Origin of the sequence: Vibrio sp. 397, from assembly GCF_033339395.1 — a bacterium.
GTDB classification, from domain to species: Bacteria; Pseudomonadota; Gammaproteobacteria; order Enterobacterales; family Vibrionaceae; genus Vibrio; species Vibrio alginolyticus.
On the sequence record NZ_JAWOUN010000013.1, the window covers coordinates 1 to 57,671 of the forward strand.

Here is a 57,671-nt window from a genome sequence, read left to right on the forward strand (position 1 = left end):
ATCACTCAATAGCCAAGAATGGATCAAGTGCTGAGTGTCACACTTTTTCTGTCAATAGGGGCTTGGTGAACACTTACCCCAAAGATATGTTGCCAGAGCTATTTGATATTTTTGATAAAGCGAGGATCGCTAGAAACTCAATAGCTCATGGGCTTTGTAAAGGTTTAGCGGGTTGTATCGACACAAAAGTGACGGATTTAGAGTTTATACAGATGGTTCAAGAAGTTATTGAACCCATAGCTCTTGCTGATTACTGGATTTCATATTACTTATCAAAACTTAATCAAGAACCTTTACTGCAAATAAAACCAGAAAATTACCAAAATAAATTTTTAAAATGGGTACTAGATTGCAATAGTGAATATTGGATTCCTTCTCCCCCGTACCCATACAAAATTTGAAAACATGCATCCTTCTTGAATATACATTCGTAAATCGAGAAATTAACTTTTTCTAGATGAGAGGAAATTGAAACTGATTTTTGTCCAGAAGCGACTTACCAATCCAATTAAAATTTCACTCTCACCGCATAACTATTATTAACGTCACATGAGTTATATTTGGGTAAATTACGACTGATTGAAATCGCAAATTTGTTAGACGAAACCAATAATGGGGCATTTCTGTGTTTCATGCCCCATCAGCAAGCCTCTAGATATAAGTTTTCCTGAGCATCGTTTCTTTAACGTCACACAGAAGGGTGATTTACCATCCACGAATGCAACTGCTGGGCTTTATTTAGTGCGATACTAATTTCTTCCAATACTGAGTCAAAACTCTGTTCTGCGATTGATATTTGAGGTAATGGTGTTTCTATGTTTACTGATTTTCCCGACTTTATGATTCGATATCCACTACGTTCCAAACCTTCAAATTGACTTTTGATATCGGCTTTGTTGCTTAAATCGATGGAACTAAATCAAGAAGCTACGATCTGATCGGCTACACCCATTAATCGTCGTAGCCTCATGCCTAAACCTCGTTACAAAACAACTAACTGGACGCAGTACAACAAAGCCTTAATAAACCGTGGCTCTCTGACCTTTTGGATTGATGAGGAAGCGATAGCCGAGTGGAAGCAAAACAAACAAGGCAAGCGCGGCAGACCTCGCCAATTCAGCGACTTAGCCATTACTACTGCACTGATGGTGAAACGCATATTCTCTATGCCGTTGAGAGCACTGCAAGGATTTCTAGACTCGGTATTTAAGCTGGCTAACATCCCGCTAGTTTGTCCCCACTACACCTGTATAAGCCGTCGAGCTAAGGAAGTTGAGGTTTCATTTAAAACTAAAACCAGAGGTGCGATACAACACCTAGCCATTGATGCCACTGGCCTCAAGGTTTATGGCGAAGGCGAATGGAAGGTCAAGAAGCATGGTACTGACGGGAAGCGTAGGGTTTGGAGTAAGCTGCATATCGCAGTAGATACTAGCACCCACGAAATAGTCGCAGCAGAGCTGAGCTTATCTAACGTAACCGATGCCGAAGTACTTCCCAACTTGCTTAAGCAGACACGCCGTAAAATCATTGAGATATCAGGCGATGGTGCTTATGACACAAGGAATTGCCATGATGCCATACGGCTCAAGCGAGCTGTTCCGCTCATTCCGCCACGAGAAGGGGCAGCCTTCTGGGAACGAGGACATCCTCGCAACTTAGCAGTGGGTTGCCAGAAGCTCTACGGCTCTAACAAGAAATGGAAAAAGCGGTATGGTTATCATAAGCGCTCGCTCTCAGAGACAGCAATGTATCGGGTAAAACAGTTGTTAGGTGGGAAATTAAGCCTGAGGGACTACAACGCTCAAGTTGGTGAGACTTACGCTATGATCAAAGCGCTGAACAAGCTTACAGGGCTAGGTATGCCTGAAACTCAGTATGTTGTTTAAGAACTGAACAACATGGGGCTACCATGTCTTCTCATCGAATTAAGCAACAAAGCCTGTTGTTTTGTTCGAGTCATAAGTAAGAGTCCTGTTTATAGTTATGTACACAAACTTTGTGTGGGCAAATCTGACACAGAAGAGCACTCTCGAAAATCGAACAAGGAAATTTATGAGCGTTCGAGCACAAGTTTGTTAATGTCAAACTCGTTTTTTTGTTAATTGGCGCATCATTTTGATCATTTCATCAGTAGGGTTAGTTTTTATCGCGCCATTTTCTAATCAAGAAAACCCTAATAAACTGAGCAATTGCTTATTAAACAAGGCATCATACGTTTTCATTTACCAACAACGTTCTTGACTCCGCTTGCACATCAGACCAGCTCGTTAGCGAATTTATTCCTGTTTTCATCGATTTACATGTAACAAATATGTGCCTAACCCTGTTAAATACCAGCAACATTGTTGGTTAATTTCTCCACACCCACACGAAACAATCACCAAAACTATCAATTTAACGCTCGTTCGCGCTTTTGTGAGCAATATATCGAACGTAAATGATAAAAAAAAACATACTAGTTGTAAGTTTATTAAAGTTGCATAAGGTAAAGGTCATGACGGCTTATCAACGAATGGAAACCGACGTTGTCATCATTGGCGGCGGCGCGACCGGCACAGGCATCATGCGAGACTGCGCATTGCGAGGCATCGCGTGCATTCTGTTAGAGAAAGATGACATCGCCTCCGGCACCACGGGTCGTAACCACGGCTTGCTGCACTCTGGTGCGCGCTATGCCGTCACTGATGCAGAATCGGCCAAAGAATGCATTCAAGAAAACCAAACGCTCAAACGCATCGCTCGCCATTGTGTGGAAGCGACTGACGGCCTATTCATTACCCTGCCTGAAGACGAACTCAGCTTTCAAGACACCTTTATTCAGGCTTGCGGCAATGCCGGTATCGAAGCGACCCGTTTAACGCCAAAAGAAGCACTCGCGCTCGAACCGAACGTGAACCCGGCGCTGATCGGTGCGGTGAAAGTGCCCGACGGCACGCTGGATCCGTTCCGTTTATGTGCCTCGAACGTCCTTGATGCCAAAGAGCACGGCGCGCGCATGTTCAACCGCACCATCGTCACCAGTTTGATTCGCCAAGGCGATACCATACTCGGTGTACGCTGTTTGCAATTGGGCACCAACCAACAGTTTGAAATCTTTGCCAAAGAAGTGATCAACGCCGCGGGCATTTGGGGACAACATATCTGCGAATATGCCGACCTCAACATCAAGATGTTCCCTGCCAAAGGCTCGCTGTTGATCCTCGATTACCGCATCAATAACTTGGTGATCAACCGTTGCCGTAAACCTTCCGATGCCGACATTCTGGTGCCCGGCGACACCATTTCACTTATCGGCACCACGTCCGAACACATTGATTACGACCAGATCGACAACTTGCACGTCACCGAACGTGACGTGGATGTGCTGTTGGCAGAAGGCGCGAAACTTGCGCCGATCATGGCCAATACGCGCGTACTGCGTGCCTACGCGGGGGTACGTCCTTTGGTTTCGGTAGATGACGATGGCAGTGGCCGGAATATCAGCCGCGGCATCGTTTTGCTCGATCACCAAGAGCGCGACGGCCTCAAAGGCCTCACCACCATTACCGGCGGCAAACTGATGACCTACCGCTTAATGGCGGAATGGGCGACCGACTTAGTGGCGAAGAAACTGGGCAACACTCAGGCGTGCGAAACCCACACGCGCCCACTGCCGGGGTCAAACGAAACGCCAAAAGCCATCAAGAAAACCGCCAGCATCGCCAAACCGGTGTATGAATCCGCCATTTATCGCCATGGTGAACGCGCCACGCAATTCTTGTCTGACGATGCCAAGAGCCAAGCGATTATTTGTGAATGTGAAATGGTCACTGCGGGCGAAATTGAATACGCGATTAAACAGCTCGACGTCAACAACTTGGTCGATCTGCGCCGCCGCACTCGCTTAGGCATGGGCCCTTGTCAGGGCGAACTGTGCATCTACCGTGCGGCCAGCCTGTTTTCCGAATATGGTCAGGTCGATGGCTGTCAATCGAGTGAATTGTTGGTCGATTTTCTAGAAGAGCGCTGGAAAGGCATCAAACCCATTTTCTGGGGTGATGCGCTGCGCGAAGCGGAATTCAGCTATTGGATTTACGAAGGATTACTCGGTGCCAGCGACCTGCCCCAGCCCGCTCAATCAGAACACCCTCAAGCAGAACAACAAAAACAGGAGGCGGAATTATGATGCATTATGATGTGGCCGTGATCGGCGGGGGCATTGCGGGTTATACCGCTGCAATTCGCAGCCTGCAAGCTGGCAAAAAAACCGTGCTCATCAATCAGGGTCAAAGCGCGTTACATTTCTCTTCCGGCTCCATTGATGTGCTGGCGAAATTACCAGATGGCAGCGCGGTCACCCACCCGTTTGATGCCCTCGACGCATTACAGCAACAAGCGCCGTCCCATCCGTACAACACGGTGGGTCGTAGCACGCTGCAAAAAGGGCTGGAATGGTTTCGTCAAACGCTCGCCACCGCGAACGTGCCGCTATCGCATCAAGATGATTTGGCCAATCACGGGCGCATCACGCCGCTTGGCACACTCAAAGCGACTTGGCTATCGCAGCCATTTGTTTACCAACACCGCCAAGAAGTTTCGTTTGAGCGTATTGTGGTGGTTTCGATCGATGGCTATCGCGATTTTCAGCCACAAATGCTGAAAGATAACCTTCACCAGCATCCCGATTTTCAAGGTGTGCCGATTCACACGGTCACCCTGTCGATTCCGGGGTTTGACGGATACCGCCGCAACCCAAATGAGCTGCGCTCAATCGACATTGCACGTTTGCTAAAACACGATGCCGCGTGGACCGCGCTATGCGATGGTTTGATGCGTGCAGCCAATCGCAACGACTTGGTGATCATGCCCGCGATCATGGGCAACGGCGATGGCCTAACGCTGCTAACGAAGCTACGCGACACCACGCAACTGCAATTTCACGAAGTGCCGACCATGCCACCATCGCTGCTGGGTATTCGCATTGAAGAGGCGCTCAGTCGCACCTTCCTGCTGCTGGGTGGCATTCACCTCAAAGGCGACAAAGTGGTCAACGGCACGTTTGACGGCGAGCGTCTGGTTAGCCTGCAAACGCAAAACCTGCGCGACATGGCCATCAGCGCCGACAACTACATCATGGCAACCGGCAGCTATTTCAGCCAAGGGTTGCATGCCGAGCAACACGCCATCCAAGAACCGATCTTTGGCTTGCAAGTGACGCATAAACCAGCACGCGTTGATTGGCGCAATCCGGCCTTCTTTGCCGACCGTTCACACCCTTTTATGGCATTCGGTGTCGAAACCAACGCGCAATTGAACCCACAGCGCAGCGGCGTCACCATTAAAAACTTGTACTGCTGCGGCTCCATGTTGTCGGGATACGATCCCGTGTTTGAAGGGTGCGGTGGCGGCGTCGCGATTGGCACCGCCTACCACGCCATCATGCAATGCCTAGAACCTCAATTGTCAGCGTCTCACCCTAACCCATTCGATCAGGAGGTGCTCGCATGAACGCGCCATTTTCAAAAGCTGCTCCTCTGAATACCAGCTTTGACCAATGTATTAAATGCACCGTCTGCACGGTGTACTGCCCCGTGGCAAAAGCCAACCCAGATTACCCAGGCCCGAAACAGTGCGGGCCGGATGGCGAGCGCCTGCGCATTAAAAACCCGGAATATTACGACGAAGCGCTTAAATACTGCACCAACTGCAAACGCTGCGAAACCGCGTGTCCTTCTGGGGTGAAAATCGGCGACATCATCGCCGTCGCGCGGGGTAAACATGGCAAGAAACCGCTCAATCCGAAACTGATGCGTGACTACGTGCTGAGCCACACCGACCTGTTCGGCTCACTGGCCACGCCATTTGCACCAGTGGTGAACTTCGCCACATCGATGCCATTGGTGAAAAAAATCATGCACAAAACCATCGGCGTGCATGACCACAAAGCGTTGCCGAAATACTCGCACGGCACGTTCCGTCGCTGGTTTAAACAAAATTGCACCAGCCAGCCGCTGTATCAGCGCCAAGTCACCTACTTTCATGGCTGCTACGTCAACTACAACCACCCACAATTGGGCAAAGATCTGGTGAAGGTGTTGAATGCGATGAATATTGGCGTGCGCTTGCTGAACAACGAGAAATGCTGCGGCGTGCCTTTGATTGCCAACGGTTTTCATGACAAAGCGCGTAAAAACGCATTGCTGAACGTGAAGAACATGGAAACTGCGGTCAATGAATATCACACCAAAGTGATTTCAACCTCCTCAACTTGCTCGTTCACGCTGCAACAGGAATACCCGCATGTGCTCGGCGTCGACAACAGCCAAGTGTCCAACGACATTGAATACGTCACGCGCTTCCTGCTGAAAGAGTTTATGAATGGCAATGCGCCGAAAATGAAACCGGTCAACCTCAAAGTGGTTTATCACACGCCTTGTCACTTGGAACGCAGTGGCAACGTGATGTTTACCATTGAGTTACTGCGCATGATTCCGGGCCTAGAACTGATTGTCCTCGATAGCGAATGCTGCGGTTTGGCGGGCACCTATGGCTTTAAAGAAGAGAACTATGACGTGTCGATGAAAATCGGCTCGCACCTGTTTGACTCGATCAAAGCCTCCGATGCAGATTTTGCGATCACCGACTGCGAAACCTGTAAATGGCAAATCGAAGAGAACACCGCGCTGGAAACCATTCACCCGGTCAGCTTGCTGGCGCAAGCACTGGCTTAGTCTTCCAACCCCAAAAAGGCGTCTTCAAAGAAAGTCGTTTCAACGCTCAACGTACAAAAAAGCGGGCATTGCCCGCTTTTCTTCTGTCACTTTCGCTTTTCGTTTGCTGCTGTCTATCGCACCACAGCATGGCGAAGGCTGTCGACCTAACGAATGGTCACGTCAGATAAGCGATACCAGCCCGACGCCTGCAACCCTTCATTGGCCAGATTCACTTCTGCCTCAGCATGGCGATCGACCAAAGCCAACTCAAGGTAGTAATGGCCGGTGGGGATCGTTTCAGGCAAAGTGAAACTGCTGGAGGTCGCGTGTTCACCCGGCAGCCAACGCATGACATCTGCGGTTGAGACGTTGAAAAACGCGGTTTCTTCGTCCTCATTCACCAATCGATACGCCAGATAATGGTGCTGATACGGTGGCGCGTTCCCTTCGTTCACAAGCAAGGCCTGAACCGTCATGGTCGCGCCCGGCGTCAATTCAGCAGGGTGCACCAGTGTGTCTACACGCAGACGATAGCCAATTTGAGCCAACGCATCGTCCAACAAATCACGATACTGAGTCGGCACCACGTGCGATTTCAGGTTCAATGTCGAAGCGTGCTGCGCAATCGCCCAATCCAAGCTTTCTGGTATGGCTACCAATCTGCAAAATCAGCTTGGAAAGGTTCAAGTCACCTAGAGTTGGAAAATTCGGACATTGCCCAGAGTTGGTTAAAAGTCGTTTTAATGGCGATGGCTATCACTTTTTTAAATCCACATGTATATCTGGATACGGTGGTGATACTCGGGGGCGTGACTGCTCAAATGGAACCTGATGAAAAACTATTGTTTGTTATAGGGGCACTGATCGCATCAGGGGGCTGGTTTTATGGATTAGTGTATTTGGCTAACAAGTTGATCCCACTTTTTAGTAAGCCAAGAACATGGCGAATTTTAGATTCTGCGATTTCATGCATCATGTGTGGTATTGCATTGAAGCTGGCAGCACCTTTGTTTAGCCAATACATATAGAGCGTCGCGATGAAGCTGCATTTCTATTAACTAAATTGCTCCTGTTAGATTGGACACTGAGTTTCCATACCAGAAGTTATTCGTCCTTTGCTAATTTAAGTAAATACTCTAAACCATTTCTGTCCAAAAATGAGTTTCGGTCTTTGTTGTCCATCGACAATAACAAAGTTTAAATCGCGAGCACTATTGGTTTGAGTTAAGATTCACCAAGCCTATCCCCTATCTCAAAATGCGCCGCCACTACCGGAGCGGCCATGACACCGATTGAACTACTCGAAGACGTGAAAGCGAGATTCCCTATCTTGCTCCACGACGACGAAAAGGCGCTGTTAAGCCTACTGCGTAAAGCGCTGGCCAAGTACCAAGAGATTGCCGGATTTACCACTAAAATCCGCATCCAACAAAGCGACTTAGCCGATAGCAATCAGTTTGAATTACCGTCCGACTTTGCTGCAAGGCTGGTGGTCAAAGATGACCGTGGCCGTTATGTGCGTAGCGAGGTTTGGGGCAACGTTCTTGAACTGAAATTAACAGGCGCAGAAACATTCCCACTGACATTGATGTACATGCAAAACGTACTCAATGAGCCGTTTGATTCGTTCCAGCTTCCAACGCCGTGCATTAGCTTGCTTGGCGACTATCTGGAATTGCTGATCACTATCCCGAACGCAGAGCGTCAACGCCGTATTGCCATAGCTGGCAAGTTGGATGTGACCGATATTGCTGCCGAACCTGACTTAGCCGCACGTAAAGCCGAGATTGAAAACTCAATGCGCGCGAACCGTGCCATTGTTCCACCAGTATCGTTGCTCTAAGCGAGGCGGCCATGAATCCATACATGCAGCTCGCCAAACGCGCGACCAATAACTTTATGAATAAGCCGTGGCTGCAAGGCTGGCAATGGGCGGTAGAAATCGACTCGCCGGACGCGCCAACGGACTTTGATATTTACGTAAAGGATATTGATTTTGGTGCTGGCTCTATCGATGCGGATTCATTCCAAGTCGGTTCTGGCTCGATTGCGCTGCCTACATACAGCAGCGTTGGCGAAATCACGCTAACGGTTCGTGATGACCAAAACCTGACTGTTTCTAAATGGTTTGAAAGCCGAATCAAGAAAGTCAGAAACCAAGACGGCACACTCAACATCCCCAAAGAGTACGTGTTCAAAATCAACATATTCACGCTCAATGAGGACGGCAAAAAGTCACTCTATAAGAGCTATCAAGTCTTTCCTACCAAGATTGGCAACGTGATGTTTTCACGCGAAAACGGCAACCAGATCCAGTCATTCCCGCTCATTCTCCAAAAATTTATGTCTGTAGGTAACAAGGTACTGTAATGCGCATTCCATCATTTCCACTACCAAGTAACATTTCAGAAGTGATTGAGTTTCGAGTCCCAACCGTGGAAGACGCTCTATTGTTCTGCGACCTCAACGAGTACCAAGAGGAAGCCAACACAACTCGCTATCTGAACCACATGCAAGACACCAGTAAGCGCCCTATGAGTGATAGCGGCCTATGGACTGGTGAAGATCGCCGCGCAGCATTGTGGTGGATTTTTATGTCCACCAGCGAGCTAGGCACTATTCCCTTTAGCTATGAGTGCGAGCACTGCAAAAAAACTCACTATCTCGATCTCAATATGGGCGAGCTAATGGAATCGGCCAAAGCGCTCAATGGATTGCCAAAACAAGAGATCACCTTAAGCGTGAAAGGCAAGTCATACCTAGCGAACGTGAAACCACTAACCGGTTACGAAGCGGAGCAACTTGAGAACATTCGCAATGAGCGCGACCAGTACGAACCGGACAGCGCTGAATGGAAGCAGCAAGCGAATCACATGGCGCTCACTGAGCTGGCCTACTGCCTAACGTTCGAAGATCAACCCAAAGACCAAGACGATGCCCTAGTGTGGAAAATCGACCTATTGAAATCGATGTACCTCAACACGGAATTTCGTGTGGCCTTTGCCAAGGTTGAAAAGTGCCTACGCAATGCGCGTCACGGATTGCTCACCAAGTACGACGAGGGGCGTTACTACCTAGTCGCCACCATTCCGCAGTGTCAGAAAGTTATCGAGCAAGGAGGTGAAGCAACTCGAACGTTGCTCTTACCCTTTCGGCATAACGACTTCATTACAACGTTTTGATTACGTTGGTTGGAACGTACTGATTGAGAACTTAACGATCTACGGTGGCCAGCCTATCGATGCGGTATTCAAAACACCTCAAACGATGGCCATAAGCCTAGATAAAGCGCTCCAAGACAAGGTGAAAAATGGACAGAAACCAAACAGAGGTTGATCTTTCACTGGTTGTTGATGCAGTGAAACGAGCCAGTGACAAAGAGCTGACCGTGCTATCTGAGATTAGTCGCAAACTCGATGGCAAGACTCTACCAACGAGCCAACAAAAGGCCGTCCTTGCAGTGGATACAAAGGGCATCGAAAAGGCGGTAACTAAGGGCGTTTCCAATGCCTCTCTTAACGTCTCTACCATTCCGAGCATTAATCCACAAAAAGGATTAACACAACAATCAAGCGGCACACCTAAACCAAGTGCAACCAAGACCAAGCGTACAGGTGAAATTGAGTTGTCATTTGCGCCTAGTCAGCCAGCAGAAACACAAGCTAAGCCGGACGCCAAAGCGATCGAGCAAAGCAGCTCTGTAAGTGGCGTAAAGTCGATTGCTGACACGCTGAAAAGCGAGGACGCGCGCGAGCAAGTAAAACAAGCGCCCGTTGTCGTGAGTGTAGAAGCGCCAGAATTCAATTCTGAACGTTTGGATACTTCAATCCTTGATGATGTGCCAGAGAAGTTAGAAAAGGCTGTCTCTGACGCACTGGCAGAGTTTGAGGGCTATTGGGAAGACGCTAACGGCAAGCTTCGACGCTCCGATGGTCGCTATGCGAGTAAGCAAGAGCAATCGGCTTACAAGAACGCACAGCAAACCGCATTAGAGCGCCAAATTGAAAAGCAAACCGACACGGAAAAGGAAAGCCAGAACGTTTTTGCCAAGGTGGCCACCAGCCTTAAGCAACTGGCCATCAATAACGTGAAAGAGTTCCTACAGGAAGAAAACGACGCGACCGATGCGGCTGGCGCTGCGGCTGGTGGTTCGTTCTTCTACTCCGCTAAAGAGCTTTATCACTTGGGGCAAGACGCTAAAGAAGCATTGGATGATGTGACTGAAAAAGCCACCTCAACCAAGGACAAGCTAAAAGAATCGAAACTAGGCCGACTCTTTACCCGAGGCAAACAAGCGCCAGAGGCAGACAGTCAGGCCGTCACAGCCATAGAGACAGTTAGCCATGAACAACTATCAGCGACAAAAGATTCGTTCGAGACAAGCCATTCAACGCAAATTACGCCTAGTGATCGACCTAACCGTGATGGTGCTAGGGGTAACGATCCTGTCAATCTTGCTAGGGGCGATTCTAGCCGGATAAGCAAGGCCAGTGAGCTAACGAGCACCAAAGATCAGAGCTACCGAGCAAACATGCTTGAAGTGCTCCATGAGTCGAGTGCTGATCGTGAACGCCAGTTTGATGATGTGCTAGACAAGCTCGATGATCTGATTTCGGCAACCAAAGCAGCGGGGAACGATGGCCAAGGTGGTTTATTTGACTTGGCTGGCGATATGTTTGAACGCCGCAATGGTCGTAAAGTTGGCGGTAAGCGTGGCCGAGTTAAATCGGTTATGTCAGGCATTGGCAGCAAAGCCTCAAACGTGGCCAGCAAGGGCGTATCGATGGCGGGAGCTGCCTTTAAAGGTATGTCTAAAATCGGCTCTGTTGCTGGCAAGGCGATCCCTTTCCTTGCTCCGGCCTTAATGGCCTACGATGCGTTTAGCGGATTTACAGACCAAGACAAGCAGAAAGAGACGTTCAACCTCAAAGATGGCCAAGAGGCGACAACTGGCCAGAAAAGCTCAATGGCATTGGCGAACGTGCTCGATTTGGGTGGCCTAGTCAGTGGCGGTGCTGGTTTGCTTGGTTCGGCGCTTGGGGCGTTCGGTTTGGATGGCGCTAAGGAAGCATTAACCTTTGATTCTGGCGATATGGCCAAAAGCATTTACAAGCTATTTGGCGGTGAGGTTGAGGACGACAAAGAGGCTAAGGATTCTAAGGCTGAGAAAGCTCAACCAGAGAAAGAAGAACACCTCAAGAGCGCCGAAGCCTACCACACGGCTCAAGCGTCCGGTGATGAGAGAAGCATGCGCGAGCTTGATGCAAAAAACTCAATTCAAGTGACCTCTCAAGAGGTATCGCATAAGGCCAGCGAGCAAGGCATTAGCTACAAAGAAGCTTACTTAGCTGTAAAAAGAGAAAAACACATTAGCCAGGACAAACGTGTGCAAGTGGCTAATGAAACAGGCATGGATATGTCCGGTATGGTCGAGCATCCCGAGCTTGGCCAAGTTTACTCGCCAGATAAGAAAGCTGAACGAGTGGCCGCCGTCGATGCGGAGATCAAACGCCGTAAAGAGGCTGAGGCCGTAGCCGCACTAACCAAGGCTGCAAACAACACGCAAACCAACAGCGTGACCACAGCCAGCCATGAATCATCCATCAATACCGAGCTAAGTAACCAGAAAACGGACACTCAATCCGTGGTGAAAGTGGACACCGAAAACACCTCGAATAAGACGGTTGCGACTCAATCATCCATTCAACGCAATGAGCGAGTTAGCGAGCTGCAAGCACAGGCAGCAATGAAAGACCTCAAAGAGAGCGGCAAGCCTCAAACCGTGGAACTTAGCAAACATTCACTGGATGCCATTGGGCGCGCGGTTAGCGGCAGTGATAACAACAAACCGACCACTATCTTTGCAGCGCCTAGCGGCAGCTCAAGCAAAGACAAGCCAGCGTCAGCCACTAAGGCTAGCGGCTCTATTCCTCTCAACTTTGATGACCGTTCGTTACAGCGTCAAAGCGCTGATATGGAGTAATAGATGAGCCAAGAAATTGATTACTTACTACGGGTCGATATTGACGGTGTAAAAGTAGCCGATGAGAAACACGCGATCGTTGCGCGCGTCTCTGAATGGCTCGATACACCTCAAGGCCAAGTTTGGGGCGCTCCGCAATGGGGCAACAGATTAGGAACATACAAGCATGAACCAGTAAACGAAACCACAGCAGCAGCTATCGAAAACTCAATCCTATTAACCCTCCCAATTGACGTGAAAGGCGCAGTGGTTCACGGCATTGCCGTAGAGCCAAACGTCAGCGGTATCGATGCCTACAAATTGACGATCGTTGTGAACGGTCAAACGTTGGAAAGAGGTATTACGTTTTGAGTAAGTTAGAAGAAGTCAAAAAGACCTTTAACGAGGCGATTGCTGGTTCAAGCTGGTGGTCGCGTCATATTGGTTCGCAGTTCGTTGACTACCTTTGCTTGTTTGTGGCCAAGATTGTTGAACGTGTGGCAGCGATCAGTAGCCGTGCATTACAAGAGTCTTATTTGACGTTAGCCACTAAACGCACCTCCATTTTGGCGGGTGCTGAAACTGAGGGCTATGTAGGTCGAAAAGCAGCGCCATCGAAAGGCCGTGCGCTAGTGACCAATACCGGAACTAAGCGCGTTACCTTGCCGAAATACAGCCAATGCGTTGCTGGCAACCAATTACGCTACACGCTAATGGAAGCCATCGATCTCATGCCACAGGAAAGCGCGTCTGTAGAGGTTCAACAGTTCGAAGTGTCCAAGATGACCTACACGGTCGATGAGGGGCATAACTGGTTAGCCGTTGCGTTCCCACAAGAGCTGACGAAGCGCATTCATAACATCATTGTGCGCGTGAACGGTGAAGTGTGGGAGCACGTCTTTAAGTTTCGTAATACGGACGGCAAATCCAAAGCCTACATGGAATATTACAAGCCAACCGACCAGCTAGGCGTTCGTTTTGGTAACAACAATAACGGTCGCGCGCCAGCTACGGGCGATGTGATTGAGTTTGAGCTATGGCTGACTAATGGTGTAACTACCCTACTCGATGCGCAGCCTTTAGAGCTCATCGATATGGGTATTCAAAGCGCCTATAAAGACCAGCTCGCCATTAAAACGGCCACCAGCATTATCGGTGGTGCAGAGCCAGAGGATATTGAATCTATCCGAAACAACGCCCTTTACTCGCCAATCTATGACGAGCAGATTGCGTGGGACTCGGATTACATGACCTTTGTTAAGCGTAATGTTTCGGGTGTTACTTGGTTGTCTATTTGGGGCGAAGCGGAGCAGGAAAAACTCACTGGAAAACCTGACGTTCGCAACATCAACACGATCTTTATTTGCGCTTACTCTGCCGATAAAACCGATGAGATTTTGAATAAGGAAATCCAAGATCTATTCGCTGGCCGTGAGGGCTATAACGAGCGCTATAAGCTGGTGGAGCGCAAGGACGTGCCATTTACGGTGACGGTCAAAGGCAAGCTTTACCCAAACTCAAATCCAGAATGGGCGACAAAGGTATTGGCCGATGCGTTGGATGCGAAATTTGGTAAGCAAGCGAGCCGTAATGAGCGTATTACCAAGAACCAGGTTTGGGATGTGATCCAAGACCTCAACGCGACATTAGGCATTAAGGAATTTGAGGTTGAGGTAGTCGGTATTCTTGACCGTATCCCTATCGATACTTACCACTACTTGAATGTGAGCACGTCAACAATTCAACTGAATTACGACTACTCACTATAAAAGTTTTCGCATGCGAGAACTTTAAAACATGTCATCCCCTAAAGTTTTCGCATGCGAGAACTTTAGGAAACACTATCCTGTATAGTTTTCGCATGCGAAAACTTTCAGACCAACAAGGCGAAAATATGGCATTTGGAGACTTTAGAAAATGGCTATCTGGCCAGCTAACCAAGGCGCGTCAAAAGGAAACCGCTTGGGTAGATTTAGCAAGCGCGATCGCAGAGTCAATTGAAACCCACGTAGAGTCATACATTGAAAAGCTTAAGGCACGTTCGTCTCTGTACGAAATGGATAAAGAGTCGCTGCTAGAAGATATTAGAGAGCTGCGAAAAATCTTCCCACTAGGCGAAGTGGCCGATGAGGACTTGCCGCACGTTGTGATGCAGCGTAAGGACGAAATCCACTTTAAAAAGACCATCTACCCGCTTATCTCTACGCTCGCGCGTGAGTTTAAAGGGCTACGTGTGAAGTGGGAACGAATCTACGCACCAGTAGACCAAGAGCGATTCCCATACGGCACGTTCTTAGTTCCCGAGTCAGAGTTAGAACTGCAAAACGGACTAAACCCGAGCGACTTTTTCCTGACCAGTCGCGGCGCGATTCGAATCCCTTTGAATGACATTGCAGGAGAGGACGGTATCACCGAGGAAGCCATTCGAGCGTTCGAAGCAAAAATCAGACGAGTGGTACATCCACTTATCCCGCTACGCATCGTTTTAGATGGCCAATTGTACTCAATCGAGTTCGAAGTCATGGATATGGTGGAAATTCCCCACTATTCCGACCATGTTACGGTTGGAAAACAGGTGGCGACCGATATAGAATCAACACCAAGCTATAAACAGGACTTTGTTCGGACTGGAACGACGACACAGGAAGAACGTCCAGTTAGCCCGATGTATGGTACACCTCGAATGGATGCTATCCCCTTGGATGCGATCTCCATTGATAGACGGTACTATTAATCCCTATTCCTATTCCCCGTCCCATTAAAGCGCCACGACTTATACGAGGTCGTAAAGGTGCTTACACAAAAAGTAGTCCTATCGCAGTGTGAACTGCTTAACCGTTATTACGACGAACGCGCCTTGTCGTCGTTGCCTACCAATGGTACTGAGCCTTATTTCCAATTTGGCGATCTTGAATGGGGTTTTGACCTTATCCAAGAAATTGAGGGCAAGCCTAGCTGCATGCCTATTCCACTGGACAAGAAAACCATTGAAAACGTGTTTTACCGTTCTAAGGCCAACTATGCCTATGTGAATGGCAACATCGTGATCACGGCAAACTTGCCAGCGGGTACGCTAGCAGAAGATGAACAACACCAGTTCTCTTGCGTGGGCGTGAAAGATGCAAGTGGCGGCCTAATTCTGGTGGCTGTCACGCAACCAGTTTGGATTTACTCAGACCGTGGCCTATCGATTGAAATCGTGATCAACACGGCTCGCACGGATAGCGCTAGAGTGGCGCAGGTTGGTGCATAATGAGTCGCCCAAACTTCGAAGAAACAATCATCATTCCGCCACTGCTAACGGACTGGCAAGCGCTACCGCTTATCACCGATACGCAGTACCTAGAACCACTGGCCAGTAACAGCTTAAACCGCAAATTTTACGGCATCGTTCGCGCTGGTATTTTCCGTGGTTTTGAATGTGCTCCGGCTGGTGGAATGAAACTGCGTGTGAGCAGTGGTGAAGAATTTGGCGTGGCGCTGGTTGAGCGTGACGACTACATCCTAACTGTTCGCCAGCAACACGATATTGATGTGGAAATTCCGGCGGGTGCTACGTCATACGTGGTGCTCGAAGCGTTCTATAAGTTCGGCGTAAAGACAAAGCAAGTCGATTTAGCGTCCGACATTGAAGCGTCAGAAATTAAGGTACTGCCACTGGAATCGGTCGAAGATCATCATTTGATTTTGTGCCGTGTCACCGTGCCGGATACCGCTAGCCAACTGGAAAGCGAACACCTTAACTTTGATGACCGCAAGCAAGGCGGCTATGACCTCGAAGGGCACATTTCACATCCAGACCCACACAATCAATATGCGATGCGCGCCGAGGCTAAAGCGCACTACGCAGACCGTGAAAACCCGCACCACGTAACCAAAGAACAAGTTGGCCTTGGATTGGTAAACAACTGGGCGGCAACCAGTGAGATTAACGTAGATAGCGATCAGCTGTATGCCACGGCAAAAGCGATCAAGTTAGTCCACGATAAAGCGGTCGCAGCCTACAACAAAACGGTTGAGCATTGGCCATATATTGCGGCTGGTGGCGAGACAAGAATCGCATTGCCTTATGAAGTGCCAGAAGTGGATGCAATGTCTATTCAAGGCATTGTGCAGACCAAAGGCAGCGCTTGGCAGTTCCTCAAAGACACGAACGAAGTCGAAGTGGCCGAGCCACTTGAGGCGGGTGATGAAGTGGTGATTACGCTTGGTTCGCCATCGGCAACATCAAGCACGATCATTGCCGAGCTTCAAGAGTACATCGATAAGCTTGAATCCATCATCAATAGCGGCGCTACTGGCTCGCCTATGGAAGTATTCCATAGCCACTTCCCTAATACCTCGAACACATTCGCTATCCCGCCAGCATTTGCAGAGCGAGCGATTAAGCTTGTGTTCCTACAAGGTGTGCAGCAATCGAAAGACTTTGCTTACACCATTGTGCCGGACACTGGTGTTATCCAGTTTGTTGACGAAATTGCAGCAGGAACGGAGATCACCTTGGTCGGCTAATCAGTTTTCAAATTCCCCTAACCCTATTCCCCATAAATGCCCTTTTTAACTAACAAATAAATTGGATCTTTTATGGCTACACAAAACAAATTAACTCGCATTAACCGTCTAGTTTCTGACTTAACAGCACAAGACGTTGGCGCATTGCCAGTAGGCGCTCGCGCGGCAGACGCATCAAAACTTGAGGGCAAAACTAAAGCTCAAGTTGTTAGTGAAGCGCGCGCGAACCTTGTCCCTACCTCTCGCACTATCAATAACAAGCCACTAACAGGTGATGTGACTCTGACTCACTCAGATGTGGGCGCAGCGCCAGCAAGCCACACGCACGACTACATCCCTAACAACAAGAAAGGCGTTGCAGAGGGCGTGGCTACGCTAGATAGCACAGGTAAGATCCCACAAGGCCAATTGCCAGCTATCGCTATCAAAGAAACGTTCCCTGTTAAATCAGAAGCGGAAATGCTTGCTCTGACAGCGCAAGAGGGTGATATGGCAATCCGTTCGGATCTGCGTAAATCATTCGTTCTTATGCGCCAACCAGCAAGCACACTAGCGAACTGGCAAGAACTGTTAACGCCAACAGATGCGGTTTCATCTGTTAACGGCCAGCGCGGTAACGTAGTGCTTGAAGCTACAGACGTAGGTGCAGAGCCAGCGTTTAGCAAAAACACAGCGTTCAACAAAAACTTTGGTAATGCCGCTGGCACAGTAATGGAGGGTAACGACTCTCGCGTTGTGAATGCAGTACCAAAGACTCGCACTATCAACGGTCACGCGCTAAGCCAAAACATCGAGCTAACAGCAGAAGACGTGGGCGCGCTAGGCGCTGGCGAAACTGCCGCTAACGCTGCGAAACTTGAGAACTCAACAAAAGCGCAAATCATTTCAGAAGCACGTAGCGGCCTTGCTGCTAGCGGCGCGTCATACACCAAAGCGGAATCTGACGGTAAATACGCGACCAAATCAAGCGTAGCCGCAACAATCAAAGACGCGATCCGCACTGTCGATATTACACTAGAAGCGGCATCAACTACCGTCACTCTACCCGCAGGTACTATCTCTGCCGTTCTTGTTCTAAGCGTATGCGGTGTAATGCAAAACGCAGGTGTATGGAGTCTATCTGGCAACACAATTACGTTCGGTGAACAGCTACAAGCTGGCGACATTGTGACTGTTATCGGCTTCAAATAAGCCATGCCCTTTCCTTTCCTACTTTCCCCACTAACAACGTGGCTCCGGCGCTTTGTCGGAGTTGCTAGTCAATGAATTGAGAAAGGCATATTTCTGAATGGCATTAAAAAAATTGACTCAAGTTGGTGGTAGTCCGGCTCGCAAAATTCGTGAAGAAATCGCTACGAAAGTTGATGAGCATGCTAGCAAGAAAACAAACCCGCACGGAGTCACAAAGGCACAAGTAGGCTTAGGTAACGTACCGAACTATCCGGCCACCAGCTCGGTATCGGACACGTCCAATAGCAAACTTGCGACCGCTGGTGCTGTTAAACAGGCATACGACAAAGGCGTTGAGGGTTTAAATCGCGGTAACGCTGCTTATGACCGAGCGGAGCAAGCAGAGACAAACGCGAACAAGCACACCGACGACCGTATCAGCACTTTGATTGGTGGTGCGCCAGCAGAAGCGCTAGATACAATCAAAGAGCTAGGTGATGCGTTAATGGATCAAGAAGATGCGGTAGCGGCCATTACAACCAATATCGCTCAACACAAATCCGACACATCAAACCCACACAAGGTAACAAAAGCTCAAGTTGGCTTATCCAACGTACCTAACTACGCATTCACGGCGGCGATTAACGATGCCAGTGACGTGAAATTTGCGGCGGCAGGTGCAGTTAAGAAAGCGTATGACCTTGCAGCGTCGAAGATGACTCAAGCGCAAGCCGATGGCCGCTACCTGAAACTTGCAGGTGGTACATTAACTGGCGGCCTACTCATCGATGAGGGCGCAAGTAACGTCTCACAACTTCACTTAGGCCATACAGGTAAGCGATTCCATATAGAAACGAAAACCGATGGCACCTTTGAGGTTGTGGAGAGTGACGTTTCAAGTCGATTGAAGATCCGCAAAGGTGGTGAAACAACGCTATACGGCTCACTAAGCACAACAGAGTCGGTATCTTCCAACCGTAGCGTTGAAGTGCAAGGTACTAGAGCTGGTAATACGGTTCCATCAACCGACCATGTAAAAATGGATGGTTACGGTTTGATTGGTAATCGCCAAATTATGTATCTAACTAACGGCTCAACCGACGCAAAAGCCGAGGTAAAAATTGGTGTAGGTGGTGCGCACAACTCAACGCCCGCATACCTAACCCTAAATAAGAGCAAAGTAGTCAGTAATGTGCCTATAGAAGTATCAGGTAGCAAGGTAGTTACCGAGGCATTCAACCGTACAGAGGTTGTGCGCACCTCTTTAGGTAGTGACAACTCTTGGTGCTTGGTTGCCAATGTAACGATGCCTCAATCAAGCTCTACTGCGGTTATTGAGTTCTTTGGTGGTGCTGGCTTTAACACTGACTTGCACTATCAGTCGTCACGACACCAAATGATTCTGCGAGCCAGTAACGGAAGCCCTAAAGGTCTAAATGGTCAGGTTATTACAGACCATCCTAGCGGCTTGCCATTTAGTGAGTTTGGTTGGGTGAATACTAGCGGTGATAATTACGCTATCTATGTAAAAACACGTAGTGCCTACAGTACGAACATCCTAATTCGATACATGTGTAGTCACACCATTACGCCTTACGTTAGTAACAAAGGTGCAACTCAACCAGCGGGTATTGTCAAAGGGCGAATGGTCACTAGCTATACGTCTTACAATAAAGACTTAGGTGCAATTAACTCTGTTGATGGAAAGGGTTTAGAGCTCAATTACTCTGCAAAGAAAACTTGGATTGGCTCACGCAACACATCCTACTGTCACATGGAGACTGAGGCCGCAAGCGGCTTTTATTCTTACTCCGCGTTCACCTTTGCTAAAGGGATTGATGTAATGCTCAATCAGAGCATTTCATTAGGTGGGCGAGCTGCATTTCGTAATACAGACGGCAACTGGCTTCGCATCAATGACTTAGCTAAGTTTACTTCTGGTGTCTTTTTCGGTAGCTCATTGGTTCGTACTGATGGTGAGTTTACTGCGGGCTCTTGGTCTGCCAGTGCAAGGGTGGCTCGTGTTGCGCCTAGCTTTTACGACGGTACTTGGGGTGGTAATGGAGTAGCCGCTTTCAGTGTCAACAAGCCTGACAGTACAGGTGCTCATTGGGCTTTTGCCTCTTACTACGATGGAACTAACATTCGTGCTGGTATTCAGATTCTTACAAACTCTGATGGTCGAATTAGATTCTACACTAACCGTAGAAGCAACTACGTAGAGGTATATGGCGGTAATGTGTATGCGGGTTCGCCTCAAAGCTCGGCAGCTCATTCATTAACACGTAAAGACTATGTAGACGCTAAGTTTAACAGTATTCCAACAGCGCCCGTTGGCGATATTATGGTGGGCAACGATCCATCAAACACGACATCTGGTGTGCTACAAGGTCATGTTACTTGGCATGCTCGCAACTGGGCTGGACGCACAACGGAGTCTGCATCGCTAATGACTTGGGTTAACCCAACAACAGGATTTAAGGTTGTAAAAGCTGGCACATATTACATCGAATTTACTGACTATAGACGAGTGCGTGCTACAGGTCAGGACGACACTGTTTCAGCTCGCATCCAAGTTAACAACGCGACGAAAATTACCAATAGTTGTACTGCTAGGGATAACGCATTGGCAACTCCAACCGCTAAATGGGTAGGCCACCTTAACGTAAATGACACGGTGAGGTTCATTTCTGTAGGTGGTGAAATAATAGTAGGAGGTGGCCATTTTACAATTCGCTACATCAAGCCATAACCATCAGCCAAAGGGACACAATGCTGTCCCTTTTTTCTTGCAAAAGTTTTCGCATGCGAGAACTTTAAAACACTCCTTCCCGTAAAATTTTCGCATGCGAGAACTTTAAAGAATCCCGTTCGATATAGTTTTCGCATGCGAGAACATTGGCGCATATTGATGCGAAAACGAAATTGGATATAATCCAAATCTCTCAAATATAGATTTCACCTCATTGTTTCCTCGTGGAATGTTTTGCTCGCGTTGCCGCGCGACAAAACGGTTGGATCAGCCTCTCACTCACTCGTTGGGTGAGAGGTTTTTCTTTATGTAGACCGTTGATAAATCTCTTTTTCCCCTAAGCGAGCCCTATTTTATAGCCTTTAAAAAGTAAGTAACGCCCGTCTATTGAGCAATCACCATCATTCCGAATACACTTTGCAAGACACATATAAAAGGGGGATTTAATGCCAGTATCAGTTGTTGGTGAGAGCTTTGCTATTAGCGTTCTGGCTCTATCCGTCCTCAGTGGTGTTGGGTCATATCTCCAAGGCATACGCGAGCAACGTTTGGCTGGTGGATTCCTTGACTTTTTAACCGAGCTAACGCTGGCGTTGGTGGTCGGTTTGATAGTCGCTTACTTGTGTGACAGTGAGGGTGTGGAGTCTGGTTACACCAGCGCGCTTGTCCTCATCGCGTCAAACAACGGAGCAGACTCAATTAACTTTATCCGCAAACTAGCTAGCCACACGTTAGCGAGATTCTTTAATACCGGAGGGCAAGGCAAATGATGGAATTTGCAGTAATTGGCCTAGCCATTGCTGACCGATTTTTGCTTAAACGAAACGCAGTAAAAATACTGCATGCAAACCAGATGGACGATCCCGAAGTGATTCGATTCGTTCTTGGTTATCAATCTAACCGAGCTATTACGAATGGGACATTAACCTATTCGTTGCGAAGTAAGAAACGACCAAAAGCCGTCATTACTCGCACACGTAAACTCGACTTTTCACACGCCGGAAATAACAGCGAATACCTAACGTTCGACCGCAAATTGCTTGAACGTGAAGCAGGGGAAAAGCTACACGGCGAGTGGATTCTGGACGTGAAGATTGAGCGCTCCTGTTCCCTAATCAATCCGCTATACAAAATCTTCCCTACCTGTACGACATATTCAGAGGAATTTGAAATTGCGTAACAACAGCAAGTTTGCACTAGACCAGTCGCACAACTATGTGGTGGTCGATTTTGACAACGTGACCGAACGCGGCCTTAAGAGTCTGACCACTGCGTTAAAACAAGCGGGTGCGACTGTTACAGACGTAGAAGCCTCGAACAAGAAAACGAGACGAGACGGCGAGACAGTAAAACGCGCCAAACTGTTCTTTGATAATGGCCAGTCCATGACGCTGTTTATTGGTGATGAGGGTGACATTTACCAAATGACACTGAACAACACGAAACAGCCTATCCCAAGCGTGAAGAACGAACGCGAGCTTGCGCGTGAAATGGTTCGCCTAATGGAGCGCAACCAAAGCAAGTTTGACAAGCAAGTAGCTCGCAAAGCGGCACAGGCCGTTAAAGACACCTCAGACATTCAACCAGCCACACGTTCTATTGCTAAGCGATTGGAAGAAGCCAAGGCAGCCGAGCAGGTTGCACAATCCAATTACACCAACGCCCTAGCCGCTCGGGACAGCGTTCGCACGAAATTGGAAGAAGACCAACGCCGTGTAGCCGATCTTGAAGCTGCATTAGAGCAAGAGAAGCAAGAAACCAAGGAACTTGAAGCGCAATTAGAGGCGGCCAAAGCATGATGTTTACCAGTCAAAATCAAATCAAGATTGTGGATCGCATCGACCATCTAGCTAAAACGCTAACACCGGAGCAAATCGAAGCGGTACTGCAAGGTGAAAACGCCGACCAAATCCTAGAAGCACTATCGCTTGAGGATTTGGAGAACACTTACCTATACCAGTGCAAACCAGTGCCTCAAATGATGCTAGAGGCGTTCAAATCGAAAGCGTCAAAGCTTGAGTTTCGTGCTCAGCAATTTGGTAAGCACTTGGAACGTAAAACGCCTACGCTATCGGTAGAAGCTGTAGAAGTGGGTAAACCGCGCAAATCTGGTGCGGTCGCTGTCCAAATGGTGAAAATCCCATTTTCGGATGGCCAGAGCATTTCTATTGCGTTCCATGCGCCGGATAACGATCCGCTAAAAATCAATCCAGACGACACGCTAATTGCGTTCCGCTTCCTAATGAACTCACGCGACATTACTCACGTAGTCGCGCCAAAGGGCAACATGGATTTATCCCTTAAGGAAGTGACCAACAAGCTAGCGCAATTGCTTGAAAACAACAGCGAGAAGTTTGTCGCCGCTAAGGCGAAGAAAGACGCTGACAAGAAAGCATTGGAAGAAGCGCAACAAAAGGCACAAGAGCTCGATGAGCAAGCCGCTCAGCTAGGCGAAGAAACAACAGACTTGGAACAGAAACTTGATGAGCTGGCCAAGAAAGAGAAACGCCTAAAAACTCAGATTGCTACGCAAAACGAAATCCAAGAAGAACTACGCAAACAGCTTGCTGCTATCAAGCCAGCAGCAAATACAGCAGCGACCAATGTGGACGCTGGTGGCAGTCCGTCTCAAGTGATCGAGCAATGGGACGCTTCATGGACTAAGCAAGAGAAACGCGACTTCATCATTGAACGCGCTTTCAATGGCGATCTCGATGCCTTTGTTAAGCAGCTAAGCCAAGAGTTTAAAGACTCATTAGAGTTTGCAGGTGCAGCAAATCAAAACGTTCCTAGCACGTATTCAGAGTCGTACATCAATGATGCGATTTATGAGCTCGATAAAGGCGCTATGACGGTATCAGAGCTTGCCGAGGCTAAAGAATACATCCGTGATTCAATTGAAAACGATTTTCCTCAGTTGTCAGACGAAGAACGCGAGCGAAAAGCGAATATCGAGCGCAAAGAATGGCTATTGGCTCTTATTGGCCGCAAGACCATTGCTAAGGGCTGGAAGATGGATAAAGGCGAAGATAGCGAGCCGTTTGTCTACTTCGAATCGCCTGACGCGAACGACGATGATAGCTTTGGCCAGTACATGATCCACGCGCGCGATAACCAAACCTTGGCTGTCACTTACGGCGAGGGTTCACCGCTTGCTGGTGGCGACGATCTACAAGGTTGGGAAGCGGCTAAATCGCTTATTCTGGCTGACTACGACCGTGAATCTAAGTTGCTTCAAGATACCGATGACAGCAACGAAGAACCGCAACCAATTGAGAACGACGAGCCAAACGCGAACGACCAAGACAAAGACGAAACCACAGCTAACCTATTCTGGTATGGCCTACGTCTACGCCCTTATGGCTTGGGTACAACGCCGCCACAACATCAAGTGGTTAAGTACCTCGATCCAGAATCGGCTCAAGAGCAATTCGCTGACGCTGGTAATGGCATTCGCCACGGCGCGATCGCTTATGACCAAAAACTGCCACCAGAGCTAGTAAGCAACTTTGACCTAGAGCCGCTATTTGGCATGGTTGAGGGCGACCTAGAGGAAGCGGAGCGCATCGCAGCCGAAGCGCTAGACCAATGGGTTGAGGACAAAGGCGTTGATGAAATTCCTCAGTCTACGCTCGATACCCTAAAACAAGTGGGCTTCAAAGCAGCGTTCGCTAAGCAGCTACGCCAGCAGCCGGAAATGAAGAACCGCAAGGAAAATCCAAAAGCGTACAAGCTATGGAGCACATCGATTGACCTTGTGACACCGGAAATGATTCAAGAGATTGCCGAAGACCTAATGCTGGTTCAAAGCGATGCTGAATTACAGCGCCAAGCAGAACACACGCAAGGCCGCATGCGCTTCCAAGAAACTGCCCTATCCAAACTTAAGGATATGCAGTCAGTGAGCCCAAGCGATCGCAAACGTCTTGTTATGCTGGCTGACCTAACGCTAGGTACTGGTAAAACGCTAAAACGTGGCGAGAAAGTGGATGACCAAGCTAAGCGCATTTCAGAACAAGCGCACCTAGTGGAATCACTACAAGGTGAAACCCTAGCGTCATTGGAAGCGCAATTTAAGAACCGCAAAGAGATCACTGATTTCCTAACGGCTCATCGCATCCCATTTAACCGCCGTGCGAAACGTGCTGACCTACTGCAAGCTATCTTGAACTACCGTGACGGATTCTTTAGTGCAACGGCGAAAATGTTCGACCTACGCGCGCTACGTGGCGACCTATACGAGAAGTTTGAGAACGGCGAAGCGTTGGCACTGGATGACGTAGAAAAAGCGTTTAGCGCGACTACGGTTTACCATGAGGGTGACGTAGCTTACACCAAGGCAAAAGGTGAAACCGTCATTCCAGCAATGGCAGACCAAGGCGAGGACTACCAAAAAGTTGAGCGCTTCATTAAGGCGATCGATGACGGTAGTTACCCTGACCTATCCGAACTAAGTTCAGATGAGCTCTTTGCTCAGCACTACGCAATGGCGAGTGTTACCAACCAAGACATCCTGGCAATTCATGGTTTTAGATTCTTGGATAACGATGAGCAGATCGACAATGAACAGATGGCGCGCGCTATCCATAACTCAGTCATGCCATTGTGGTACACAAAAGCTATCGAAGCGGAATACGAAAGCCGTGGCTTCCCTAGCCTTGCTGCATTGCCTGACTTGAACCATAAAGGCCAATTCAAGGCGACACGCGAGAAGCGCTACGCACCAGTAGGCACTACTGGCCAAGCTGACTTTAGCGTTATCGATACGTACACAGGCAAGGTGCTAGAAACTGGCCTAGAGGGCGCAGCAGCGCAGCAAAAAGCGACTCAACTAAACGACCAAGCAGTGAAAGAAAGCACTATTGCAATCTTTAACATGCTTAAGGACGGCAAAACGCTTGAGCAAATTGCAGAGACGGAATACAGCGCACCACTTGAGCCTGTCAGTCCGGCTATGTTCACCACAATCAACGGCTTTGAATCATTGTATTCAACGCTGGCCATTAACGGCTCAGGTTCGCTTCACTCGCGCCCAACACTACGCGAGAACGCCGACAAGCTACTGGCCAAGGTGGACGATGACGGCAAGATTAACGGCATTGCGCTAACCGAAGAACAAGAGAACCAAATGGAAAATACATTTGGCTACAGTTTCTTCTCTGCGAAGTCGAACAAGGGTAAAGAGCTACGCTTTATCGCTAACACCAATTCTCGCAGCTACCTAACGGTTGACGGTGCGAACAAACTGCTTGAGCTATTGGGTGCTAAGAACGCCGTAGAATCTGACACAGCAGATGAAGTGAATAAGGGCACGTCCGAGGAAGAAAAACAACTTCTCGCTCTAGACCCAACTCAATATTCATTTGGCTCAATCTACGAGAAAGAGGGCATTCGAGATACGGGTGAAATCGCTAAGCGAATCCGCGCCTTTATCGCTCAGCTTAAGAAAGCTGGCAAAATCAGTAATGACGTTAAAATCTCAGTACGCAAGCCTCGCTACGGTACACTAGATCTAACGCTGACTGACTTGCCAAGAAACGTCATGCTCTACAATCCAGCTTACCTACAGTTCGAGATTGATAACCCTAACTCGCCAACGCCACACGGTATGAGCCGTTATACCGAAGCAGTAGATCAGCTGATCGAGTTCGTTAACGCTTATGTAGGCCAATACGACTACAACAACAGCGACACAATGACCGATTACCACGATCGCAATTTCTTTGGTGGCCGCCTAACCGTGGACTTTGATTTTGGTAAAGAGCGCAAAGTGGTAGAGCTCGCGTCTCTAACTGAAATTCACCAGCAAGGCGAACAGGCAGAGGATGACGTACTAGACGTTAACTCATTCCGTGAAAGCCTAGACGAAGAAGAAGCGAAAGCACTTGAGCAGCTAGAAGCCTTTACCAACCTAGAGCTAAAACTTGGTAAGCAGGAAGTGACATTCCCAACAGGCCGAGTGAAGTCGATTAATGCGAAAGATGAGGACGGACTAACTTACAGCCTAGACGTTCTGTTCGACATTCTAGCGACCGACTTAAGCGAAAAAGCGAAAGCTCAGCTTGAGACGATTAAGGGCTGGCAATCTGCGGATACCTACTACAACGAAAAAGGCGCATTGGCACAACCAAGCGTTGCGGCTGGTATCCATTCAGTAAATGGCTCTGTACCAGCGAACGTGTACGCTCCGTTAACCGTGCGTTCATGGCTAAACGAACGCTACGTTGATATTTACCCAATCGCTAAAGATGGCGAGTACAAGTTCGCGCTATACCAAGGCAATGACTTGATCGGTGAATTTGACGATACAGCGGAAATGGAAGCGTTATTAGTGAAAGCGTTCAATCTAAGTAGTGAAGCGCCTCAATCTGAAACAGAGGGTAATAACGAAGAAATGGAACATGTAGAGAAACTAAAAGAAATCCGAGATTTCACTGGTGAACCTACGCCGGAATTGGTTGATGAGTTCCAAACCGCACTAGAACAAGCTTACGCCTACTTCGAAGCTAACGACCAAGTGGCAGAGAATGAAGCGTTGATGGATGCCGCTCTAAGCAACATCACCAGCATGATCCAAGCGCAAATCTAATCACAACCAAGGCCGCCACATCGGCGGCCTAAACCGGAGAGAATCAAGTGTTAAGCTTAAGAGAAAAAATGACGCTCAACCGCGATGCAGCGGGTTTGTTGAAAGAGCTTAAGAGTGGCCAGCTATCGATTGGTGAACGCATCAAAAAGAACCGTGAGCTGGTGGAAATTCTTAATAAACTGACTGGCGCTAACCAAAAGGTTGAGCAGAAGCCGGTATCAAGTTCGGATGAGCCAATATCGGTAGAAGAATTTTCCAAGTTAGGCCGCTCCGATAAGATTGAAAAGCTCAATGAAGTGCTATTTCTGCCTAACTGGTACGAATACGAAATGGCGTTTTTCCCTAACTACCAAGTGGTTGAAAAGGGCGATAACTACGTTGTGTACAAAGATGGCGAAAGCTTCCAGTTTGGCTACAAGGGGCATATCGCGCGAGGTTTGGACTACTGGAAAAACGATGCGGGTTCAGCTAAGAAAAATGGTGGCTTTGGTAGCTGGTCGCGCGCTGACCGTAACAAGGCTATCAAGACTCTTACGAAGCACATCGAGCAGAATGAGCGCGACAATGGCGAACGTCCAGTTGAGCAAAGCGATCTAGTTGCGAGATTCCTTGCTGGCGAGTTTAATAACGCCAAACCATCGGTGTTTGTTGATGTAATGCGAGACGTTCACTCAGAGGGCTTGGAGCTAGATAGCATCAAGCAAAAAGCGATTGAATGGTTCGAGCACAATCCTGACAAACTGGCCGCTTAAGTTTTCGCATGCGAGAACTTTTTTGCATGGAGCGCGAAAAACACGGATGTTTTCGCATGCGAGAACTTTAGGAAACACTATCCCGTATAGTTTTCGCATGCGAGAACTTTAAAACATGACATTCCATATACTTTTCGCATGCGAGAACTTTAAAAGATGGCATTCGATATAGTTTTCGCATGCGAAAACTTTTCAGAGAACTTGAGAAAACCAAAATGAATGTTTTAACTAAAATCCGAGCAGACTATTACTACAAGCAATCTCTAAACCTTGCACTGGCAGCCAGTGAGCGTCACAACTACGCCAAGGCGCTTTTCGCATTGCTTAAGAGTCTTTAATCCTTTTTCCCTGTCCCAAAAGTTTTCGCATGCGAGAACTCGCCACTCCAAACCGGAGCGGTCAAATTGAATCAACTCACATCAATTAACGCCGAAATCAAAGAGGCAAAAAACATCAATGACCTAGCCGAGATTGTTCAACTGTACGCAACAGACAATCCAAAACCCAAGCTAGGTCGAACCAGCTACGTTGTGACAGCAAAAGGCGACGAAGTAGAAACAGGCTTTAAAGTCGTGGAAGCCAGCGACCTTATTCCATCGAACGATTTGGACGGTCGAATCAATCCGAATTTTCCACAAGAGCTGCAACCGCGCGACCGTACTCGCGTATCCTCAAAATTGCAGATCTCAAAAATGGCCAACGATTTGCGCCCACAACAATTAACCGATTCTGGACTATCTAGCCACGGCGCACCGATTGTCGGCTCGGACAATGTGGTGGAGTCGGGGAACGGTCGAACCATCGCTATCATCAAAGCGTATAGAGAGGGCAAGGCTGAAAAGTACCGCCAGTTGCTAATCGACAATGCGGAGCGCTTCGACCTATCACCGGAGAAAGTTGAAAGCATGCGCGAGCCAGTGTTGGTTCGAGAACGTGTTACCCAAGTTAACCGTGCTAAGTTTGCCCGAGATTCCAACCTCTCTGACTTGCAACAAATGAGCGCAGCCGAGACGGCTTGGGTTGACGCAGAGCGCATCGATGACCGCATGATTGCCCTGTTCCAGCCGAGCGAAACAGGCAACCTTTTGGCCAAGTCTAACCAAGGATTTATAAACAGCTTCCTAACCGAAATTGGGGATAACTCAACCGCCGGACTACTGACCGAAGATGGCCGACCAACCAAACAACTGATTGAGCGCATGCAAAATGCCGTGTTTGCCAAGGCGTACAAAAACGAGAAGTTGGTGAAGCTGGTAGCCGAGGAAGCCGATCCCGAAATTCGCAACATTTTGAGCGCGCTAAACGGCGCAGCAAGCGCATTTGTTGAGATGCAATACCTTAGCGGGGAAGTTCACAAAAACACGTCTGAAACGCTGGCAGAGGCCGTGGAAATTAACGCTTCACAACCTGACCTCGCCAAGTCAGCACTTGACTCACTGGTGCAAGCAACCGAGCTGGTAAGACAGGCAAAAGAGTCCGGCCAACATATAGACGAGCTATTGGCTCAGTCCGGTTTGTTTGGCGACAACGATCCCGAGGCCGAAGCGCTGGCGAGATTCATTGCTGCTAACAACCGAAGCGCAAAACGCATGACGCTGGCATTTAAGACAATGGCCGAGGCAATCAATAGTGAACTGCTTCACCAAGGGCAAGCGCTAGGGGATATGTTTGGCGGTGGCGGTGCATCGCTTATCGATATTCTTGGCCGAGTGAATCAAGAGCTGGAAAACGAGGGCATACAAACAGGCTTTATGTTCGAGTCTGTTCTGCGACCGGACGAACTTGCAAGAATCCATTATGCAGCTATAAAATAGGTCTAGGCTTTCAAGCCTGTGACAAGCTAGAAGACACGACAAAAAACGCCAGATTTAATTGTCAAATCTGGCGTTTTTGCATTTGGGAGTAGGGGATGTTTACTATCAGGCATCGTTATCACTACGGGCTAATCGACATAAACGAAGACGGCGTTGCCGATGGCCATTCAGTCGCAGGGAATGAGATCCCCGCTTTAAGGAAAGATGGCGAGTATATCTACAGACCATTTAAAGGGGCGCTAGATAATATCTATCTACTGCATGTCCAAAAGGTAAAGCTGGTGAATATCGTCGCTTATTGCGATGACGAACTAGGGCTATTTGGCTGGCAAGACGTGCCGCTCGATCACTATGTAGTTGGCGTGTACCGTGACGGCGGGTATTACGTCCTAACGAAAAACGGGCAGCTAATTAGCCACCCGCTTTAAAAGTTTTCGCATGCGAGAACTTTACACACGATACCCAACTAATTGAGCTTCACCAACTGGCACTTGCTCAAGTTCGCCATCATCAAACAGTACCGTTAGCTTGTCGCTATGCTTACCAGATGCGAACACCAAACCATGACGACCATTAACCATGACACAAATGCTGGTAGGCTTTTGGTTTGCCGTAGGCTTTTTGCTTGCTGGTGTCGTTTGGGTCTTTTCTACCTTGTCTGCTTTATCTGCTTCGCTAAGCTTGACCTCAACCTCATTGCCAAACGCATTGGTGCGTAACTTCACACAATCTTGGCGTGTTAGCTTCTCGCCGCTTTCCAGTGCTTCACGAACGCGCTCAGAGTTATCGATGGTTGCTTTGCGTAGTTCGTTGATGGACTCCACATCACCAATAATCCCTTTTTGGAATGCTTCCAAAACAAAGTCAGGGGCTTTAAGTACATTTAGGTATTTCGAAATGTAGCCGTCTGATTTGCCAAGACGCTTAGCCAAGCCACGGTTATCAAGATTGTGCTTTTTCTTAGCTTGGTCAAACGCCTTACCTAATTCGATTGGCGTTAAATCTTCACGCTGGATGTTTTCAATGAGCTGGCCAAAAATATCGCCCTTTTCACGGACAATACATTCAACGTGAGTCAGCTTGTCGCTCAACATAGCGGCGCGCCAACGGCGTTCACCCTCTTGGATTTTGTATCCCTTGCCATCGAACGGGTAAACAACGACAGGTTGAATTTGGCCGTTTTCTTCTAGGCTTTCGCACAATTCAAGTAGTGACTCATCGTTAAATTCTTCACGTACTTGCTCAACTGAATACAAAGAGTCTTTAGGGATAGCCAGCACTTTCGCTGCATCGCGGATTTCTACCGCTGATTCATCCAAGAGATTATCTAGGTCGCTAAGCTTGATTCGATCTCTTAAGCTTTTGGTCATGCTGTCACCTCTACCATGCGCTTGCAAAGTTCATCACAAACCGCTGTAAAGCCGAATTTCTCAGCCGCTTTAGGGTTGGTTTCAATCAGTGCTTTGCCTTGGTTTAGAGCTTCACTTACGCGCGTTGTTTTAATCAGTTTGTTTTCAAAAACTAGGTTGCCGTACTCTTTACGAAGTTCCGCTTCCTGTTCGCGCTGGTCGTTTGTGATATTGGCTTCGATAAGGTTTAGGACAATGCCTAACACTTCCAAGTCAGGGTTCATTCGACGGATTTGGCGCGAGGTCTTAACCAGCTCATTAACGCCTTTGATCGACATTTTTTGTGCTTGGCTAATGATAAGTAGCTTACTGGCCACAAGTAGCGCTGCATGCTGTAGCGCGTTCGCCGCTGGTGGACAGTCGATAAAGATATAGTCGTAGTCGTCTTTGATAAGGTCGATAGACTCAGCCACGTTTAAGATTTGTGATTGAGTAATGTTACCCATGCGCTTATCGCCGCCAATAACGTGTACGTTTTCGCTTACTACAAAAGGCTTAGCCTTTACTGGATTTTCGAAAAGGTTGTAAGCGTTGTGTAGGCAGCTCGCAGATGTGTACTCTGGATTCTCGACCATTTCCGGTGCAATAGAGCCGCCCAAGTTGTTTTGCGGGTCAAAGTCCAGGAATAGACATTTCTTGCCTTGGTTAGCGATGCTAATGCCAAAGTTGTAAGTACAAGTTGTTTTACCTACGCCGCCTTTTTGGTTGGCAATCGCCATGATAGTGCTCATTAATGATTTCCTTTGCTGGTGGAGTTTGTTTGCTGTTTTGGTTTGCTCAGTGCTGTTTCAAGATCATCGATATAGCACTGAACCACATAGTCGGTCGTACCGCCGCCATTCATGGCTTTGTAGATGGCAGTGTGACAAGGGCTTACTCCCTTAACGCCATCAATAAGCAGCTTGGCTTTTCTGGTACTTCCTGCTTTCTCGACTAATTGAATTAGTCTTTCGCATCGTTCCTTGGATGCCATATCAACGCCTCTTAATTGTTGTCACTGGCAACGGGGGTTACACTATACGTTGCCAGAAGCAACAGCACAAGCGAAAAAGTGAACAAACAGAACCGATTGCACAAGTTTTCGCATGCGAGAACTTTGAGAAAAATGTGAGATTGATTCCGAGAGTTTTCGCATGCGAAAACTTTTTGACAGAATTATTACTTACTCAATCCAGCAAAGTGACAGAATTGCCAGCGCGTAATCAGCAAGTGTAAGCGGTTGCATAACCAATTGTTTTTAATAAAAAAGACTAAAAAAACTTGTTGAATATGAAATTTATCTCATATAAATTACACACCAGATAAGCGATGCCGAAAACTATTAGGGGTAGTAGTGCTTGTGTTTATGCTTATCGATTCAACGTGCAATCCCCGCCATTTTCTCAGTGGCGGGGTTTATTTTTTTCTAGCAAAAGTTTTCGCATGCGAGAACTTTATGAAACACTATCCCGTATAGTTTTCGCATGCGAGAACTTTAAAACATCCCATCCTGTATAGTTTTCGCATGCGAGAACTCTCTACCAAATTCCATGCAAAAAAATACCCGCCAAAGATGACGGGCATATGAGAAAAAGTTTTCGCATGCGAAAACTTAACGCATCGATTTGCTGTTAACACTCCACGCTTCGAGATTTACATCCTCGATAGAATATTCAAATTCTTCATCATCGGCGTAGTAGGTATGTAGGTTTGCTTGCCAGTAGCCTTTATCAATTTGCTCTTGCTGGTACGCCCACGCAGCACACAACAAAATCGCAGGGTCTTCGAAATTGAAGTGTTGCTCTGTGATCACTTCTGAATCGCTGCCAAGGTCATAACCATGCTTGGCCATGAGTGATTTAACCGCCCACCAATAAGCGCCATAGTGACGGTACATGAGCGGATTGGCTTGAAGTGTTTTGTAAATGCCATCTACTTGAGCTCGGATAAATGCTTCTTTGCTTTGCGCTGTTTCTAGCGCCTCATCGAGTAGGGGCTGTAGATCTTCAACGGTAGGCAATTTCACTTGGGTAATCATTGTTATCTCCAAAAAGTTTTCGCATGCGAGAACTTTTTCGCATGCGAAAATTTAAGTTAGGCAGCTTCGGCCAACGTGTTGTGAATGGTTAATAGCGATTTCGCCAGCAGTTCTAAATCCGCTTTCGCAGAGATAAACCACCAGCCACCATTAAACTCACTGCTTGCGTTCGAAGCGAAGTCAGCGCCGTACTCGGCCTTGGCTTCCTTGTCACCAGCGAACATCACTTTCAGCGAACCTTTAAGGCCGTTGTTGTCCATCAAACCAATGCGTTCGTATGGCTCTACAACAATCTCTTTTCGGTTGCGACCGCGCTTAGGCTTCCAGCTAATTGGTGAAGTCACCATTTTAACGTCGATGCCAATGCCTGACATTAGTTCGCTAAACTTCTCGATGCTCTCTACGTTAATGGCAGAGATATTATCGATTTTCACTTTCTGCGTTTCGGTCACTTTAACCTCGGCCTTTTCCGGCTTATCCGCATTTAGGTACTTCTCGATAAATTCCTCACGCTGTGCGCTGCGATAAGTGAATAGCGAACCATACGCACCTTTCATGCGATTCAATGACCAGTCATCCGAGAAGATTAGGCCATCACCGGATAGGAACTCACGTTCGCCAATAGCGTGTAGGTCAGCACATACCTTAAGCATGGTTTCTTGTGAGTTTTCGCCGTAAATCGCATCGACCTTTTTCAGTAGGTGAGTATCGGTCGTTGGTTTGTATTGCGTCATCCAGTACGCGATCTGTGATAGACGTTTCGCACGGTCAGGGTCGTTAGCCACCAGCTTAGTGAAGTCAGCGAATAGCTTATCTTCCAGCTCTGTGCGGTATTCGCTAGAGCGTTCGGTCAGAATATCGGTGTAACGAGTGAACTCACGAGCCGATAGGCGGCGAGCTTCGTGTGCGTTGGTATAACCTGTCCATTTCAAATTGCTTAGATGGTTATCTAGCTCTTTAAGGAAAGTGATAGACGTTTTGTAAGTCGTCTCTGCTTTCAGTAACGCTTCTTGATAAAGCTCAGGGTATTTTTCCTCGAATGCTTTGATCTCAAGTGTCACCAGTTCAACAACTTCCTGTTCGCTCACTTGGTTGCCGTTTTCCATCGCCTGTTTGTCCCAATCGCTACCGATAAAGAAACTTAGAATGTCGTGTTCCAACATCACGCGACCTTTATCTTCCAATTGCTTGGTTACTTGGTCGAGTAGGGCTTTCACGATCGCTTTATCGCTCGCATCTGGATAAATCAGCGTTTGGTCTGGTTCAACATCCAATCCCCACGGCGTAGAGAATGAGCCGTCAGCATTGCGCACCAAACAACGGCGGCTGTTACCGTAGGCTTTCATTTTCTTTTCTGCGACCAGTTCAAAGAACGTCTCACGGTCAAACGTATGAGCGACTTCACTTAGTGGTACACCTTGGAGCGCTTTTGCTTCTAGCGCAGCTCTATCCTGATTCACTGGCGCAATTTCAATGATGCGCTCAACAGGTAGATCGACATAGTTGCGTGACGCTGGTTCGCCGTCCATTTCAGTAATAAAGCCGTCCACCGTGCCAGATTTACGGTCGAAGTTGGTGATCATGATTGTTGCTTTTGAATCGTACTCGGCGCTCCAAGAACGGCTCTTAACTTCGGCTTTGTAGGTGTAGCCATTACGCACAATCACACCGTTGCGAACAATGTATAACTCTGGATGAGTTAGGAAGTCAGGGTAATCCTTTAACACACCGTCATTGATGGCCAGCTCCATTGCTGGTTTCAATTTCTTGATGGTATCGCTCGCTTTGTCGCGGTTTTTGATCGCTGCCTCAAAGGTTTTGATTTTGCTTTCTAGGGCAAACAATCTGCCTTTAGTGCGTTGGTAGTTTTGGTGCTGCCAACTGCCTCGCTTCTCGCCCTCTGCGCGTAGGCGATCTTCTTCCACTTCATTGCGTAGCGGTTCTAACTTATCGCGTAGTTCGGCCAGCTCGCTTTCAACTTCGGCCACATCCAAAGCAAGCATTTGGGTAGCTTTGATGTACTTGCTAACGTTGATACTTGCTAGTCGGCGTTCCTCTAATTTGCGCTTGCGCTCCGCTTCACGTTTGGCCGCTTCGATACGGGCTTTCGCTTCTTCTGGATTCGCTGCCAGCATGATTGCTGTTTCGTCGGCTGCGTCTGCATCGGCGTTCGCAATGTACTTGTCATTACCTTTGAACATTGTCTCAATCCAAGTGGCTTTACGTTGGATTGTGGCCAAGCGGAAATCATCGAATGAGCCTTTAGACGTGTAGTAGTGAACGTTCACGCTGTTTTGTTTAGAGCCAACGCGCGCGCCACGGCCATTACGCTGTGTGATACTCATTGGAGTCCACGGTAGCGTTAAGTGGTGAATATCGGTTGTGCCATGATGCAAGTTAATACCGACTTCGCCTTTTTTATTGAGGATCATGAATTTGTATTTCGAGGTGTTGTAAGCATTGGCGATTGCTTCCAAACCTGCTTCTTCATCGTCCTCAGTGGCCTTAGAGCCTTTCTTACCTGCAACGGTATCGCTGTTCAAAATACCGATTTCAGACAGCTTGCAACCAACGAAATCCGCAATGATGCGAGCCAGTTTTTTGTGCTGTGTTTTTTCTTCGGTAAAGACAAGCTGCTTACCACCAGCCAGATAAATCTCGCGCGCGTTCTCAAGGAACTTGGCGTACTTAGGAGAGACAGGGTGCGTAAATTTCAACTTAGCCTTGTCACAAATGCTTGTGAACTTATCATCAAGTTGCTGGTGGAGTTGAACCACGCAGTGATCGCCCTCGACCTTAACGCTCTTATCAACCTTAACTTGGATTTTGCTTAGCTTAACCGTGCCGTCTGGTGCTACATCCTCAAAAGTGACTGTGACGGTATTTGGTAGCTTAGCGACTGCCGCCTCAACCTCTTTCTTGTTGTCCTTAGCGAATCGGTAGGTAACACGCTCATAGTACAAATCAAGGTCTGTACTTACCTTGTCCATTTTACGGATCAGGCCGAAAACCGTGTCGTTAGGGTATTGCTCGACAATCTCTTGGTTTTCGTCTTTGTCTGGATTGCTGATGGCGTCAGCGCGTTGGCGTAGTTCCTCATATAGCGCTTCCTGTTCGCTATTCATTTGGACAAAGCTTTGTTGGCTAATCAGGTCAGGAATGTGAACGTTGGCACCAACGGATTTAGCATCCTCGATCGTCATGTATCGGTTAACGATGTTTCGAAGTGCGTCTAGGTTTTGGAATCCGAGTAGGGCTTCACGCTGTTCAACTTCGCCCGAAATCTTAGTAACCAGCGCTTCGCCAGTCTTACCAAACATGCGGATAAAGTCGTCGCTGTCAAAGATACCCATCTTGGCAAACGTGTCTGCCGGAATGATGTGGGACAGCATATTGAACATATCAACAGGGCTGTTTACGGTTGGCGTAGCTGTTAGGAAGTAAACGCCTCGACCGTCATTGCGCGCTTTAATGACGTTGTTCTTAAGCTGCATATCGATAGCGCGATCGGCTTGCGCTTGGCTAGGCAAGAATGCCAGGTTATTTCGGTATGAGCCGCCCTTGTACGAGTTACGGAAATCATGCGCCTCATCGACCATAACCGAGTCGAATAGCAAGTCCTCGAAGTACGGTAGTTCTTCGTTTTTGGCCGTGCCATCGTCAGAGTATTTCGCTTCAAAGCGCGCGTTCTTCGCTTTCTCTGTGTGGCTTTCCGCTTCCTTAACTAGCTTGCTTGAACCAGCAATCAAACCAGCATCGCGCATTTCAAGCACGTTGGCCGTAATCGTGTCCGGCTTCAATGGAATGCGGTTGTACACGTCTTTTGTCATTACCACGATGCGAGCGGTTGACTGTGTAAGCTGGTGGAGCTGCTCTGCTACGCGCTTGCCGTTGGTGTCTACGGTCAGTTTGGCGCGCAAGATAGGATCGCCTTTCTTGTCTAGCTTAGGTTCGCCCGTTTCATCCAATACTGGTTCCCGAATGATTTTGCCGTCATCGTCTTTGTGAACCTCAAGGCCGATAAATACCTTGTCAGATAGATTGCTTTCACCAAAGAACAGATCGGCTTCATAGAACCAGTTTTCTAGCACTGATTTAGGAACAACGATGGCCACACGGTTTGCGCGTTTGGTTTCTAGGTTGTACTGCACTAGACCAAGGCCAGTGAGCGTTTTACCCAAGCCAGTACCAAAGGCAATAATGCCGTTACCGTCTGCACTGTGACGGCGAATCGTTGAGTTTTGGTAAGGTAGGAACTCAATCGCACCAGATACGCCATCTAGCGATAATGGAGTGTCATCGAACTCCGGTTTAATCCAACCGTTAAACGTATTGTTGTAAACCTGTTCCAAGTATTCTGAATGGTCAGATGATGCAATCCATGTAGAAAACTCATCATCGAGGCGGCGCATTTGTTCACGGATAAGTGATTTATCTTCGTTCTTACTACCGCCACGAACCGCACCATAGTTGATGTACGATTCAATTTGACGCTCAAATCGCTCATCGCTGTTCGCTGCTTTACCTTTCACGCCATTACGAGTTAGGCCATCAATCCATTCGCCATCACGCCAACGGTAGCCAGTGAGGTATTGGCCGGATTCGCTTTGTACGAAATCCTCAAAGCCGTCCTTATCCTCGGTAAAGTCGCCCAAGATAAATTCCGTGTAGCCACGGTCATGCAGGAACTCAAGCATGATGTTTTTAGGAATCCACTTATCGGTAAGCTTCATCTTCACATCGGCAATCGAGATCTTGTTTCGCTTAGATTCGATGGCTTGGATTTGGCGCATGATGTTAGCTTTCACGGTATCGCTGGTGGCCGATACTAATTGTGTGGTCAGCTGATCCATGCGTTTACCGACAAGGCCAGTCGTCGCTTTGTGGAATGCTGTCACCGTACCGTCAGGGTTTACGGCTACCTCATCCATGTTCGCTAGGTAATCAAGCAACTGCTCATCGCTCATCGTATCGATACCGCTTGCGGTGTAATACGTGCGAACGTCATGCAGTGTCAGTGTGGTTATGCCTAGTTCACGGTCGCATAGATGGAACACGTCACCAATGCGAGACGAACTGTATTGAACAGTAAGTTCACGCTTAAGGTCGCCTTTGAGTAGGTCAGACAGTTTGCCCTTAGAATCGATCGATGAGTGGTAGTAATTCCATGCAGAGACGTACTTCTCGCTTAAGTTGCTTAGCGCTTTCTTCGATACCTTAGAGCCGCCCATTAGTGCGTTCAGCTCTAACACTTCGCCGCTTAACTTCACGCGATATTGTTCGGTCTGGAAGTCCTCCGCGCCCATTGCCATGTTGGCCAAGTCGCTATTGGATGTGGTTCGGCCACCAGCAACCAGCGTTGCAAGTGTTTGAACTTTCATGCCAAGTAGAATGCCTTTGTAAGCGTGTTCTTGGCTCGCTTTTGGCAGCTTGGCAATCTCGCGCATTAGGGCTTTAAAGTCGTCATGACACAAGTAGCCGTAATCTTCGAAAATCTGTAGCGCTTGGCTGGCCGATAGCTTAAGCATCGATTCAGTAGAGTAGGTGATAGAACCGATCTCATCGGTGTTATCTACGCCATAGGTCGCCTTGCTGATAACGCCTGTTTTCGCGTTGCTTTCGGACACTTCCCATTCGCCATCAATCATTTCGTATTGCTGGCCATTGCGGAACATTGTATCGCCCTCGGAGTATTTCGCGCTCACTGGCTCGCTTACCGATTCATCAAGCAACATCCAGTCGATACGGCTGTTAAAGCGGCGCATTAGGGACTGTTTAATGTCCTCGTTAGAACGGTTGCCGCGCTTCACGACTTTGCGCGCAAACTTACCTACGCCCTCAACAGTCTGTTCGCCGTTGATGAATTTCTTACCCTCGCGCTCGAACCACTTACCTTTAAGCCAAGTATTCCAAAGCACGTTAGATTCAATCAGCGTGTCACGGTCGGCACTATCAATCAGTGCTTTCGCTTGGTCGCTGTGTTTGCGCCAGATAACAAGGTCAGTCACTACGCCAGTATCAGCGAACGTGCCCGTTGGTAGTCGGTGCGCGCCCAAGAACTCCGCTTTAAGTGCGAGTTGTGTACGCCACTTCTCAAGGTTTTTCGCATCACAAATACGAGTTGGAAGCACTAGGGCAATCAAGCCACCAGCTTTCGCTTTATCGATAGAACGAGAAACGAAATACTGATCGGCGTACTTAATGTCTTTGTACGCTTTGTCTTTCATTGCACTAGCATCACGAACACCATAAGGCGGGTTGCCGATCACTAGGTCGAAATCGCCAATATCGGGATTGCTGGCCACGGCTTCGAATGCCGATTGAATTACATGATCTTCGGGGTGAAGAATCTGGTTAATGGCCGCCGAGGTCTGATCCATTTCTACGGATGTAGTTAGGGTGCCTTTAGGTTTGGTTTCGCTAAATACGCCCACGCCCGAACTTGGTTCAAGTACGCTACCGCCAGTAAAGCCATAGGAGCGAACTGCATCCCAAGTCGCGCTCGCCAGCCATTTAGGCGTGTAGTATTCGTTGGTGGAGCCACCGATACCGCCAAAACCTGTGTAGTCGCGCAGAGCTGCTTTATCTTCGGGTGAAACGTTGGAGTAGTCGCCGTTGTACTTGGCGAGAATGTCTTTGGCTAGTTGGTTAGCCTTAAGGCGCTGGTGGCCTTTTGGAGTATCGCTAATATCGACAGCGAGCAAGGCTTCAAACTGGCTGACCAGTTCATCGATTGTTGTCGCCTGTTCAATACTGCGGGTTAAATCAGTGTTCATCGAACTTGCCTTTTATTCTTTGGATAAAAGCCAAAAAAAAAGTCGAGCTTTCGCCCGACTTTTTCCTTTCCTATTCCCCATCCCAAAAAAAACGCCACTATCAATATCAATTTAAGTTAATGAATAATCTAAAATATCTAAGGAAGTAGATTTTTAGGGACGAGGCAATTATTCCGAACACACCGAGCGCTATCAAGGCGAAAAATTAGTTTTTTTAGTGAGTAACCATCATTAAAGGGCAAGCGATTGAACTTTGACTAAAAAAATTTATTCCAACAAAAATCAATGATTTATTATCGCATTGGTCACATTGACGCAATGCGCTATCATCCAAGATCATCCCCATCTCTGTAAAAAGCGCCTCAACTAACTGAGGTCGCACATGTCGCAAAACAAGGCATCAATTGGACTGGCGGCAGCTTTAAAACAAGCGTTCCCTTTCTTTAACGAGAATGACGATAAAGAGAGTCGGATAAGTTTTGAATCTGGCGCTGGATACACGGGATCGCCATTCCACGATCGCGAACACCAATTAGATGAAAGCAACGGCGCTCTGACCAATGACGGTCGAAAAAGCTCAGACCGCTTTTTTCTGCACAAGCTGCCGAAAGATCGCTTCATGCTATATCCGATACTCAAGGAAATGGCCGAGGACAGCACGATTGATGCCGCGCTCAATCTGCACCTTGGTCACGCTCTTTCGGTATCAAACGACAATGGCATGGCTGTGTATCTTCATCCAACCGATGAGAAGTACGCCGAGTACGTAGGCCGTCTTAACCGAGAGCTGCTAACTCCAATCAACGAAAACCTAATGAACTGGACGTATTCAACGCTGGTTTATGGGGTTAACTATGTTCGCCCATACACGAAAGAGGGCGTGGGTATTACTCACTTTGAGGCCAACTACTACACGTTGCCAAACCAAATTCGTGAGTACGAACGTTCGGGCGAGCTAGCGGGATTTACTGCGGAATATCTACAAACCCGAGCGAACGGCGAACAGGTACGCCTTGCAGAGCCTTGGGCGCTTATCCCACTAAAAATGCCAATCTGGCGACCAGATATGGATATACCGCCAGTTAACTACACTGGCCAGCGCTACTCACTTTATGACGATGCGTATTCACGCATGCCAATCGAGACGCAGAACTACGGCACATCCATTCTTCTTACCTGTTTTGAGGCTTGGTCGATGCTTCGCCAGTCCATTGCAGCACTCGGCGCAAGTCGTGTGAATGCTTCACTTATCGATCGCATGGTAGCGGTAAACACTGACGGCTTAGATGCGGCCGGAGCTGCGGAATACATCAACATGGTCGCTGACCAGATGAAGCAAGACCGTCAAGAGGTGGTAGACCGTTCCCGCAAGCTAGGTTTCATTCCAACCGTCATCAACACGCTATTGCCATTTATGGGCGGCGCTAAAGGTGGCTTGCAGATCGATACCTTTACCACTGACCCGAATATCTCCCACATCGAAGACATTATGTTTCACCTTAAACGCTTAGCCGGAACGCTTGGCGTAGACCCATCCATGCTTGGGTTTGGTGATCTTCTTTCTGGTGGGCTAGGCGAGGGCGGCTTCTTCCGCACATCGATTCAATCTGCACTACGCGCCAACCAAATCCGCGCAGCCGTGGTGGCGTTCGTTAAGCGCGCTATCGACATTCACACCATCTACCGAGACGGCAAGGTGTGGAATGACAACGATATGCCATTCGAGATCCGATTTAACTCTCTCAACACTGCTATCGAGCAAGAGAAGTCGGCAGCAATGGAGTCGCAAGCGAACTACGCAACCATGCTGACTACCGTGCTTGACCTTATCGAGCAATCCCCAATCGGCAAGTCTCCGAAACTCAAAAACCATCTTTACACGTCCGTTGTTGGCCTCGATTCCGAGCTGGCCAATGAAGTCATTTCCGAGCTCGCGGCTCAAGTGGCCAAGAACGACAAAATGATGGAATCCATTGGCATGACTGACCAAAGCGAAGCGGAACGATTCGTTAGAGACGTAGTTCTCGACCTACTAACCGAAATCCAAAGCCATTAATGGAGAAAAGAAAGTGACAGCAAAAGCACTTAAACAAGTATCCGACCGTTTCAGCCTATTCAATGACGGTCGAAAACTTAGCGCCAACAAGCGCAATTACATCATCAAAGCCGTGCAAGCGATGATCAACAGCCCACGAACTCAAGAGCTATTACGACTCGGTGAAGCGTATGGTTACTATGGCCATCAATCCCGCCAGCGAGCGAATAAGCTCTCAATCGGTGAAACTGAGGTGATCATGATTAATGGTCGTCCGGTTGTGGTAGAAAACGTGCCATCTAACCGCACAATCTCTATCACCTGTTCAGATGACGGTATTGTTGAACACACTCAAGAGTTTTTAGATACCGATACAGGCCGCATCGCTTTAGGTTTGCACAATAGCCGTGCTGGTGGTTGGAGTTGGGCGACTGGTGGCCAAGATACACGCGAGGCATCGATCACGACTTCGTATCACGGTATGGACTACGTGTTGCAGCCGAACTATATCAGCCTAGACCATCCGGCCATGATGATGGAAAGTGCGAACGGCAAGCAAATGATCCTCGAATCGCTACAGGAACAAGGTTTTGATGAGGAATCCGCGCGTAATATCTACGCGAACATGACTCAACAGAGCAATGTTGAGCTTGTCGGTGATCTTACTAACCAGCTTATGTACCTAGAAAGCGTGAATGCAGAGTTGCGTGAAAAGGTAGAGCAAAACGCTAAGGCAACCTCGATGCTGCTTGATGTTGTGGACTCTTTGCCTATCTATGTAACCGATGCGCAGCGCAAAGCGATCGCCAACATGGCCACCAAGGAAGATCATCAAGTGGTGCGAGCTATGTTTGAGTCGCTAGGTTCCCGAAAAATGGCGACTTTACCGACAAATAGCTACGTTCCAGTAGAGCAAAAAGTGAGTGTTGCGCCTCAAATTAAACAGCAATTCGTCAACTTCGGATCTTCATCACGAAAATTCCAATAAGTTGATCAATTAAAAAGCGCCACCAGCTATTAGTAATTAAGTGCAAAAAAACACTAAATTAAATCGAAAATGCTGGTGGCCGATTCGGAATTTTATAAATCACTAGGCGCGACAGGACGCAAGTAGAGTTTATCTTTCTTGAAGTGCGTTGGTCGCCAGTCCCAACCAGCGATAGATACGCTATCTCGCGCGCCAGCAATATACGACACTGAGCGCAACACATTGACACCCTTATCAAAGTTAATCGCCTTATCGGCCTTTAGAACGAGTCTACCGTCTTTTTGGCTATGCAAACCAAAGGTGCAACCTGAGATTGTTACTAACAAATCCAACGGTAGCGCTGGTGCGTTCTTTTTCGGGAACTGACGGCGCTTAAATTGTTGTTTTAATTGGTTAACTTGAGTTTCTAATTGCTGTTCAGCACTTGGTGGGGGAGTAAATTTCATCACAGAGTTATCCACAAAATTCTATGTGTTCGGAATATTAACACGTCTAAAAGGAGTTTAAATAGATAAATTTTTTGGTAAACTCTAGCGCCAGATGGTAACGCACCTTGTTCGGAATCGCTTTGATACAGAGACTTGTTTGATCAACCATTTACGATCAATAATAGGGGAGTTTTTCTGTAATTAGATCATGGCGATACCGTGATAGAGAGAAAGTGATTCGATTTCGGGCAACAGAAAATAAAAAAGCCCGCTTTGGCGAGCGGGCTTTCTTACTGAAATCGAGCTTTAAGCGGCTAACTTAAAGCGTCACGACAAACGAACTTAAGGAAAGTCATTATGCCGTAATGAATTAGACCGAAGCCTAATCAGGCGAGACATTTAGTTGGCGACTAATGCCTCAAATGGTTAGTAATTAGTTTAACAGTTTAGATTGAGCATCAATCTCAGCGAACGTTAACACAAATTACACCACACTAAAGCAGGTGTAAGTATAACGTTCAAAGAGATCGGTGGCAAATTTTTACGCCTTTTTTTTGAGCAAATTTTATGCAAAACACACCGCTTTTACTGCATCCTTGCTACTGGAAGTCAGGATTCAGAACCCAAGCCTCCAATATCAAAGCCAATAAACCGTCGGCACAACGTAAACTTGCTTGCCTACTAGAAACTATCTCAAGCCATATTCTTAAGCATGGCCATACCTGCTTTGCATCAACTACTCGATTGGTACAGGTCTACAACGAGAACTGCGATCGCTATGGTTGTCGTCCAACCACTTTTGACACTCTCAAAAAACAACTGAAAACAGCAGAAGGCTTGAACTTAATTGTCCGAGAACAGAAGCCAAACAATGCAACAGGTCAGAATCTACGTCACATCACTCTATGCGTAGACGCCATCCAAGAAATGTTCGCTGGCGCATACAAATACGCGCTACAAGCTGCACAAAAGCGTTTTAATAGACAAAAACGGCACTCAGGGGGGGCTTCTGTGGAAAAACCTCTTGAGGCCAGTGCTGACAAGGCTTGCGAGCAATCAGACAAAAACAAAAATGGCACTATAAATACAAAAGATCTCTCTACAGAGAGTAAAAATAAAATTAATAACGGTATCCCGTCTGATTCTTGGTTTTTGAAGATCTTCAAACGTGACGCTGACGAAGTAAAACAACTTCAACTAGCAGCTAAGCAAGGCCGCCTATCAGCTAATGGAGCTCGTCGTGTTATCAAGCTGTACAACAAGCACCAAGAGCCTTTAGCGCCTAAGTTCGTGTCATACCTTAAGTTTGTGATTGCTAGCTGGCACAACAAGGCTGCAAGCGCCGTGAAAGCTAGCGTGAACAAGGTTCGTGATACAGCCACCATGTTAGCAGAGTACATGAACACCATTTCCGAGAAAGAGTCTCAAGGCTTAGTTGAATACTATCGTGACACAGTCGGGCGAGTACAAGTCAGGTATCTGTAATCACTGCTTGATGTGAGTATTTCTATACATGCGTGACCTAAAATGTGTCATAATTACCTAAATCTTGTTATTTATGGATGTGCATTTGCATGAGTGATGAAGAATATTTCTACCCTGCGGTAAGCGATAACCTCCCGAAACATATCAAAAAAGGCCATCAACTGGTCTTTAGTCGTCAAGATCTATCCGCTAGGGAAGCAGATATGTTTGCGTTGATGATTGCACATATGAAACCAAGTGATTGGGAGCAGAAAACACCACACTATGAGTTTACTTCACATCAATTATCAGAGTGGCTAGGTGTTGAGTCTAAACATATCGGTAGCAACTTAAGTCCAGTAGCGAACCGCCTAGCTAGTCGAAAAATCGGGATAAAGGTGGAAACCCCGAAAGGTGATATTGAATTCGACTATAGACCTCTTTTTAAACATATCGCTTATAAACACGGCATACTTACGATGGTTCCTAACGATATGCTAAAACCTGAGTATATTGAATATAATCAAGGATTTGCTCTGATTAATACTCGCAATTTCTTTGAGGTAAAGAAGGAGTATTCTAAGCGCTTGTACGAACTGCTTAGTCGCTTCAAAGACAAGGGCTTTGAAATGCATGCGCAAAAGCTTAGTGAACTGAAAGGAATATTTGGGCTTTTGGACGAATCAGGGAAGCTGAAAAAAGATAAAAGTTCCTTCAAAAACAACAGCGTATTTATGAAACGTTGTATCAGGGAAAGCATTAAAGAACTTTCTGAACACCCTCAGATTAGCAAAGAGCTTCTATTTTTAGAAAGCAGCCAAGGTGATAAGGGTTTTGAGGTTGTAAAGAAAGGTAGAACCATTACTGGAATCAAGTTTCTCTTCCGGTGGGTTAAACTAGGTTCAATTGATGAACTAAATCAACACGATGCTCTTAAGACAATTCGACAACTTGAATTGAAAAGGCTTCAAAACCAAGTCAGACTCACCGAGTCTGAACTAGAATCACTTGCCATCGCGTACCGCTATGTGGGTAAAGAAGACCACGCTCTTAAAGTTGAAGCTAGCTTGTCAAAGCGACACTCAGAAAAAGAGCAACAAAAGCATGATGATGGAATGCATGAATTAGAGTCGTTAATGGAAAAGATAGATACCCTTTCAGAACTAACCGATACACACGATTACTGATAGCTAACAAGTTTTAGGTCATGGGCTCGATAGATGACATTTTCTAGGTTGAAATGAGCTATGTGACACATTTTAGGTATATGGGAGGGAATTCGACGTGATCATTGACTCGAAAGTAGAAAAAACCGGACAAGACTCCTATACAACCATCTCACACACCTAAAATATGTCATTTAAGAACAGAAACACCTAAAACCTGTTATCCAATCACCTGATATATGATCACTTTCACCTAGATTATGTAGCACTAAAGCCTGTAAGAAGATCACAAACACCTAATAAATGATCAATTAAACCTAGATCTTGTTACTTAAAGACCTAAAAAAAGATCTTTAAACGAGTTAAAACCAATTGAAATCAATACGTTACGGTTCCTATAGATCTTATAGGTCTATAGTTTCCATAGATTGATATAGTTAAATATAGATCTTTATAGCGTATGTGGATAACTGGAAAATCAAAGATTTACACAGTTTCCCACATACACAACAAGTTTTTGTTGTTTAGATGAGTGAATGATCCTAGCTATAGACAACGGCATGCTACAACGAATAGCGACCGCATTTGTGTGAGTCCTTTACAAAAACACGAATTGACAGGAAATATTAATTATTGGATAGTTGTAAGTGTGCTCTAGAAGCAACAATGTACTTCTAGAGCAGCGTTGGTTAACCGAATAGTGCTTGAATAATAGCTGCTACTAGGTTGATAACAGCTATGACAAGCTCAATGAGCTTACTCATATAACCTCCGACGGTTTTGAGTGTTGTAGCTATGTAAGTCGTATTAAGTGACTGGTACTCACCTAATGCGCATTACTTGAAGTGAAGCTTTTAGCTGCTTCGAGCTTGGTTGGTGATTACATAATTACCTCCAGTAATTAAAGGTTGGGTTCTTCGAATCCAGCCTTTTTTTATATTCTTCACACAATCAAGGTTATTAGGGAACGTTTTGTTCCAAGACTTGCTGTGCCTAGTATTCCAGACTTTTTGCTAATTTTGCAAAAACCCAAACGAGTTGGTTATCTCTTTCAGGTTAAGGCGTATGAAAACTCCCAAGTCCTTATGTCCCATTGTTATCAGATAATTCCCCTCTCATAAAGAAACGCTTTGAAAAATATTTATTTCTCTACATGAATCGGGATATGAGCAAGATTATTATCCTATAATTCATATTCATTTTTCCTTTCTGCTTGATGCAAACCTCAAAAGAAAGTTGCCGCTTCCAGCAGATGGGTTAGCGCATTCAATATATTGCTGTTAACTCATCTTATCCTGTTAAAAACAAAAATGCTTCCCCGTACAACTTAAGTGGTTAAGCTTGCTATAATTTGGCTATTTCTTGCCCACTAATTTCCAATTAGCCTAAGTGTTGACAGCATCTTATCAACTATTTGACGTTGATAAGATGCTAAACGATCTGTCGTTATGGTCACGTAAGACGTCTGTTTTTCACTATACCGCTTTTTTAAATTGAATGCGTGTTTGTAGGACTAACGGTCGAGTTTTCTTGATGAATCAATTCCAACCAACTTTCGCGATTGATGCTTTCTAACTTTGATTTTGTTTCTTATAAAACGACAGTATTGTTTTTTGTTTTGGTTATTTTTTTTTGTTTTTGTTTCTGGTTTGCGTTCTATTAAATCCCGAACGTAAAGCGCTTTCTCTATGAGTGGGCGATTTTTTTGTGCATTAAATTATTGAGTGTTCGGATAAAATATTGAGGCAAAAAAAAGCTTCGAGTTTCCCCGAAGCTTTCCATTACTCTTATCCCGATAGCTAAACGTATCCGTCTATGCGAGGTGGATTTTATCATCATCCACTTTGAAAAGAGAAGTGTTTAACTTGCTAAGTATCTTTTCTACTGGGATTCTCCACATTTTACACAAGTCATTTAGGTTGTTCTGACCGCTCTTAATTGCATTGGCCAAAGCGAAGTCTAAGACGCTGTTCGAGGTATTACTCTTTAACGTCTGCTTGGATTTGGTCGTGAACTTTTTTGCTGTTGTTCTCTGACATTTGCTGATTCCTCATATGAGTCTGTTTGCCTGTTTGCTGAGAGCAAAACACATCGTTTCGGTTTTTGTATCAATGCGTTTTGCATTGTTTTTTGAGTGTGTTTATACTGCGAATAAAATCGATGTGTTCGGAATGAAAGATGAGTGGGGAAATTTCTGAAATTAAGCGATCTCAACTGGAACAACGGCAAAGAGAGCGAGACGAAAGCTCACCATCAATCCTGGATACATTCGAGGGCATAGAGCTTACGGACGAACGCGAAGCTCTGGCGAACCGGTTACAAGATGCCGATGTGACATTGGATGACAAGCCGGATCGCTGCCCGACTTGCAATGGCACTGGTTACACCAAGTCGTTATTTAGCAAGTGGGAGTGCTGTAGCTGTTTTGGGACGGGTTACGACCTTTCCGATCCGGTTGCCGTTATCAAGTGGCAAAAGCTCTGCCTAGATTGGTCAAAGAATCGGTTACATGAATATCGCGTTGCCTTGATTAAGGCGACAACAACCGAGGAAGAACGACTAGCAAGTGAAGTGGAGAGCTTCTATGAAAATGCGAGACGCAAAGACTAAACAGGCCGCTCGAATCCAATCGCTTGAGTATCGACAGCAACGTGCAGCGCGAATCAAGCGAGCGAGACGGCATGCAGATTTAACCATACTCGAAATGAGCAGGTTAATCGGGTTATCACCAGACACTTATCGAAAAATCGAGAATGGCGAGGTGAACCCAAGGGTGCAAAACCTAGAACTGATAGCGGTCTACACAAGTACAGACGTGGGTTATTTGTTCTTTGGTGATGCGATTTCTAACAGAGACAAAGCGGTAAAGAGAGATACCGGAGAATAACGAATGGCTTCAAGAGGCATTAACAAGGTCATTCTGGTTGGTAACTTGGGGTCAGATCCCGAAATCCGATACCTACCAAATGGCGGTGCAGTAGCGAATATCACGATCGCTACATCCGAAACTTGGCGCGATAAAGCGACAGGGGAGAACCGAGAAAAAACCGAGTGGCATCGAGTGGTGTTGTTCGGCAAGTTGGCCGAAGTGGCGGGGGAGTTCCTACGCAAAGGGTCACAAGTTTACATCGAGGGGCAATTGCAGACTCGCAAATGGAAAGACCAGCAAGGCCAAGACCGTTACAGCACAGAGGTAGTAGTTCAAGGCTTTAATGGCGTGATGCAAATGCTTGGCAATAACCGAGCTGGTGGCCAGCAACAACAAGGCGGTTGGGGTCAACCTCAACAACCACAGCATTCACCACAGCAACAGGGTGGTTGGGATCAATCTCAACAGCAATACGGCGAGCCACCAATGGACTTTGACGATGAAATACCGTTCCAGAACGAGTTCCGTCATTACAAGATGCTGAGTTACGTGGCGGCTTAAACGGTGAGTAAACAAAATTTAGCGTTAGCAACTCAAGGCGACTTACTGATTGTGTTGCGTCGAATGACCATTAAAGCGCTTATGGAAATGCGCGAGGCGACAGGCGAAACGGATTTTACTGACACACTAAGTGCTTTTTATTTCAGTAACCGTGCAATCGCGGCAGAAGTAAACGGGTGTTCGGGTCATGTAGCCGAACTAATCCAAGACAGCGACCTCGACTACGTTCACAAAGGTAGCGAAATACTGGTTTGGCTGGATGACTTAGAAGAACGCCTAGAGCGCTTTGCTAACCAAGAATAAAACACTTTAACCCTATTCCCTTATCCCAATTTTTGAGTAGTAGAGAAATTTTCCGATGAGCGATGTTTTTACTGTAGAGCTTCCTTGGGGACTTCCTGAAAATTCGCCAATTGAAATCAAAGAATTTGAGATCCCGCTTGTTGGTTTGATGCAGCACATCATCGATGACTTGCAATTCAAACTATCCCAACGCACGGCCAAGGCCGACGAGGCGCTAAAGCAAAAATATCAGGCAATGCTTGATGAACGTACCGAAATCCTTGCAGCGCGTGACCGCGCAATGGCTGGTACTGAGGTGATGCGTAAAAAGCGTAACGAAGCCGAGCAGATCGCAGCCGAGCTACGCGAAGAAAACGAGCGTCTAGGTAAGGACAACCAACGCCTAGAAGCAGAGATCAAACGCCTTACCACTGAGTTGCGTCACGCTCAACAAGAACTGGACGGCATTCCTAAGCTGGTGGAGAACAAGGTAGCCGCTGCATTGGCTAACCAAGTGGCATCATCTGGTGAACTGGAATCGCTTAATCAGCAACTTGAGAGTGTTCAAGAGCAACTACGCATTGCCGAGGACAAACGCAAAGCAACCGCCGCTAAGAACGCGACATTGGATGAGGCATACAAGGCCACTGAATCAGAGCTCACCAAGAGCAAAGAGCACATCGAAATGCTAAGTGAGCTGGTGGCGACTCAAACCGAGCAAATCAACAGCATGAGCGAGGGATTGAAGAACGCTGACGAGAACTATCACTACGTGATGCACAACATTGATGAGGTGTTGGCCTACGCAGCGATCATTGCTCACGAAAACGAAGAACTGCGCAACGACAACCTATATCTAGGTGAAGCGGTTCAATACCACGATCTTAAATCCGTTTGGAAAGGCGGTAACTGGCAAGCCTACATGCTTTGCAAGGCGACAGCGATTCAGCCTCAAGAGGGTCTAGGCAAACCGGATCAGCGTTTTGGTCTGATTTACCTAATGAACACGCATACCGGAGCTGGCCACACGGCTTACATTGGTGAAGATGGTTCCCTATGTATGTCTAAGCTGCTACACGAATCGTGCGTACTGCCACAAGAGTATTGGGAAGAATTTACCGAGGCCGCTAAGCAAGTGCCAGTAGACCAAATTGAGCGAGCTTTAGACCGTGCAGTTAAGCGCACAAAGAAAGTCGTGAGTGTGGCCAAAGTCCTCGATTTGGATTGGTGTACCCAAGTGAACCTAGTAGAGATTGCGCAGCGCTTAAGTGATTACGTGCCTCAACATGAGCTAAACCGAGCGCTAACACACATTGAACGTGCGAAAGAGCTTGCACCACGCAGCGTAAGCCTAATTAAGCGCATCAACAAACGATTCAATACAGAGTACGCGCTGCATTCCGCTGGTGGCCGTATTCCTGACACACCAAAGAAACCAAGCAAGCCTAAACGTAACCAGAAACGAGGTAAGCGTAAGTGAGCGAGACATACAAGCCATTTTCAGCCGTGCTAGTGACGTACCAATGCGATGACGAGCAGTGTAAAGGCAATGTAGTTCGATTAGGTAAGGTGCGCGTCGATAATGAGTTTGCGCATCGATGCGAGAAATGCAGCAAAGGGTACATGCTGGAAAAGGAATACCCACACTTGGCGCACCAAAGCCACAAATACTGAGAAGAATTTAAACCCGCAAGGGATACGCTCCCTTGCTTTTCCTACCCCTAATAAATTGTTTAAGCCAGAAAGCGAGAGGCATGAGCATGAACACTCAAGAACAGTTCGAAACATCCTGCGAAGTTAACACAATGATGGTCGGTTTTAATCCCGAAACAGGCGGAGTGGTTTTGATGGCTCCCTATTATTACGACCATTACCGCGCTGTGCGTGATGTGGTTCTTCAAGCAATTCCAATGCACGTAAGCAAGGTGTACGAGTATGACGAGAACGACAAAGATGCAGTACCGCCTCAAGTAGTCGTGGGAGTGGCGACCAAGATTGCTGAAACGCTACTGATGGACAGCAAGCTATTCCAATTGGCGATGAGTGCCGCTAATGAATTGGAATATGTGTACAAGGGGGAGGAAGAATTTGATCCCGAAATGCACTTGCCTTTGGTGTTAACGAACCTATCTCAACAAGCTTGCGATTACCTGACGAACGAGCTCAAAGACAACATTAAATCGGCAGATGACCGCCTTGGTGGTACGTCAGAAGAAACTAAGCAGATGCTTAGCCTTGTTATAGATATGCTTGACATGCTGAAAGTGGAAACCAAGCCGGATTCAACCGTAGAAGTTAAGAACGTTCAACGAGTTGTAGCTAACGGGGAGACTATTCACTGATGCTGAGAAAATTTACACTAGCGGCGGCCTTGCTGGCCGCTTTTCAAGCGCATTCAGCGCCAGTAGTAACCCCTGTTCGAGTTGCACCTATGCCAGTTCGTGTTGCTCCTGCGCCTGTTCGTCCGGCAACGCCAATCAAAGCATCCACCAGCACAACAAGCACGGCGGCGAATGCTGCTTTAATGATGACCGTGCCAATGATTGTTGCTAACAGTTCTGCGGCACAAACCGATTCTAGCGGCTCGCTGGTGGTCAATCCGATGTTCTTTACGGCTTGCTCGACAGAGCAGTATGAGAGCGCCTTGGTATTCCAAGAGGTGTGCAAGGTAACGAGAGGTATCAATTCATCGTATTGCCCTATCTTGTCGTTCTTTCGAGAGTGCGACCGAGTGGAGTCTGTAGAGGGCTTACAACCAATCAAACCTGAGTATAAACACGTATTTTTTAAGAGTGAGTAAAACAATGACTGAGCAACATTGCGGAACAAGACTTGTTAAAGGGCTGTCTTTTAAATTTGACGAGGAAAACAAGCGTGTTCACTTAAGTCCAAGTTTTTATTTTGACCATTTAAGAAATGTTCGTGAATCGGTGAGGCGCAAGCTTGATGAACGAATGTCGGGCGCGCCAGATTCAGTGCTTAAGAGCTTTCCAAAGCTCTTTAATAGTGTATTGGCTGACGAGCGTTTGATGACATTCTCTCAAAAGTGCTCCGAAGTATTGAGTAAGCCTTGTGAGAGCCGTGAGGATGCGCGTCAACAAATGGGAAACATTGCTAGCGAGCTGGCCAATCAATGTAACAAGCAAGTGGCCAAGGTGCTAAGAGCTGAAAATGACATTTTAAAATCGAAAAACGCAAGCCTTGAGGGGCAGCCATCCCCAATTGAGCTGATAGCGATGGTGCTGGAATCGATGCGCTCAAAAGCTCGCAAAGTACATAACCCCGAAGTAAGCACAATACACTAATCGAAAGATCATAACGTTAGGCCGCCTTGCCAAGCAGTGTGAGGCGGCAAAAAAGAGGTACAAAGTGGCTAACGTTAACGACTCCAATATCATTTCCCGTTTGTTATCCATTCCTGAGTGTTATCAGCTCGATTTCTTTGTTCGCAGTGCGCCAGCTATCCAAGACGACTCAACCTATTGGGACACGCTAGGAACGCTATGGAAAGCGCAAGGCTCGCACCAACATCAATGTGTGTGGTCGTCCCTGTTTACGTGCCCGAGACGCAACAAGCACAAGGTGATGAAATCGTCAGAGCGCAAGGCGTTCGCCAAGCTACCCAAGGTGATCACGGCCTACCGAGCTATCAATGACGAATCCGAAATCGAAACCGCACTTTGTTGGACGCTATCTGAGGACATTGCTAAGCGTGTTTTCTCGCAAGGTGGCCGCCGCAAAGTGGTAGCTAAGCAATTCACCAAGGACGAGGTATTTGCCTACTTTAACCGCCGTAAGGAACAAGAGATTTTAGTAACACAAGGGCTTATCTAGTTATGGCCAAGGCACCACGATTCGATCACTCTTTCCTCGCAAACCAAGTCGCTAAGCGCAAGAAGTGGAAAAGCAAAGGCGTGAAAGCTGGCCACGGTGGCGACTTCAATATCGATGCAGCACTTAACGAGATTAACCGTTCTGTTAATCACATCATCAATCCGGTATCGATAAACGTCCCTAATACCGCGCTGGTGGATAAGTCGGAACTACCAGCTTGGCTTATCCGTATTCTTGAGAAAGACAATGACGTTGCGCGCGCTGCAACACAGAAGAAAGTGGAACTGGATTCACCACACAAAACGCGCCTTGCACAAGGGATTAAGCGCCCGAAAGAGTTTAACGACACGAAACTGGCCGAACACTGGTTACAGGTGCGTTTGTTCTACACGTTAGAGACGCAGTACAAGGACATTTACCCACTGGTTTTCTCAATCCCGAACGGTGGCTATCGAACACCTAAAGCGGCTTCGATGATGAGCTATGAGGGACAAAAGAAAGGTGTGCCAGATATATTTTTTCCTATCCCGAGAGGGGGGTATCACGGGTTCTTTTTGGAGGTAAAAACGGAAAAAGGTCGCCCAAGTAAGGAACAACAGGAAAAGATAAAAATGTTCCAAAATCTAGGGTATTACGTGGTTGTGGCCAAGGGGTTTGATGAGTGCATTTGTCAAATTAATAGCTATCTCCAATTGCCAACATTTGATAACAAAACTAGACTGGCCGCATAAGTATATAAAAAGGGCTTAGTTTTCTCATGTTAGCGAGTGAATATCACAGCATTGGCCAAAAGCCAGTTGATTTAGACGTGTTAGAAGCAACAAAGGTAGTCCGTAACTTCCTATGCGATTACCTTTACTATGACAAGTTGTTGCTAAGCTATGCCCCCGCAGGGGAATTTGGTAGCGCTCAAGCGTATCGTTGGCTTACTGGTGGTCATATTTGTGACTACGATGCTACTGGCGACACAATTGCACCAAGAGAGAAGATCAACTATCGAGTGATTAGAATGCTATTCGATGCTGGTCTAATCAAAGTGAAAACCAATATTCGAACACCACATACTCGCTGCGTCATCTTCGAATGGGTTCGAGACATTAAGAAATATCGTCGTGAAATCCTCCGTACTAAAATCTTTGGCGAGAATGTTTATCTGACTAGCGCAATGATTGATGCTACAGCGGCGCAATATGGTCTGACCGTGACGTTTGTCGGTGCGAGAGGTGTCTTTGAGATATTGGATGGTAATGGCAACTCAATCCCGAACGGCCAAGCCAAGAACACCTACATATTCATGAATAGTGTTGGTGAGCCAGTAGGCCGACTACGTGATATGTCCTATTGGGAATGGGAACAATACTTATACGACACAGCGACACGCGCCAAGCTGCGCAAAACGCCTCTCAAAGTTCGTGATGGCATGCGCAGCCACTTTTCGGAGTTCAAACGAGCTTAATCAAATCCTTGATCATCTTTCCACAAATACCGCCTATATGGGCGGTATTTTTTTGTATTAAAAACAGAAATTGTGTTCGGAATATTTACGGCGTGTTCGGAATGGTTATAATCGTCGCATGGCAGGACGTAAACCCAAAAAAGACGCCTTGACGCCTCAACAGCGCTGGAATCGTCATCTGGCCAAAATGGCTAGGTTCGACATTAAACGTCAATACTATCGCGCCAGCGCGACACAACGAGAGCAAATTAGGCGACTCCAAATAGAACTTGGCTGTAGCAGTCGAGAAGAACTGGTGCTTTACGCCATCAATCTTCTAGGCCAACAGCACGGAATTTATCTGAAAGATATTCAAGAGGACTTAGCGTGTCTAAACAAAAAGCCGTAGGTAAGCACGAACTGATCTCAGCAATGAAAAAAGAAACGGGCGCATTACGTGAAGAATGCGAGCTGGTTTTTGATGCCTTTATCGAAGAAATCTCAACTCAAACCATGATTGAGGGCAATGCTGTATTGCTTAGTGGTTTCGGTACGTTCGCACCTCGCCTTAAGAAAGCGCGAGCTGGCCGTAATCCAAAAACGGGAGCACCAGCGATTGTAGCTGCGCGAGACAAGCTGACTTTTAGTGCATCGGATGTATTCCGCGATGAGCTGGCAAACAAGGTAAACGAGATCAAGGGGGCACATTAATGAGCACACGCTTAAACCGAACTGACATTGAAAGAAACATTTCTAAACGCCTTGGCTTAAAGCTTACTGGTGATGATGCAGAGCTGGTGGGCGATTGTCTGGATGCAATGATCAATCACATTCTGGTTGAGATTGCGAAAGGCCGTGAGGTGCAAATTCGAGGCTTTGGCCGTTTCCGTCACATAGAGCGTGAACGCACAACCATTAATCCGGCGACGAAAGAGCGCTTAGGTGTCAAAAACGAGCACAGCGTATTGTTCTCTGCTTACAAGGGCATGGTACGCGTCCATGAATGATAGCAAGGCAATTGGGCTGCGTGTCTTTATCGGCTCTGTTCGACTACTGGCCATAACCATTGTGTTAGCGCTGGTGGCTGTTGTCGGTATTGGCACATACAGCTTTTATGGATTGGTGGTCTATCCAAAGATAGAGCGAGTGAAGATTGATTTGGACGCAGAACGCATCGAGCGCATTACGGTAGCGGCCAAGAGTGGGGAGAAGTCAGAGAATGGCGCACCTAGTCAAAAGTAAGACCGTCGAGGGCGCAAAGAACAAATGGGCGACTCGTTGGGACTGTTTCTTTGATGCTCAATTCCTCTTTCGACGTGATACCGGAAAAGAGTTTGTTTTAGACGTGGCCGCCGAGCCACAAACCGCCAAGGTGAACCGCTTCTACGTGGCTCCTGACTGGATTAACGAACAGCCGAGTGGATTCCCAAGCCTTAAGCCAAAACACAAGGCCGCTCAGCTCCTAAACCCTGTTTGTGTTGGGTTCGATGGCCTACAAGGCGAATGGGAAGATGGCTGGTGGTGCAATCCTCCGTTTGACCTTAAGTTTGAGTTTCTGGAAAAGGCGCTAGAACAAGCCAGAAAAGGCCGTGACGGCATGATGCTGTTACCACATGAAGAACTCACAACGTGGTGGCTGGACTTGGTTGAGGGCTACGCCACGATGATTTACAAGCCGGATGGTCGTTACCCGTTCTATGAGACAGATGGACACACCAAAAAGCAAGGTGTGAACTTCGGCAGTGCATTAGTGCTCTTTACCGAGAAAGGTCTACAAACACCATCCATGCGCTTTAACCGTAAGGTAGGCAGAACGCACCTTACTGATATCTATGAGCAAATCGCTAAAGTGGCTTAAGGGAGTGAGCTACTATGAGTGTTCAATATCAGGGTCAATCGATGAGCGTGTACCGTCTCGCTCAGTTAACTGGCTATCCAATGACTTCCCTTTATCGCGCGTATCACAAAGGACTACGAACCGGAGAGGAACTACTGGCCGAGGCTACCAAGCACCTTGTGACCTACCAAGGCAAGGTAATGACCGCAAGACAGCTATGCGCCGCTACCGATACCAGTTACCGCAGAGTGCTAAGACGCCTTAAGGCTGGTGTACCCGCTGAAAAGGCCGTAAAGGACAACGTAGACCGCCGAGGAAAGAACT

53 protein-coding genes and 1 pseudogene (1 of these 54 running past the window's edge) are annotated in these 57,671 nt (G+C 47.2%); 47 read left to right on the forward strand and 7 right to left on the reverse strand.

Annotated elements, in window-relative coordinates; genetic code table 11:
- From R7P36_RS18550 to glpC, 5 genes and pseudogenes are all read left to right on the forward strand, one after another.
- Positions 1–401, forward strand: a pseudogene (locus tag R7P36_RS18550) (hypothetical protein); the annotation flags it as partial.
- A gap of 567 nt (positions 402–968) precedes the next feature.
- A complete protein-coding gene (locus R7P36_RS18555) occupies positions 969–1,889 on the forward strand; it encodes an IS5 family transposase (protein ID WP_025594252.1) in 921 nt (306 codons plus the stop codon).
- Positions 1,890–2,497: 608 nt separating this feature from the next.
- On the forward strand, positions 2,498–4,168 hold the full coding sequence (glpA, locus tag R7P36_RS18560) for an anaerobic glycerol-3-phosphate dehydrogenase subunit A (RefSeq protein WP_025594253.1): 1,671 nt from the start codon (positions 2,498–2,500) through the stop codon (positions 4,166–4,168).
- Positions 4,165–5,490, forward strand: coding sequence for a glycerol-3-phosphate dehydrogenase subunit GlpB (gene glpB / locus R7P36_RS18565; RefSeq protein WP_014257458.1), 1,326 nt, complete (start codon positions 4,165–4,167; stop codon positions 5,488–5,490). The genes glpA and glpB overlap by 4 nt, the downstream gene beginning before the upstream one ends.
- A complete protein-coding gene (glpC, locus tag R7P36_RS18570; RefSeq protein ID WP_004726856.1) occupies positions 5,487–6,713 on the forward strand; it encodes an anaerobic glycerol-3-phosphate dehydrogenase subunit GlpC in 1,227 nt (408 codons plus the stop codon). The genes glpB and glpC overlap by 4 nt, the downstream gene beginning before the upstream one ends.
- A 146-nt stretch (positions 6,714–6,859) precedes the next feature.
- On the opposite strand, the gene R7P36_RS18575 is transcribed toward glpC, so the two are convergent.
- The gene (locus tag R7P36_RS18575; protein WP_025594143.1) at positions 6,860–7,333 is read right to left on the reverse strand and encodes a DUF4832 domain-containing protein; all 474 of its coding nucleotides are present in this window, start codon (positions 7,331–7,333) and stop codon (positions 6,860–6,862) included.
- Between R7P36_RS18575 and R7P36_RS18580 the strand changes: the two genes are divergently transcribed.
- The 20 genes from R7P36_RS18580 to R7P36_RS18675 all read left to right on the forward strand — a co-directional run bounded on the left by R7P36_RS18580 (position 7,310) and on the right by R7P36_RS18675 (position 30,674).
- On the forward strand, positions 7,310–7,723 hold the full coding sequence (locus R7P36_RS18580) for a LysE/ArgO family amino acid transporter (RefSeq protein WP_025594145.1): 414 nt from the start codon (positions 7,310–7,312) through the stop codon (positions 7,721–7,723). The genes R7P36_RS18575 and R7P36_RS18580 overlap by 24 nt on opposite strands.
- 254 nt (positions 7,724–7,977) lie before the next feature.
- Positions 7,978–8,538 (forward strand): hypothetical protein, encoded by a 561-nt coding sequence (locus R7P36_RS18585; protein WP_042522733.1) that lies wholly within the window; start codon positions 7,978–7,980, stop codon positions 8,536–8,538.
- Positions 8,539–8,549: 11 nt separating this feature from the next.
- Entirely contained in the window at positions 8,550–9,065 is a 516-nt protein-coding gene (locus tag R7P36_RS18590; protein WP_054866402.1) for a hypothetical protein, read from the forward strand.
- Positions 9,065–9,877 (forward strand): hypothetical protein, encoded by an 813-nt coding sequence (locus R7P36_RS18595; protein WP_158157470.1) that lies wholly within the window; start codon positions 9,065–9,067, stop codon positions 9,875–9,877. The genes R7P36_RS18590 and R7P36_RS18595 overlap by 1 nt, the downstream gene beginning before the upstream one ends.
- Before the next feature lie 128 nt (positions 9,878–10,005).
- Entirely contained in the window at positions 10,006–12,678 is a 2,673-nt protein-coding gene (locus tag R7P36_RS18600; RefSeq protein ID WP_318122252.1) for a hypothetical protein, read from the forward strand.
- Between the two features lie 3 nt (positions 12,679–12,681).
- On the forward strand, positions 12,682–13,029 hold the full coding sequence (locus R7P36_RS18605) for a hypothetical protein (RefSeq protein WP_024703838.1): 348 nt from the start codon (positions 12,682–12,684) through the stop codon (positions 13,027–13,029).
- On the forward strand, positions 13,026–14,426 hold the full coding sequence (locus tag R7P36_RS18610; protein WP_169628947.1) for a hypothetical protein: 1,401 nt from the start codon (positions 13,026–13,028) through the stop codon (positions 14,424–14,426). Before R7P36_RS18605 ends, R7P36_RS18610 begins: the two co-directional genes overlap by 4 nt.
- A gap of 92 nt (positions 14,427–14,518) precedes the next feature.
- The gene (locus R7P36_RS18615) at positions 14,519–15,391 is read left to right on the forward strand and encodes a phage tail protein (protein WP_158157464.1); all 873 of its coding nucleotides are present in this window, start codon (positions 14,519–14,521) and stop codon (positions 15,389–15,391) included.
- Between the two features lie 57 nt (positions 15,392–15,448).
- A complete protein-coding gene (locus R7P36_RS18620) occupies positions 15,449–15,910 on the forward strand; it encodes a hypothetical protein (protein WP_158157462.1) in 462 nt (153 codons plus the stop codon).
- On the forward strand, positions 15,910–17,169 hold the full coding sequence (locus R7P36_RS18625) for a hypothetical protein (RefSeq protein ID WP_158157460.1): 1,260 nt from the start codon (positions 15,910–15,912) through the stop codon (positions 17,167–17,169). The genes R7P36_RS18620 and R7P36_RS18625 overlap by 1 nt, the downstream gene beginning before the upstream one ends.
- Before the next feature lie 72 nt (positions 17,170–17,241).
- Positions 17,242–18,360: a hypothetical protein gene (locus tag R7P36_RS18630; RefSeq protein ID WP_169628945.1), complete on the forward strand. Its 1,119-nt coding sequence runs from the start codon at positions 17,242–17,244 to the stop codon at positions 18,358–18,360.
- Between the two features lie 97 nt (positions 18,361–18,457).
- The gene (locus tag R7P36_RS18635; RefSeq protein WP_169628944.1) at positions 18,458–21,091 is read left to right on the forward strand and encodes a hypothetical protein; all 2,634 of its coding nucleotides are present in this window, start codon (positions 18,458–18,460) and stop codon (positions 21,089–21,091) included.
- A gap of 446 nt (positions 21,092–21,537) precedes the next feature.
- Positions 21,538–21,861 carry a hypothetical protein gene (locus R7P36_RS18640; RefSeq protein WP_069497786.1) on the forward strand — a complete coding sequence of 108 codons (324 nt, stop codon included), beginning with the start codon at positions 21,538–21,540 and terminating at the stop codon, positions 21,859–21,861.
- Positions 21,858–22,271: a hypothetical protein gene (locus R7P36_RS18645; protein ID WP_069497785.1), complete on the forward strand. Its 414-nt coding sequence runs from the start codon at positions 21,858–21,860 to the stop codon at positions 22,269–22,271. The genes R7P36_RS18640 and R7P36_RS18645 overlap by 4 nt, the downstream gene beginning before the upstream one ends.
- A complete protein-coding gene (locus R7P36_RS18650) occupies positions 22,264–22,890 on the forward strand; it encodes a hypothetical protein (RefSeq protein WP_213967943.1) in 627 nt (208 codons plus the stop codon). Before R7P36_RS18645 ends, R7P36_RS18650 begins: the two co-directional genes overlap by 8 nt.
- Complete coding sequence (locus tag R7P36_RS18655) at positions 22,887–27,680, forward strand: hypothetical protein (protein WP_318081557.1); 4,794 nt, start codon at positions 22,887–22,889, stop codon at positions 27,678–27,680. The genes R7P36_RS18650 and R7P36_RS18655 overlap by 4 nt, the downstream gene beginning before the upstream one ends.
- A 68-nt stretch (positions 27,681–27,748) precedes the next feature.
- Positions 27,749–28,432 carry a hypothetical protein gene (locus R7P36_RS18660; RefSeq protein WP_213896417.1) on the forward strand — a complete coding sequence of 228 codons (684 nt, stop codon included), beginning with the start codon at positions 27,749–27,751 and terminating at the stop codon, positions 28,430–28,432.
- Between the two features lie 215 nt (positions 28,433–28,647).
- Positions 28,648–28,770 carry a hypothetical protein gene (locus R7P36_RS18665; RefSeq protein WP_256011401.1) on the forward strand — a complete coding sequence of 41 codons (123 nt, stop codon included), beginning with the start codon at positions 28,648–28,650 and terminating at the stop codon, positions 28,768–28,770.
- Positions 28,771–28,836: 66 nt separating this feature from the next.
- Entirely contained in the window at positions 28,837–30,246 is a 1,410-nt protein-coding gene (locus R7P36_RS18670) for a hypothetical protein (RefSeq protein ID WP_318081556.1), read from the forward strand.
- A gap of 95 nt (positions 30,247–30,341) precedes the next feature.
- Positions 30,342–30,674, forward strand: a complete 333-nt coding sequence (locus R7P36_RS18675) for a hypothetical protein (RefSeq protein WP_079878982.1) — start codon at positions 30,342–30,344, stop codon at positions 30,672–30,674.
- Between the two features lie 21 nt (positions 30,675–30,695).
- Here R7P36_RS18675 and R7P36_RS18680 read toward each other — a convergent pair whose 3' ends face one another.
- The 5 genes from R7P36_RS18680 to R7P36_RS18700 form a co-directional block, all read right to left on the reverse strand.
- A complete protein-coding gene (locus R7P36_RS18680; RefSeq protein ID WP_213896419.1) occupies positions 30,696–31,616 on the reverse strand; it encodes a ParB/RepB/Spo0J family partition protein in 921 nt (306 codons plus the stop codon).
- Complete coding sequence (locus R7P36_RS18685; protein ID WP_069497779.1) at positions 31,613–32,386, reverse strand: ParA family protein; 774 nt, start codon at positions 32,384–32,386, stop codon at positions 31,613–31,615. Before R7P36_RS18685 ends, R7P36_RS18680 begins: the two co-directional genes overlap by 4 nt.
- A complete protein-coding gene (locus R7P36_RS18690) occupies positions 32,386–32,628 on the reverse strand; it encodes a hypothetical protein (protein WP_069497778.1) in 243 nt (80 codons plus the stop codon). The genes R7P36_RS18685 and R7P36_RS18690 overlap by 1 nt, the downstream gene beginning before the upstream one ends.
- Positions 32,629–33,246: 618 nt before the next feature.
- Positions 33,247–33,672 carry a hypothetical protein gene (locus R7P36_RS18695; protein WP_213967944.1) on the reverse strand — a complete coding sequence of 142 codons (426 nt, stop codon included), beginning with the start codon at positions 33,670–33,672 and terminating at the stop codon, positions 33,247–33,249.
- 56 nt (positions 33,673–33,728) lie between these two features.
- Positions 33,729–40,448, reverse strand: coding sequence for an SNF2-related protein (locus R7P36_RS18700; RefSeq protein ID WP_318122253.1), 6,720 nt, complete (start codon positions 40,446–40,448; stop codon positions 33,729–33,731).
- Positions 40,449–40,830: 382 nt separating this feature from the next.
- Between R7P36_RS18700 and R7P36_RS18705 the strand changes: the two genes are divergently transcribed.
- On the forward strand, positions 40,831–42,504 hold the full coding sequence (locus R7P36_RS18705) for a portal protein (protein WP_318122254.1): 1,674 nt from the start codon (positions 40,831–40,833) through the stop codon (positions 42,502–42,504).
- Positions 42,505–42,517: 13 nt separating this feature from the next.
- Entirely contained in the window at positions 42,518–43,471 is a 954-nt protein-coding gene (locus tag R7P36_RS18710; RefSeq protein WP_318122255.1) for a hypothetical protein, read from the forward strand.
- Positions 43,472–43,563: 92 nt separating this feature from the next.
- On the opposite strand, the gene R7P36_RS18715 is transcribed toward R7P36_RS18710, so the two are convergent.
- Positions 43,564–43,917 carry a hypothetical protein gene (locus R7P36_RS18715; protein WP_064369748.1) on the reverse strand — a complete coding sequence of 118 codons (354 nt, stop codon included), beginning with the start codon at positions 43,915–43,917 and terminating at the stop codon, positions 43,564–43,566.
- A gap of 549 nt (positions 43,918–44,466) precedes the next feature.
- On the opposite strand from R7P36_RS18715, the gene R7P36_RS18720 reads away from it, so the two are divergent.
- From R7P36_RS18720 to R7P36_RS18815, 20 genes are all read left to right on the forward strand, one after another.
- Entirely contained in the window at positions 44,467–45,384 is a 918-nt protein-coding gene (locus R7P36_RS18720; RefSeq protein WP_318122256.1) for a hypothetical protein, read from the forward strand.
- An 89-nt stretch (positions 45,385–45,473) separates the two neighbouring features.
- The gene (locus tag R7P36_RS18725; protein WP_054577229.1) at positions 45,474–46,550 is read left to right on the forward strand and encodes a replication initiation protein; all 1,077 of its coding nucleotides are present in this window, start codon (positions 45,474–45,476) and stop codon (positions 46,548–46,550) included.
- Positions 46,551–48,707: 2,157 nt separating this feature from the next.
- Complete coding sequence (locus R7P36_RS18730; protein ID WP_169628932.1) at positions 48,708–49,139, forward strand: hypothetical protein; 432 nt, start codon at positions 48,708–48,710, stop codon at positions 49,137–49,139.
- A complete protein-coding gene (locus tag R7P36_RS18735) occupies positions 49,114–49,416 on the forward strand; it encodes a helix-turn-helix domain-containing protein (protein ID WP_169628931.1) in 303 nt (100 codons plus the stop codon). The genes R7P36_RS18730 and R7P36_RS18735 overlap by 26 nt, the downstream gene beginning before the upstream one ends.
- A gap of 3 nt (positions 49,417–49,419) precedes the next feature.
- Positions 49,420–49,959, forward strand: a complete 540-nt coding sequence (locus R7P36_RS18740) for a single-stranded DNA-binding protein (protein WP_064369743.1) — start codon at positions 49,420–49,422, stop codon at positions 49,957–49,959.
- Between the two features lie 3 nt (positions 49,960–49,962).
- Entirely contained in the window at positions 49,963–50,262 is a 300-nt protein-coding gene (locus R7P36_RS18745) for a hypothetical protein (RefSeq protein WP_169628930.1), read from the forward strand.
- A gap of 55 nt (positions 50,263–50,317) precedes the next feature.
- Entirely contained in the window at positions 50,318–51,721 is a 1,404-nt protein-coding gene (locus R7P36_RS18750; protein WP_169628929.1) for a hypothetical protein, read from the forward strand.
- A complete protein-coding gene (locus R7P36_RS18755) occupies positions 51,718–51,915 on the forward strand; it encodes a hypothetical protein (RefSeq protein WP_169628928.1) in 198 nt (65 codons plus the stop codon). The genes R7P36_RS18750 and R7P36_RS18755 overlap by 4 nt, the downstream gene beginning before the upstream one ends.
- 86 nt (positions 51,916–52,001) lie before the next feature.
- Complete coding sequence (locus tag R7P36_RS18760) at positions 52,002–52,583, forward strand: hypothetical protein (protein ID WP_169628927.1); 582 nt, start codon at positions 52,002–52,004, stop codon at positions 52,581–52,583.
- The gene (locus R7P36_RS18765) at positions 52,583–53,041 is read left to right on the forward strand and encodes a hypothetical protein (protein WP_169628926.1); all 459 of its coding nucleotides are present in this window, start codon (positions 52,583–52,585) and stop codon (positions 53,039–53,041) included. The genes R7P36_RS18760 and R7P36_RS18765 overlap by 1 nt, the downstream gene beginning before the upstream one ends.
- Positions 53,042–53,045: 4 nt before the next feature.
- Positions 53,046–53,546, forward strand: coding sequence for a hypothetical protein (locus tag R7P36_RS18770; RefSeq protein WP_161607486.1), 501 nt, complete (start codon positions 53,046–53,048; stop codon positions 53,544–53,546).
- A gap of 64 nt (positions 53,547–53,610) precedes the next feature.
- Positions 53,611–54,075, forward strand: a complete 465-nt coding sequence (locus tag R7P36_RS18775) for a hypothetical protein (protein WP_256952031.1) — start codon at positions 53,611–53,613, stop codon at positions 54,073–54,075.
- A 2-nt stretch (positions 54,076–54,077) separates the two neighbouring features.
- Complete coding sequence (locus R7P36_RS18780; RefSeq protein WP_169628925.1) at positions 54,078–54,806, forward strand: VRR-NUC domain-containing protein; 729 nt, start codon at positions 54,078–54,080, stop codon at positions 54,804–54,806.
- Between the two features lie 26 nt (positions 54,807–54,832).
- Positions 54,833–55,531 (forward strand): hypothetical protein, encoded by a 699-nt coding sequence (locus tag R7P36_RS18785; RefSeq protein ID WP_017634077.1) that lies wholly within the window; start codon positions 54,833–54,835, stop codon positions 55,529–55,531.
- A gap of 118 nt (positions 55,532–55,649) precedes the next feature.
- Positions 55,650–55,919: a hypothetical protein gene (locus R7P36_RS18790; protein ID WP_169628924.1), complete on the forward strand. Its 270-nt coding sequence runs from the start codon at positions 55,650–55,652 to the stop codon at positions 55,917–55,919.
- Positions 55,898–56,221 carry an HU family DNA-binding protein gene (locus R7P36_RS18795; RefSeq protein ID WP_052484255.1) on the forward strand — a complete coding sequence of 108 codons (324 nt, stop codon included), beginning with the start codon at positions 55,898–55,900 and terminating at the stop codon, positions 56,219–56,221. The genes R7P36_RS18790 and R7P36_RS18795 overlap by 22 nt, the downstream gene beginning before the upstream one ends.
- Complete coding sequence (locus R7P36_RS18800; RefSeq protein WP_169628923.1) at positions 56,221–56,517, forward strand: HU family DNA-binding protein; 297 nt, start codon at positions 56,221–56,223, stop codon at positions 56,515–56,517. The genes R7P36_RS18795 and R7P36_RS18800 overlap by 1 nt, the downstream gene beginning before the upstream one ends.
- Positions 56,510–56,752 carry a hypothetical protein gene (locus R7P36_RS18805; RefSeq protein WP_017634081.1) on the forward strand — a complete coding sequence of 81 codons (243 nt, stop codon included), beginning with the start codon at positions 56,510–56,512 and terminating at the stop codon, positions 56,750–56,752. Before R7P36_RS18800 ends, R7P36_RS18805 begins: the two co-directional genes overlap by 8 nt.
- Positions 56,730–57,368: a DNA N-6-adenine-methyltransferase gene (locus R7P36_RS18810; RefSeq protein WP_074190797.1), complete on the forward strand. Its 639-nt coding sequence runs from the start codon at positions 56,730–56,732 to the stop codon at positions 57,366–57,368. Before R7P36_RS18805 ends, R7P36_RS18810 begins: the two co-directional genes overlap by 23 nt.
- Before the next feature lie 14 nt (positions 57,369–57,382).
- A protein-coding gene (locus R7P36_RS18815) for a hypothetical protein (protein ID WP_169628922.1) crosses the window boundary here: on the forward strand, positions 57,383–57,671 show its 5' portion. It continues 197 nt past the right edge of the window; the window shows 289 of its 486 coding nt (coding positions 1–289); its start codon is at positions 57,383–57,385; its stop codon lies off the right edge, out of view.

What these genes read in the sequence shown, in the direction of transcription:
- R7P36_RS18555 (WP_025594252.1), top strand. Translation starts at nt 969, where the DNA reads ATGCCTAAACCTCGTTACAAAACAACTAACTGGACGCAGTACAACAAA.
- glpA (WP_025594253.1), top strand. Translation starts at nt 2,498, where the DNA reads ATGACGGCTTATCAACGAATGGAAACCGACGTTGTCATCATTGGCGGC.
- glpB (WP_014257458.1), top strand. Translation starts at nt 4,165, where the DNA reads ATGATGCATTATGATGTGGCCGTGATCGGCGGGGGCATTGCGGGTTAT.
- glpC (WP_004726856.1), top strand. Translation starts at nt 5,487, where the DNA reads ATGAACGCGCCATTTTCAAAAGCTGCTCCTCTGAATACCAGCTTTGAC.
- R7P36_RS18585 (WP_042522733.1), top strand. Translation starts at nt 7,978, where the DNA reads ATGACACCGATTGAACTACTCGAAGACGTGAAAGCGAGATTCCCTATC.
- R7P36_RS18590 (WP_054866402.1), top strand. Translation starts at nt 8,550, where the DNA reads ATGAATCCATACATGCAGCTCGCCAAACGCGCGACCAATAACTTTATG.
- R7P36_RS18595 (WP_158157470.1), top strand. Translation starts at nt 9,065, where the DNA reads ATGCGCATTCCATCATTTCCACTACCAAGTAACATTTCAGAAGTGATT.
- R7P36_RS18600 (WP_318122252.1), top strand. Translation starts at nt 10,006, where the DNA reads ATGGACAGAAACCAAACAGAGGTTGATCTTTCACTGGTTGTTGATGCA.
- R7P36_RS18605 (WP_024703838.1), top strand. Translation starts at nt 12,682, where the DNA reads ATGAGCCAAGAAATTGATTACTTACTACGGGTCGATATTGACGGTGTA.
- R7P36_RS18615 (WP_158157464.1), top strand. Translation starts at nt 14,519, where the DNA reads ATGCGAAAACTTTCAGACCAACAAGGCGAAAATATGGCATTTGGAGAC.
- R7P36_RS18625 (WP_158157460.1), top strand. Translation starts at nt 15,910, where the DNA reads ATGAGTCGCCCAAACTTCGAAGAAACAATCATCATTCCGCCACTGCTA.
- R7P36_RS18630 (WP_169628945.1), top strand. Translation starts at nt 17,242, where the DNA reads ATGGCTACACAAAACAAATTAACTCGCATTAACCGTCTAGTTTCTGAC.
- R7P36_RS18635 (WP_169628944.1), top strand. Translation starts at nt 18,458, where the DNA reads ATGGCATTAAAAAAATTGACTCAAGTTGGTGGTAGTCCGGCTCGCAAA.
- R7P36_RS18640 (WP_069497786.1), top strand. Translation starts at nt 21,538, where the DNA reads ATGCCAGTATCAGTTGTTGGTGAGAGCTTTGCTATTAGCGTTCTGGCT.
- R7P36_RS18645 (WP_069497785.1), top strand. Translation starts at nt 21,858, where the DNA reads ATGATGGAATTTGCAGTAATTGGCCTAGCCATTGCTGACCGATTTTTG.
- R7P36_RS18655 (WP_318081557.1), top strand. Translation starts at nt 22,887, where the DNA reads ATGATGTTTACCAGTCAAAATCAAATCAAGATTGTGGATCGCATCGAC.
- R7P36_RS18660 (WP_213896417.1), top strand. Translation starts at nt 27,749, where the DNA reads ATGACGCTCAACCGCGATGCAGCGGGTTTGTTGAAAGAGCTTAAGAGT.
- R7P36_RS18665 (WP_256011401.1), top strand. Translation starts at nt 28,648, where the DNA reads ATGAATGTTTTAACTAAAATCCGAGCAGACTATTACTACAAGCAATCT.
- R7P36_RS18675 (WP_079878982.1), top strand. Translation starts at nt 30,342, where the DNA reads ATGTTTACTATCAGGCATCGTTATCACTACGGGCTAATCGACATAAAC.
- R7P36_RS18680 (WP_213896419.1), bottom strand. Translation starts at nt 31,616, where the DNA reads ATGACCAAAAGCTTAAGAGATCGAATCAAGCTTAGCGACCTAGATAAT.
- R7P36_RS18685 (WP_069497779.1), bottom strand. Translation starts at nt 32,386, where the DNA reads ATGAGCACTATCATGGCGATTGCCAACCAAAAAGGCGGCGTAGGTAAA.
- R7P36_RS18690 (WP_069497778.1), bottom strand. Translation starts at nt 32,628, where the DNA reads ATGGCATCCAAGGAACGATGCGAAAGACTAATTCAATTAGTCGAGAAA.
- R7P36_RS18695 (WP_213967944.1), bottom strand. Translation starts at nt 33,672, where the DNA reads ATGATTACCCAAGTGAAATTGCCTACCGTTGAAGATCTACAGCCCCTA.
- R7P36_RS18700 (WP_318122253.1), bottom strand. Translation starts at nt 40,448, where the DNA reads ATGAACACTGATTTAACCCGCAGTATTGAACAGGCGACAACAATCGAT.
- R7P36_RS18705 (WP_318122254.1), top strand. Translation starts at nt 40,831, where the DNA reads ATGTCGCAAAACAAGGCATCAATTGGACTGGCGGCAGCTTTAAAACAA.
- R7P36_RS18715 (WP_064369748.1), bottom strand. Translation starts at nt 43,917, where the DNA reads ATGAAATTTACTCCCCCACCAAGTGCTGAACAGCAATTAGAAACTCAA.
- R7P36_RS18720 (WP_318122256.1), top strand. Translation starts at nt 44,467, where the DNA reads ATGCAAAACACACCGCTTTTACTGCATCCTTGCTACTGGAAGTCAGGA.
- R7P36_RS18725 (WP_054577229.1), top strand. Translation starts at nt 45,474, where the DNA reads ATGAGTGATGAAGAATATTTCTACCCTGCGGTAAGCGATAACCTCCCG.
- R7P36_RS18730 (WP_169628932.1), top strand. Translation starts at nt 48,708, where the DNA reads ATGAGTGGGGAAATTTCTGAAATTAAGCGATCTCAACTGGAACAACGG.
- R7P36_RS18735 (WP_169628931.1), top strand. Translation starts at nt 49,114, where the DNA reads ATGAAAATGCGAGACGCAAAGACTAAACAGGCCGCTCGAATCCAATCG.
- R7P36_RS18740 (WP_064369743.1), top strand. Translation starts at nt 49,420, where the DNA reads ATGGCTTCAAGAGGCATTAACAAGGTCATTCTGGTTGGTAACTTGGGG.
- R7P36_RS18750 (WP_169628929.1), top strand. Translation starts at nt 50,318, where the DNA reads ATGAGCGATGTTTTTACTGTAGAGCTTCCTTGGGGACTTCCTGAAAAT.
- R7P36_RS18760 (WP_169628927.1), top strand. Translation starts at nt 52,002, where the DNA reads ATGAACACTCAAGAACAGTTCGAAACATCCTGCGAAGTTAACACAATG.
- R7P36_RS18765 (WP_169628926.1), top strand. Translation starts at nt 52,583, where the DNA reads ATGCTGAGAAAATTTACACTAGCGGCGGCCTTGCTGGCCGCTTTTCAA.
- R7P36_RS18770 (WP_161607486.1), top strand. Translation starts at nt 53,046, where the DNA reads ATGACTGAGCAACATTGCGGAACAAGACTTGTTAAAGGGCTGTCTTTT.
- R7P36_RS18780 (WP_169628925.1), top strand. Translation starts at nt 54,078, where the DNA reads ATGGCCAAGGCACCACGATTCGATCACTCTTTCCTCGCAAACCAAGTC.
- R7P36_RS18785 (WP_017634077.1), top strand. Translation starts at nt 54,833, where the DNA reads ATGTTAGCGAGTGAATATCACAGCATTGGCCAAAAGCCAGTTGATTTA.
- R7P36_RS18790 (WP_169628924.1), top strand. Translation starts at nt 55,650, where the DNA reads ATGGCAGGACGTAAACCCAAAAAAGACGCCTTGACGCCTCAACAGCGC.
- R7P36_RS18800 (WP_169628923.1), top strand. Translation starts at nt 56,221, where the DNA reads ATGAGCACACGCTTAAACCGAACTGACATTGAAAGAAACATTTCTAAA.
- R7P36_RS18805 (WP_017634081.1), top strand. Translation starts at nt 56,510, where the DNA reads ATGAATGATAGCAAGGCAATTGGGCTGCGTGTCTTTATCGGCTCTGTT.
- R7P36_RS18810 (WP_074190797.1), top strand. Translation starts at nt 56,730, where the DNA reads ATGGCGCACCTAGTCAAAAGTAAGACCGTCGAGGGCGCAAAGAACAAA.